The sequence below is a fragment of the Methanococcoides sp. genome (assembly GCF_030594565.1).
In the GTDB taxonomy this organism is placed as follows: Archaea; Halobacteriota; Methanosarcinia; order Methanosarcinales; family Methanosarcinaceae; genus Methanococcoides; species Methanococcoides seepicolus.
Window position 1 is genome coordinate 1 of sequence record NZ_JAUVEY010000003.1, and the last position, 44,809, is coordinate 44,809.

55 protein-coding genes, 2 tRNA genes and 2 rRNA genes are annotated in these 44,809 nt (G+C 43.7%); 14 read left to right on the plus strand and 45 right to left on the minus strand.

Going from position 1 to position 44,809, the window contains the following annotated elements; translation table 11 throughout:
• A partial coding sequence (locus QAS77_RS00520; protein ID WP_305063765.1) for a type I restriction-modification system subunit M N-terminal domain-containing protein occupies window positions 1-281 on the minus strand: 281 nt, incomplete at its 3' end.
• 645 nt (window positions 282-926) lie between these two features.
• On the opposite strand from QAS77_RS00520, the gene QAS77_RS00525 reads away from it, so the two are divergent.
• From QAS77_RS00525 to QAS77_RS11585, 3 genes are all read left to right on the plus strand, one after another.
• Window positions 927-1,130: a hypothetical protein gene (locus QAS77_RS00525; protein WP_305063766.1), complete on the plus strand. Its 204-nt coding sequence runs from the start codon at window positions 927-929 to the stop codon at window positions 1,128-1,130.
• A 243-nt stretch (window positions 1,131-1,373) separates the two neighbouring features.
• Complete coding sequence (locus tag QAS77_RS00530) at window positions 1,374-1,697, plus strand: hypothetical protein (protein WP_305063767.1); 324 nt, start codon at window positions 1,374-1,376, stop codon at window positions 1,695-1,697.
• Window positions 1,698-2,133: 436 nt separating this feature from the next.
• A complete protein-coding gene (locus tag QAS77_RS11585) occupies window positions 2,134-2,232 on the plus strand; it encodes a hypothetical protein (protein WP_442920350.1) in 99 nt (32 codons plus the stop codon).
• A gap of 1,042 nt (window positions 2,233-3,274) precedes the next feature.
• Here the strand turns inward: QAS77_RS11585 and QAS77_RS00535 are convergent.
• From QAS77_RS00535 to QAS77_RS00635, 21 genes are all read right to left on the minus strand, one after another.
• A tRNA-Ile gene (locus QAS77_RS00535) sits at window positions 3,275-3,349 on the minus strand.
• A gap of 22 nt (window positions 3,350-3,371) precedes the next feature.
• Window positions 3,372-3,444 (minus strand) — tRNA-Asn (locus tag QAS77_RS00540).
• A gap of 135 nt (window positions 3,445-3,579) precedes the next feature.
• Window positions 3,580-4,605: an AmmeMemoRadiSam system radical SAM enzyme gene (gene amrS, locus QAS77_RS00545; protein ID WP_250868428.1), complete on the minus strand. Its 1,026-nt coding sequence runs from the start codon at window positions 4,603-4,605 to the stop codon at window positions 3,580-3,582.
• Window positions 4,606-4,825: 220 nt separating this feature from the next.
• Complete coding sequence (locus QAS77_RS00550) at window positions 4,826-5,794, minus strand: polyprenyl synthetase family protein (protein WP_250868688.1); 969 nt, start codon at window positions 5,792-5,794, stop codon at window positions 4,826-4,828.
• Between the two features lie 28 nt (window positions 5,795-5,822).
• The gene (locus tag QAS77_RS00555; protein ID WP_250868687.1) at window positions 5,823-7,166 is read right to left on the minus strand and encodes an RNase J family beta-CASP ribonuclease; all 1,344 of its coding nucleotides are present in this window, start codon (window positions 7,164-7,166) and stop codon (window positions 5,823-5,825) included.
• A gap of 95 nt (window positions 7,167-7,261) precedes the next feature.
• Window positions 7,262-8,350, minus strand: coding sequence for a type 2 isopentenyl-diphosphate Delta-isomerase (gene fni / locus QAS77_RS00560; protein WP_420846943.1), 1,089 nt, complete (start codon window positions 8,348-8,350; stop codon window positions 7,262-7,264).
• Between the two features lie 25 nt (window positions 8,351-8,375).
• Entirely contained in the window at window positions 8,376-9,149 is a 774-nt protein-coding gene (locus QAS77_RS00565) for an isopentenyl phosphate kinase (protein ID WP_250868685.1), read from the minus strand.
• Window positions 9,146-10,057 carry a mevalonate kinase gene (locus QAS77_RS00570; RefSeq protein ID WP_250868684.1) on the minus strand — a complete coding sequence of 304 codons (912 nt, stop codon included), beginning with the start codon at window positions 10,055-10,057 and terminating at the stop codon, window positions 9,146-9,148. Before QAS77_RS00570 ends, QAS77_RS00565 begins: the two co-directional genes overlap by 4 nt.
• A gap of 21 nt (window positions 10,058-10,078) precedes the next feature.
• Window positions 10,079-10,873 carry an MEMO1 family protein gene (locus QAS77_RS00575; protein WP_305063768.1) on the minus strand — a complete coding sequence of 265 codons (795 nt, stop codon included), beginning with the start codon at window positions 10,871-10,873 and terminating at the stop codon, window positions 10,079-10,081.
• Window positions 10,874-10,945: 72 nt separating this feature from the next.
• Window positions 10,946-11,590, minus strand: coding sequence for a 30S ribosomal protein S2 (gene rpsB, locus QAS77_RS00580; protein WP_305063769.1), 645 nt, complete (start codon window positions 11,588-11,590; stop codon window positions 10,946-10,948).
• 13 nt (window positions 11,591-11,603) lie between these two features.
• Window positions 11,604-11,783: a DNA-directed RNA polymerase subunit K gene (locus QAS77_RS00585; RefSeq protein ID WP_250868681.1), complete on the minus strand. Its 180-nt coding sequence runs from the start codon at window positions 11,781-11,783 to the stop codon at window positions 11,604-11,606.
• A 320-nt stretch (window positions 11,784-12,103) separates the two neighbouring features.
• On the minus strand, window positions 12,104-12,292 hold the full coding sequence (locus QAS77_RS00590; protein WP_172368685.1) for a DNA-directed RNA polymerase subunit N: 189 nt from the start codon (window positions 12,290-12,292) through the stop codon (window positions 12,104-12,106).
• Between the two features lie 14 nt (window positions 12,293-12,306).
• A complete protein-coding gene (locus QAS77_RS00595; RefSeq protein ID WP_250868680.1) occupies window positions 12,307-12,711 on the minus strand; it encodes a 30S ribosomal protein S9 in 405 nt (134 codons plus the stop codon).
• A gap of 13 nt (window positions 12,712-12,724) precedes the next feature.
• Window positions 12,725-13,144, minus strand: coding sequence for a 50S ribosomal protein L13 (locus QAS77_RS00600; RefSeq protein ID WP_250868679.1), 420 nt, complete (start codon window positions 13,142-13,144; stop codon window positions 12,725-12,727).
• A 10-nt stretch (window positions 13,145-13,154) separates the two neighbouring features.
• The gene (locus QAS77_RS00605; protein WP_250868678.1) at window positions 13,155-13,535 is read right to left on the minus strand and encodes a 50S ribosomal protein L18e; all 381 of its coding nucleotides are present in this window, start codon (window positions 13,533-13,535) and stop codon (window positions 13,155-13,157) included.
• Window positions 13,536-13,665: 130 nt separating this feature from the next.
• Window positions 13,666-14,133 (minus strand): DUF2240 family protein, encoded by a 468-nt coding sequence (locus QAS77_RS00610; RefSeq protein WP_250868677.1) that lies wholly within the window; start codon window positions 14,131-14,133, stop codon window positions 13,666-13,668.
• Window positions 14,133-14,612 (minus strand): hypothetical protein, encoded by a 480-nt coding sequence (locus tag QAS77_RS00615; RefSeq protein ID WP_250868676.1) that lies wholly within the window; start codon window positions 14,610-14,612, stop codon window positions 14,133-14,135. Before QAS77_RS00615 ends, QAS77_RS00610 begins: the two co-directional genes overlap by 1 nt.
• 74 nt (window positions 14,613-14,686) lie before the next feature.
• Window positions 14,687-16,258, minus strand: coding sequence for a phosphoglycerate dehydrogenase (gene serA, locus QAS77_RS00620; RefSeq protein WP_305063770.1), 1,572 nt, complete (start codon window positions 16,256-16,258; stop codon window positions 14,687-14,689).
• Between the two features lie 271 nt (window positions 16,259-16,529).
• Entirely contained in the window at window positions 16,530-16,805 is a 276-nt protein-coding gene (locus QAS77_RS00625) for a ferredoxin-thioredoxin reductase catalytic domain-containing protein (protein WP_250868674.1), read from the minus strand.
• Window positions 16,806-16,841: 36 nt separating this feature from the next.
• The gene (locus QAS77_RS00630; protein ID WP_305063771.1) at window positions 16,842-18,056 is read right to left on the minus strand and encodes an FprA family A-type flavoprotein; all 1,215 of its coding nucleotides are present in this window, start codon (window positions 18,054-18,056) and stop codon (window positions 16,842-16,844) included.
• An 18-nt stretch (window positions 18,057-18,074) separates the two neighbouring features.
• Window positions 18,075-18,551, minus strand: a complete 477-nt coding sequence (locus tag QAS77_RS00635) for a ferritin family protein (RefSeq protein WP_305063772.1) — start codon at window positions 18,549-18,551, stop codon at window positions 18,075-18,077.
• Window positions 18,552-18,837: 286 nt separating this feature from the next.
• On the opposite strand from QAS77_RS00635, the gene QAS77_RS00640 reads away from it, so the two are divergent.
• A complete protein-coding gene (locus QAS77_RS00640; RefSeq protein ID WP_305063773.1) occupies window positions 18,838-19,941 on the plus strand; it encodes an inositol-3-phosphate synthase in 1,104 nt (367 codons plus the stop codon).
• Window positions 19,942-20,032: 91 nt separating this feature from the next.
• Here the strand turns inward: QAS77_RS00640 and afpA are convergent, their stop codons facing one another.
• The 8 genes from afpA to QAS77_RS00680 form a co-directional block, all read right to left on the minus strand.
• Complete coding sequence (afpA, locus tag QAS77_RS00645; RefSeq protein WP_305063774.1) at window positions 20,033-20,578, minus strand: archaeoflavoprotein AfpA; 546 nt, start codon at window positions 20,576-20,578, stop codon at window positions 20,033-20,035.
• A 14-nt stretch (window positions 20,579-20,592) separates the two neighbouring features.
• On the minus strand, window positions 20,593-21,168 hold the full coding sequence (gene rbr, locus QAS77_RS00650) for a rubrerythrin (RefSeq protein ID WP_305063775.1): 576 nt from the start codon (window positions 21,166-21,168) through the stop codon (window positions 20,593-20,595).
• Window positions 21,169-21,219: 51 nt separating this feature from the next.
• Window positions 21,220-21,918 (minus strand): FAD-binding oxidoreductase, encoded by a 699-nt coding sequence (locus QAS77_RS00655; RefSeq protein ID WP_305063776.1) that lies wholly within the window; start codon window positions 21,916-21,918, stop codon window positions 21,220-21,222.
• A complete protein-coding gene (locus QAS77_RS00660; protein ID WP_305063777.1) occupies window positions 21,919-22,548 on the minus strand; it encodes a flavodoxin family protein in 630 nt (209 codons plus the stop codon). It abuts the gene before it with no gap.
• Window positions 22,549-22,563: 15 nt separating this feature from the next.
• Window positions 22,564-23,919 carry a multiheme c-type cytochrome gene (locus QAS77_RS00665; RefSeq protein WP_305063778.1) on the minus strand — a complete coding sequence of 452 codons (1,356 nt, stop codon included), beginning with the start codon at window positions 23,917-23,919 and terminating at the stop codon, window positions 22,564-22,566.
• A gap of 162 nt (window positions 23,920-24,081) precedes the next feature.
• Window positions 24,082-24,432 (minus strand): carboxymuconolactone decarboxylase family protein, encoded by a 351-nt coding sequence (locus QAS77_RS00670; protein ID WP_250868664.1) that lies wholly within the window; start codon window positions 24,430-24,432, stop codon window positions 24,082-24,084.
• A gap of 52 nt (window positions 24,433-24,484) precedes the next feature.
• Complete coding sequence (locus QAS77_RS00675; RefSeq protein ID WP_442920351.1) at window positions 24,485-24,700, minus strand: DUF2180 family protein; 216 nt, start codon at window positions 24,698-24,700, stop codon at window positions 24,485-24,487.
• Between the two features lie 13 nt (window positions 24,701-24,713).
• A complete protein-coding gene (locus QAS77_RS00680) occupies window positions 24,714-24,950 on the minus strand; it encodes a DUF2180 family protein (protein WP_250868662.1) in 237 nt (78 codons plus the stop codon).
• Window positions 24,951-25,445: 495 nt separating this feature from the next.
• Here QAS77_RS00680 and mer point away from each other — a divergent pair, with 495 nt between their 5' ends.
• From mer to QAS77_RS00695, 3 genes are read left to right on the plus strand one after another with little or no spacing between them, the layout of a single operon-like run.
• Entirely contained in the window at window positions 25,446-26,432 is a 987-nt protein-coding gene (mer, locus tag QAS77_RS00685) for a 5,10-methylenetetrahydromethanopterin reductase (protein WP_250868661.1), read from the plus strand.
• A complete protein-coding gene (gene fpoF / locus QAS77_RS00690; RefSeq protein ID WP_305063780.1) occupies window positions 26,432-27,463 on the plus strand; it encodes a F420H2 dehydrogenase subunit FpoF in 1,032 nt (343 codons plus the stop codon). Before mer ends, fpoF begins: the two co-directional genes overlap by 1 nt.
• A gap of 11 nt (window positions 27,464-27,474) precedes the next feature.
• Window positions 27,475-27,987 (plus strand): nicotinamide-nucleotide adenylyltransferase, encoded by a 513-nt coding sequence (locus QAS77_RS00695; RefSeq protein ID WP_305063781.1) that lies wholly within the window; start codon window positions 27,475-27,477, stop codon window positions 27,985-27,987.
• 90 nt (window positions 27,988-28,077) lie between these two features.
• Here the strand turns inward: QAS77_RS00695 and QAS77_RS00700 are convergent, their stop codons facing one another.
• From QAS77_RS00700 to QAS77_RS00730, 7 genes are all read right to left on the minus strand, one after another.
• On the minus strand, window positions 28,078-28,533 hold the full coding sequence (locus QAS77_RS00700) for an OB-fold protein (RefSeq protein WP_250868975.1): 456 nt from the start codon (window positions 28,531-28,533) through the stop codon (window positions 28,078-28,080).
• Between the two features lie 210 nt (window positions 28,534-28,743).
• Window positions 28,744-29,289: an adenylate kinase family protein gene (locus tag QAS77_RS00705; protein WP_250868976.1), complete on the minus strand. Its 546-nt coding sequence runs from the start codon at window positions 29,287-29,289 to the stop codon at window positions 28,744-28,746.
• A 26-nt stretch (window positions 29,290-29,315) separates the two neighbouring features.
• Window positions 29,316-29,906: an aminodeoxychorismate/anthranilate synthase component II gene (locus QAS77_RS00710; protein WP_250868974.1), complete on the minus strand. Its 591-nt coding sequence runs from the start codon at window positions 29,904-29,906 to the stop codon at window positions 29,316-29,318.
• Window positions 29,903-31,474: an anthranilate synthase component I gene (trpE, locus tag QAS77_RS00715; protein ID WP_305063782.1), complete on the minus strand. Its 1,572-nt coding sequence runs from the start codon at window positions 31,472-31,474 to the stop codon at window positions 29,903-29,905. The genes QAS77_RS00710 and trpE overlap by 4 nt, the downstream gene beginning before the upstream one ends.
• Window positions 31,471-32,139 carry a phosphoribosylanthranilate isomerase gene (locus QAS77_RS00720; protein WP_305063783.1) on the minus strand — a complete coding sequence of 223 codons (669 nt, stop codon included), beginning with the start codon at window positions 32,137-32,139 and terminating at the stop codon, window positions 31,471-31,473. Before QAS77_RS00720 ends, trpE begins: the two co-directional genes overlap by 4 nt.
• Window positions 32,102-33,154 carry an anthranilate phosphoribosyltransferase gene (gene trpD / locus QAS77_RS00725; protein WP_305063784.1) on the minus strand — a complete coding sequence of 351 codons (1,053 nt, stop codon included), beginning with the start codon at window positions 33,152-33,154 and terminating at the stop codon, window positions 32,102-32,104. Before trpD ends, QAS77_RS00720 begins: the two co-directional genes overlap by 38 nt.
• 314 nt (window positions 33,155-33,468) lie before the next feature.
• Window positions 33,469-34,956, minus strand: coding sequence for a cobyric acid synthase (locus QAS77_RS00730; RefSeq protein ID WP_305063785.1), 1,488 nt, complete (start codon window positions 34,954-34,956; stop codon window positions 33,469-33,471).
• Window positions 34,957-35,032: 76 nt separating this feature from the next.
• On the opposite strand from QAS77_RS00730, the gene cbiT reads away from it, so the two are divergent.
• From cbiT to QAS77_RS00765, 7 genes are read left to right on the plus strand one after another with little or no spacing between them, the layout of a single operon-like run.
• The gene (gene cbiT / locus QAS77_RS00735; RefSeq protein WP_305063786.1) at window positions 35,033-35,590 is read left to right on the plus strand and encodes a precorrin-6Y C5,15-methyltransferase (decarboxylating) subunit CbiT; all 558 of its coding nucleotides are present in this window, start codon (window positions 35,033-35,035) and stop codon (window positions 35,588-35,590) included.
• Between the two features lie 47 nt (window positions 35,591-35,637).
• A complete protein-coding gene (locus QAS77_RS00740; RefSeq protein WP_305063787.1) occupies window positions 35,638-36,249 on the plus strand; it encodes a cobalt-factor II C(20)-methyltransferase in 612 nt (203 codons plus the stop codon).
• Between the two features lie 12 nt (window positions 36,250-36,261).
• On the plus strand, window positions 36,262-36,993 hold the full coding sequence (gene cobM, locus QAS77_RS00745) for a precorrin-4 C(11)-methyltransferase (protein WP_305063788.1): 732 nt from the start codon (window positions 36,262-36,264) through the stop codon (window positions 36,991-36,993).
• 23 nt (window positions 36,994-37,016) lie between these two features.
• Complete coding sequence (locus QAS77_RS00750; protein WP_305063789.1) at window positions 37,017-37,502, plus strand: cobalamin biosynthesis protein CbiG; 486 nt, start codon at window positions 37,017-37,019, stop codon at window positions 37,500-37,502.
• Window positions 37,502-37,855 (plus strand): cobalamin biosynthesis protein, encoded by a 354-nt coding sequence (locus QAS77_RS00755; protein WP_250868965.1) that lies wholly within the window; start codon window positions 37,502-37,504, stop codon window positions 37,853-37,855. Before QAS77_RS00750 ends, QAS77_RS00755 begins: the two co-directional genes overlap by 1 nt.
• Entirely contained in the window at window positions 37,824-38,627 is an 804-nt protein-coding gene (gene cobJ, locus QAS77_RS00760; RefSeq protein ID WP_305063790.1) for a precorrin-3B C(17)-methyltransferase, read from the plus strand. The genes QAS77_RS00755 and cobJ overlap by 32 nt, the downstream gene beginning before the upstream one ends.
• Window positions 38,617-39,366, plus strand: a complete 750-nt coding sequence (locus tag QAS77_RS00765) for a precorrin-8X methylmutase (RefSeq protein ID WP_250868963.1) — start codon at window positions 38,617-38,619, stop codon at window positions 39,364-39,366. The genes cobJ and QAS77_RS00765 overlap by 11 nt, the downstream gene beginning before the upstream one ends.
• A gap of 110 nt (window positions 39,367-39,476) precedes the next feature.
• Here the strand turns inward: QAS77_RS00765 and QAS77_RS00770 are convergent, their stop codons facing one another.
• The 8 genes from QAS77_RS00770 to QAS77_RS00805 form a co-directional block, all read right to left on the minus strand.
• Window positions 39,477-40,121 carry a cytochrome c biogenesis CcdA family protein gene (locus tag QAS77_RS00770; protein ID WP_305063791.1) on the minus strand — a complete coding sequence of 215 codons (645 nt, stop codon included), beginning with the start codon at window positions 40,119-40,121 and terminating at the stop codon, window positions 39,477-39,479.
• Window positions 40,122-40,167: 46 nt separating this feature from the next.
• Entirely contained in the window at window positions 40,168-40,665 is a 498-nt protein-coding gene (locus QAS77_RS00775; protein WP_305063792.1) for a thioredoxin family protein, read from the minus strand.
• A gap of 150 nt (window positions 40,666-40,815) precedes the next feature.
• Window positions 40,816-41,496: a 2,5-diamino-6-(ribosylamino)-4(3H)-pyrimidinone 5'-phosphate reductase gene (locus QAS77_RS00780; RefSeq protein WP_250868960.1), complete on the minus strand. Its 681-nt coding sequence runs from the start codon at window positions 41,494-41,496 to the stop codon at window positions 40,816-40,818.
• 70 nt (window positions 41,497-41,566) lie between these two features.
• Window positions 41,567-42,418 (minus strand): CBS domain-containing protein, encoded by an 852-nt coding sequence (locus tag QAS77_RS00785; protein ID WP_305063794.1) that lies wholly within the window; start codon window positions 42,416-42,418, stop codon window positions 41,567-41,569.
• Window positions 42,419-42,439: 21 nt separating this feature from the next.
• A complete protein-coding gene (locus QAS77_RS00790) occupies window positions 42,440-42,892 on the minus strand; it encodes a universal stress protein (RefSeq protein WP_250868958.1) in 453 nt (150 codons plus the stop codon).
• Between the two features lie 16 nt (window positions 42,893-42,908).
• The gene (locus QAS77_RS00795) at window positions 42,909-44,018 is read right to left on the minus strand and encodes an amidohydrolase family protein (RefSeq protein WP_250868957.1); all 1,110 of its coding nucleotides are present in this window, start codon (window positions 44,016-44,018) and stop codon (window positions 42,909-42,911) included.
• A 203-nt stretch (window positions 44,019-44,221) separates the two neighbouring features.
• Window positions 44,222-44,342 (minus strand): 5S ribosomal RNA (rrf, locus tag QAS77_RS00800).
• Window positions 44,343-44,411: 69 nt separating this feature from the next.
• Window positions 44,412-44,809, minus strand: a 23S ribosomal RNA gene (locus QAS77_RS00805); the annotation flags it as partial.

Here is a 44,809-nt window from a genome sequence, read left to right on the forward strand (position 1 = left end):
TTCAGATGCTTGAGATTGTCCCATCTGGCTTCTTCAGGGACATAGTATAGGTATTCAGTAGGAGAATCAGCCATTGACTCTGCATCATCATTTGTAAGCCCCTCAGCAATCCATTTTTGGATGATCTTTTCACGCTTTTCATCGAACTGATCTGACATCCTTTTCAGGAAGAGCATTCCAAAAATGTATTCTTTGTATTCGGATGCATCCATCGAGCCACGCAGGATGTCAGCAGCCTTGAATAGATGGGACTCAAGTTGTTGAAGGGTCAGTTTCGCCATGTCCCTCTAATAAATTGCCAAGGGTTATAAATTTGCTTATTTGGTGTTGGTTGTGGGGATTTACTATAAGATAAGTTCGATTTCAAAAAAGTAAATAACAGCCCTCAAAAAGGGCTATTAAAGACATCTAACGGACCCGGTGGGTGTGTAAGCCTGGGTATTGTGTACAGGAATATAGTGTGTAGATCTGTTGACCCTACCAAGATGCTGACAAATCCGGCAATTAGCACTGCTCAAAGATCGTCAACACGTTTGCTTTCATTGTCGGTGTTTTCCGTTTAAACCCTCTTGGTCTCCAACAGATAGATTATCCCGAATGTTGCAAATCCAGCTGTGCTTAAAAGCAACAGACTGGTCACCGTTGAGTTTATATTCTCTCTTATAAAATAAATCGAATAGTATATTATTAAAAAAGAAATTACCCCTAATGAAATGATAATTGTTTTCACTATTTTTTCATTTTTCATTTACTCCCCCTCTCCCACATTCATGACAGTGTTCACATTTATAATAAATTTCCATAGTTTCTTTGTATACAATTAATTATGTGTTATTTATAATTTCTCCTACTCTTTTGTGCATAATGGTCGTTTGCGGCAATGTTATATATTAGAATTCAAATTAAGGAGTGAGGGGTTCAAAAACATGGGTTTTATTCTTAAATTTAAATCAAGAGTTGTCGAGCTATTGAGTAAGAATCAAAAAAATATTCGTATATTAGCTATTCTTTTGTTGATAATGACGGCAGGAACAAAAATAGCATTAAATATTGATCCAGTATATGCACCCATGGGGACGGTGGGTGGCCTTATTTTTGGTATGAATCTAACATACTATATTTTCCAATGATAAAGCAAGGCACAAAGCAGGTCATAAACGGTATAATGGCATGCTTAGCCATTCTTTTTTTTATTTTGAAATTCAACCTTCCACGAAGTACAAATGCTGTCTATCTGGACAATACATCTCGAGTTCGATCTTCATTCTCTGAATCAAATCGCAACAGTATCGTGAAGCTACACCGAAGTACTTCTTCAGGAGCTTGCAGAATTCGTCGTTAGTCATGCCATCGTACATGAAGTCGCGGAGTTCGTGAACGACGCTTATAGCAAGTTCTTCTTCGGAGACGGTATCGGTGACTTCTGCACCGACTACTACCGATGGAAAAAAATCCCCGAATTCCTGGCTAAAGTCGATGAGCTTACCCTCGATCATGAAAATGCTACTCGTGCTGGATTGTTAAGAGAATGTTACAAAGGCCTTGATCTCAAGCGTGGTAAGATCGAGCAGGACAAGAATACCCATCTACACTATGTCCAGGAGATTGCTGATCTCAAAGGCCTAAAGAAGCAGAAGGTCGAGCATTCTGGAAGTGTTGAACATTACTGGAAGTGTAGTCGTCTATCTGCCGGATAATGGGCGTGAAAAAACAGGAAACGATGATTGAAAGTTGAGTTCTAAAAGGACAAGAATTCGAAAGTGGGAGACGAATTGGCAAATGTCCTTCAGAACTCATTAGATATAATATATATTTTTTATATATATATAAATATATCTGCGTGTGCTGAACAACTGTAGAGGAATGCGACAATGATTGGAATAAGGGCACAATGTTATGAAGAAACAGAAATTTGAAATGAGTTCTAAAGGGCAAAAAATAAGTTTTGGGGAGTGGGGGGTACTGCCCTTAAAGAACTCGCTAAATCCACATACATTATGCGTCTATAAATAGATTTCCACATAGAGCAATCGAAGAGGAACATATCAATGATTGAAATCAGACCACAACATCAATTATTAGAATCGACTGCAGATATCGTATTCTATGGTAGGCAACTGGCAGCTCCGCTTAATGCACGAGATTGGTCATGAAATTGGAATGACACATACTATGCAGGAAGGATTTGTCATGCATCCTTGGGGGATGAAAAGAGATAAAAGATTACTTTAATCACGGGCATAGGAGTCATTGATAAGAGAATATCACCTTTCAGTGAACTGACGCCCCCACAAGTTCCCCAACTCGCTTCATACCGTACGGCTCCCATACCCATGCAATATATGGATTTGTAGATTTAAATACATTACTATAGGGGAAAGATGTTTTAATGTTTTAAGAGAGATTTATTTCCTTGTAACTATTATTCGAACAAAAAGAGAAATCTATTATCCGGATGGAATGAATGAGATAGGGGGGTAAGAAAGGGTGTTTAGTGGTACTTTGTCAACAAAGTGCAATTGTTTGACAGAAAATATGTCCTCTCTCCCCTCTCCCACACTGTGAATTCGTTTATAGGTTAAAACGCATTGCGGTAGTACATTTAAATATTTTTATTGTAGATACATTTAATAGAACTGTCATTTGAACAAAAAGAGAAATCTATTATTCAGATGTGGAAGTCGGAAGCTAGATGGAGTGAACATATGGATTGAAGTGTATTTGTCAACCCTGGGGAACAATCGATTGACAAAAAATCCTTTCGCTCCCGCTCCCATATAGAATATTGGTTTTTGAGTTAAAACGCATTGTGGTTCAAGAGTTATTCGTTTTGGGGTTGTGATGCATCCTTGGAGGATGAAGGGGAGAATGTATTATTTTGTCCCCATCTTTTCTACCTCTTCAAACACTTCTGGATACTGAGATCTCAACGCAGCGTCTTTCGAATAACTGAAAAAACACAGGTGTGGGGGATATGTCTACTCCCATAAGCCCATAGAGAGAGTTATGAGTGTATGCATATGTTTTTCCTTTTCTTATGTGAGATGTCTGGGTACTGGTGGGCTCTGGGCTTCCAGCCGGTGTAGATCTGCTTAATTTATGTACACTTGCACAGAAACCAACGAGTGGTATAACTTTGCTTAATTTGTGTGCTTCTGGACAGAATTTAACGGCTGGTATAGTCTAGATTAATTTCTAACAGATATCACACAATTACCATTGAAGCTAAGTACAAAATATAGACATCTGAATAGGACTATCTAAAGAATTTAGATGGGCCTAACCGGATTTGAACCGGTGATCGCTCGGTTATGAGCCGAGCGCTCTAACCTGACTAAGCTATAGGCCCTCGAAAAAAAGAAACTAAAGAGCGCCGCCAACAGGGCTCGAACCTGTGACATTCTGGTTAACAGCCAGACACTCTACCAACTGAGTTATGGCGGCACTTGATGGCGCTTCAACGCACGATTCCTCATAATGCAACTATCGGATTTAAACCTTTTGTTCGGAAGCGTTAAATGGACTGCAACAGACTTGAATTTTGCCCAATTCCGCGACAAATAAATGGAAAATGTAGATTCAAGCTCCACAATATTCGCCATAGATGATAATAGGTGCCCCACAATTGCCGCACTTGTGATCCGGAGTGAGATTGTGATCCTTCACATCGAAGACACCCCGCACAATAACGGGCTCACCACAGGACGGACAGAAAGTGTTCTCATATTTATGTCCGAACACATTACCGATATATACATACTTCAATCCCGCCTCCAATGCGATTCGGTGTGCCGTCTCGAGGGTCTCAACGGGAGTAGGAGGAAGATGTTTCATTTTATAATATGGCTGGAACCTTGTGAAATGAACGGGCGTATCCTCACCCAAGTTCTCAAACACCCATTCGGAAAGCTCACGCAACTCATCCTCAGAATCATTTAGCGTGGGAATGACAAGGTTTACTACCTCAACGTGCATCCCAAGTTCCCTCGCAAGCTTTGCAGACTCCAGAACAGGTGCGAGCCGGGCACCCACGACTTCCTTATAGAATTTTTCTGAAAAGGCCTTGATATCCACCCTGAAAGCATCAAGATAAGGCGATATGTGTTCCAGTGCTTCAGGTGTGATGTAACCGTTGGTCACATAGACCGTATCCAGCCCAGCCTCTTTTGCAAGCTTTGCAGAATCATAGGTATATTCATACCATATAGTAGGCTCATTATAAGTCCATGCTATCGACCTACATCCCGTAGCAAGAGCCCGATCTATGGCCTGTTCGGGAGTTATTTCAATTGAATTAGCCTCATCAAGGCCTACCTGTGAAATTGTCCAGTTCTGACAGTGTTTGCACCTGAAATTGCATCCGATGGTCCCCAAAGAATAAACGGATGAACCTGGATTAAAATGGAACAGTGGTTTTTTCTCGATCGGATCGACCGCTTCACTGGAAACCGTAGCATAGATCAAAGAATAAAGAGTACCCTCACGATTCTCACGCACCCCACAAATACCGGTCTTGCCCTTAGAGATCCTGCAACGATGATTGCACAGGCTACACCGTACTTTCCCGTCTTCCAGCTTTTCATAGAACATTGCTTCTTTTATCATCTCATTCCCCAAGACTACATTAGAGTTGATGGTTGAAAAGGATTATTGAAGAGTTGGACCTCATGCTCAACGGCATCCATACTGAATAAAGTGGAACTAATGAAACAATAGCTTAGAGATTTGAAGAACCTAACCAATAAAATGAATCTGATCAAATAAAAAAGATCATAAAAATAAGATGCTCCCCTTTTAAATAAGGGGATACTAACCGTCGATCAGATCAATAATTTCGGGTTACCATATAATCTGCAACAGCGAGAAGAATGTTCTTTGCTTCGGAATCACCAAGGACATCGAGCATTTTCTTACCCCTCTCAAGTGTTTCTGTGGAAAGGTCCTGTGCATATTTAATTGAACCCGAGCCTTCGAGGATAGAAACCGCTTCATCTATCTGTTCTGGAGAAACTGAACCGCCCTTGCCGAATATTTCCAGTTCGACACCATGGTTGAGTGCATGGATAGCTATCAGAGTCCTCTTTCCTTCAATGAGATCACTACCTCTGACCTTGCCAAGGATATCTTCAGGAGTTACCATATCGATGACATCATCCTGTATCTGGAAACTGATCCCAACAAGACGACCGAACTCATACATAGCATCAGCAACCTCATCGGAAGCTCCTCCCAGAAGTGCACCTACTTTAGCTGCTGCACCGTAAAGCACCGAGGTCTTCTTTTCGACCATTTCAAGATACTCTTCTTCTGAAACTGCATCGCGTTTCTCAAAATCGATATCCATCCACTGACCTTCACATATCTCAGTACAGGTCTTAGAAAGGAGTGCAACACATTTCAGAATGCTTCCAGGATCTTTTTCCATTACGGAGAGGATCTCAAAAGCTTTTGAATAAAGAGTATCTCCCGCAAGGATCGCGCCTTCGCTGCCCCACTTTACATGGACAGCAGGCATTCCGCGTCTTACATCGTCATTGTCCATGATATCATCATGAACAAGGGTGAAATTGTGGACCAGTTCCAGTGCAACGGCTGCCGGAATAACTGACATAGGGTCACCGCCGACAGCTTCCGTGGAAAGCATAAGAACCGCTGGGCGAAGACGCTTTCCACCTGCGTCCGGCAGATATCTCGAAGCTTTATAGAGCTCTTCCGGATGTGAGATCGGAAGCAATTCTTCTATACCTTTATCAACATATACACTTCGTTTTTTTAGCTCATCCATAAGATCCATATGATCACACCCGATTTAATTTAAATAATCATTCTTCAATATACAGTTCTTCACCATTTCTAAGCATGTGGACCGTATCACCAAGGATATAGCCTGCATCTTCCGCCATTTCAATATAAGCGCTGTGCATACCGATGTTTCCGTGCGCAGGGATCACATGTTCAGGATTGATCATCCTCAGAAGTTCCCAGTGGTCTTCACGGTAAGCGTGACCTGAAACGTGCACATCATCATAGATACGGGCACCCTTCATCTTAAGTTTGGTCTCGAGTGCATAGCGGTTTGCTTGCGTCATAGGGCTTGGTATGATATTTGCAGAGAATATTATACGGTCACCGGATTCAACTTCAAATGGTGTGTCACCACTTGCAACACGTGAAAGGATAGCACCTGGTTCTCCCTGATGGCCTGTAACGATAGGCAAGTATTTTTCTTTGCCTTCTGACATGATCTTCTTGAAAGCCCGGTCGATGTCCTTACGTTTACCATATATCTCAACATTCTTCGGGAAATCGATATATCCCATGTTCTTTGCAGTTACCACATATTTGTCCATGGAACGTCCCATGAGTACAGGGATACGGCCCATCTCTCCTGCAACCTGAATGATAGAGTTGATACGTGCAATGTGAGATGCAAATGTAGTGACGACCATACCGACATCGGATTCCTCGGTACCCAGGAGTACATCGCGCACCATATCATGAGCGATCTTTTCTGATGGGGTCTTACCTTTGCGGTTTGCATTGGTACTCTCCACGATCATGCATATGACACCTTCCTTTCCAAGCTCCCTGAGCCTTTCAAAGTCAGGTGCCTCACCAAGTGTTGGTGTGCGGTCAAGCTTGAAATCGCATGCGTAAAGAACAGCACCTACAGGTGTATGTACTGCAACGAACACCGCATCGATGATACTGTGCTGTACACGGATAAGTTCAATGGAAACATCATCATTTATCTGATAGGTGCCACCAGCCTCTATCGGAATTATCTTGTTCTTGACACCGAACTTACGTTCGGATTCGATCTGCTGTTTTATAAGGGCTGCCGTATAAGGCGTACCGATGATAGGAGCAGTGTACCTGTGAGCAAGTTTTGGTATTGCACCGATGTGATCAAGGTGACCATGTGTACAAACAATAGCAGCAACGTTGCCGTTGACCTGCTTCATGATCGTGTCGTCAGGTATTGCACCCATTTCTATAAGCTCAAGGGAATGCATCTTATCAATTTCCACATCCTCATGGATCTGGACCCTATCTAATCTCAGGCCCATATCAACGATAATGATGTCTTCGTCAACTCTTATAGCAGTCATATTACGACCCATTTCGTTATAGCCGCCTACTGCTATGATTCCAATATCTGTCATATAATTCCTCCAATTTATCTGTATTTTCTAATTCAATGATAACTTTTGGTCATCTTGACCAAAAAATGACTGTGAATTTCGACTTAGTAAACCTATCAAAGGTCAGACCTTATGTCAAGGTCCTTTGGATCAAAACCACGCTGTGTGATGTATTCTTTTGTCCATCCGGTTACAGTGACCTTTGAACTAGTACGAAGCTCATTGATATTACCACACCCGCAAAGGAACATTGCGACCCTCAGTTCATTGAGCATCTTTGACAGGCTTGAGACAACCTCATCCGCTCCAATGAGCGCTGGCCCCACAAAAGGAAGGGCTGCACTTGCAGCATACGCACCAAGAGAAAGGGATTTTGCAATATCGAGACCTGTTCGCACACCACCCGTTGCCACCACGGGAACAAAGCTTCGGCATTCGAGAACACTGGAAACAGTAGGTATACCGAAGTCCCAGTAGAGATTGCCCAGATCCTCTGAGATGACATCTCCGCTATCATGTGCCCTATATACTTCCACACCTGACCAGCTTGTACCTCCGACACCACCCACATCAATTGCACTTACACCTGCTTCTTTCAACAATGCAGCATCTTCTTTAGAGATACCAGCACCGGTCTCCTTCGCGATAATCGGGACATTGAGAGAACAAACCTCTTCGATCATTTCGAGTACACCTGTAGCGTCTCGATCACCTTCAGGCTGTATCGCCTCCTGAAGGAAATTCAAATGTACTGCCAGAGCATCCGCATCCAGCATATCAACGAGCTTCTCTATTGCTTCGATACCATATTCCTTAATCTGGGCTGCACCTACATTTCCATAAACGAATGCATTTGGTGCTTTATCACGGACCACACTGAAAGAACTTTCCTGCCCAGGGTCCTCGATCGCAGCCCTTTGACTTCCCACACCGATCCCTACACCCAATTCCTCAGCAGCTTCCGCAAGAGCGGCATTTACCGGAGTTGTGTCTGGATGCCCACCTGTAATAGATGCTATAAGGAATGGAGCCTTCAATGATTTGCCTAAAAATTCTGTGGACAGATCGATCTCGTCCATATGTATCTGTGGCAATGCCTTGTGAATAAGCATAACATCATCGAATCCGGATGTTACGTTCCTGGCTTCCACTGGACGTTTTGCACAATGTTCAAGGTGCTCGATCTTTCTCTTGGATGTACTCAAATCTATCAAACCTGTTAATGTATTATTATGAATCTTTTATTGCGGTACCGATGTTCTCACCATTTAGAAAACTCGACACGCTTCCCACTACGGTTGCATTGAATATATAGGAGGTTATACTTGATGTTTTGCCAAGTTCCAGCATTTCAAGCACTTTTCCGAGCATTCCACCGGTCACATCAGTTCCAGCCGAACCGCCGATATACGCCTTTACCTCATCGAAATTCTCTGCAGTGATCACAGGGATAGTCTCACCTTTATCATCGAACACACCATCTGCTGCACTCCCAACTCCAATTCTGGAAGCCTGTAACTGGGTTGCAAGATAGGGTATCACCTGATCACCGGAGATGATGGATACGCCTTTTACCTCATCCATTACAACATCACCGTGCAATACCGGAACAAGCCCTTTCTCAAGCATCAACCTGATACTTCCGAGATACATGTCCGAGATGCGACCGTTCTTTGCGACCGTACAACACATTGGATGTACTGATATCGCATTCACACCTTCATCATTGAGAATTCCAACTACGATACGGTTCAATGCCTTTACTGCATTGTGAGTGACAACAGCCCCTTCCGCATGGAAACCTTCCGTAAGGGCATATCGTTTTGCCTGGGGGTGACCGTACGACCCTGCACCATGCACAATGATAAGTTTACCTTCAAAACCGGATATTTCACGTGCTATCCGGATTATCTCTTCTTCCCAGGCAAGCCCGTCTTCCGATCTCTTATCGGTAATGACGCTACCACCGATCTTCAATATAGTTATCCCGTTATTTGAGTTCACTGGCATTCCACCTTGACACCTACATCTGTCGCATTGGTCACAACAACTTCCCCGCCAGCCATACTGATCGCCTCTGCCACCGAATCCACATTCTCACGCGGAGAGATAGCGACCATACAACCACCGCCACCTGCACCGGTTATCTTTGAACCATACGCACCATTTTCACGTGCAGCGTATATAAGGGAACCCAGCTCAGCACAACTTACACCAATAGCATCAAGCAGACCCTGATCGATATTCATAAGTTCGCCAACAGAAACATAGTCCCCATTGTTCACAAGATCTTCACCAATAACAGACAGCTTTCCAATGGATAATAATACAGGTCCCACAACATCAGGGAACCTTTTATTAAGATCAGCCACATTACCCACGAGCTCTTTTGTGGATGAGAACATATTCGTATTGCCTATAATTATCCCGCAATCAATTAGTTCAAGTTTTTTACGCTGTGGTATCAGAACCACGCCACCCATGGTACATACATACGTATCTGTGGGACTTGCTGCACCCTGTATCTTCTGCTCGACCTCATGCCCCATCTTTGCGATATCATCCAGTTCAAGTCCGAGGTCCAGCAAAGTATCCATTGCCTTGATCGTAGCCACAGTAACTGCTGCAGAAGAACCTAGCCCGGAACCTACCGGAATATCAGAACTTATGCGCAGGTCCACCCCATCAAAGGAGGAGATCTCCCGAAAGCGTTCGAGGACCGCTGAAACATAAGGATGAACTTCAAAATCGATGCCCGTAGTTCCAAGAGATGAACTTATGGTGATCGTGTCCGCAGGAGATACGGTAACCCTGGTACGAATATCCACTGCACAACAAATGGCAGGCTCTCCATAGACCACTGCGTGTTCACCGAACAGATATACTTTACCAGGTGCAGAACAGGTGATCATAATAATGTCTCCTTTAGATGATCATTTTACAATGATGGCAGCATACCCTACAACCATCGGATCCCCAGTAACATCCCCACTGGTACCATATTTGACCAGCTCGGTGTTCTTAGCACCACATTCCTTTGCAGCTGTCAACATTGCTGTTATTGGACCGTATCCGCAAGCTGTGATGTCTTTCTCGTACTTTCTCCGATAAATTTCAGGTACGTCCATATCAAGAATGGCATCAATAAGATAATTGTCAGACTTTTCAGCTTTTTCCTGAAGCACATAATGTGAAAGATCACTTGATGCAATGAATACGACCTTTTTACCCGATTCCTTTACAGCACGAGCTACTTCCAGACCTACCTCGACAGCAGTATCTTCATCCTGCATCCCCATGCAAATTGGCAGGACCTTAAAATCGCTTCCGAATCGGAATTGTAGGAAAGGTATCTGCACTTCCACAGAATGCTCATATCGGTGGGCAACTTCATCCATATCGATAATGGTTCCTGCAAGCAGTTTGCCCAGTTCCCTATCAGTCTCGACATCTCCGAAAGGTGTATTCCAGACATCCTGGGACATTGCGATTGGAGAACCATATCCTGTATGGTTTGGTCCAAATATCACGTATGTGTCTGCTTTCGGAAGCCTTGCAAAAGCATGTGCTGCAACCGGACCGGAATAGACATAACCTGCATGTGGAACCACTGCACCTATCACGTCTTCAGACTTTATCTCAAGACCATGAAAGCATTTCACGATTTCTTTACGCAGTGCCTTTGTGCTCAGCGGATAGAACTGCCCTGCAACTGTTGGTTGTCTCATACTACTGTTCCCCCTGTTACAAACGGGATATATTATGTATGAGTGAGGTTACGAAAAATGAGAACAGGTCAATTAAAGACCTGTTTCAAATTCACTTGCTTCATAGTTGAAAGGAATATCCCTTTCGTTTGCGATCTCTCTTGCCAGAAGCCAATATACGAGGGAAAGTGCTTTTCTACCCTTGTTGTTGGTTGGAATGACAAGATCTACATTGGAGGTCATGTTGTTAGTGTCACAAAGTGCAACAACAGGAATACCTACATTTACAGCTTCCCTGATAACCTGTGCATCTCCTGCAGGATCGGTCACAATTACTACATCTGGCTCAAAGAAACCTTCCTGGACAGGGTTTGTAAGACTGCCTGGAATGAACCTACCGACCTTTGAAACTGCTCCAACTGACTTTGAGAACATAGTTGCTGGATACTGACCATACTGACGTGCGGATACGACAAGTATTCTGGATGGGTCATACTTTGAAAGGAAATGTGCAATAGATCTGATCCTGTCATCAGTTGACTGTATGTCGAGTACGTAAAGTCCATCTGTCCTTACACGGTAAACGAACTTCATCATGTTCTGTGTCTTCTGCTGGGTACCAATGTGTACACCTGCTGCCAGATACTCATCTATAGGGACAAGTGATGTGGACTCTGTGTTCTCTGCTGCTGCGCTTGTTTCAGCTGTAATCTCAATATTTTGATCCGTATTATCCATAAATTCACCTCAGTTATCGTAAATTTCTCTTGACTGAAATAGGTATAACGCCTTTCTCAAATTCAACTGTAGCTAGATATAATGCGTCAGTGCTATCGTCTTCGACCAATATGGGTGCTTCCATTGCAATCTGAAGTGATCTTGCCCCTATGATCCTTGCACGTTCATATCTAGTGTATTTCTCATTGCTCAATTAATCACCCTTATTAAAAAATCCTTAATGAAATATTTTGAACAAACATAGTCAGACGATATTATATATTAACAAATAATCAAATCCAGAAACAGTATTCATTTGGTTTCGTTCTGACTTATTAAATATATGAAAGTTTTATTCGGAATCCCTCCGAATGTGGTTATCGATCTTAGTGAAGGCTGATATTATCAGTTAGCCTAAAATGGGCCAATGGAACCGCTGAGATCGGTCCTCAGGTACCGGTTTATTTCGCACAGATTCCAATAAAGGGCTGTGGCCCGAACACCAAAAGGTGCTCGGAGTACCTTGCAACCCATTTACTGATATGGAGCCATTGTGTCCACAAGCTCGACATGAGCAAGGAACATTCTCCTGCAACAATACCTAACGAACTTAAGGTCATCGAGTACTGTAGCAGGGTCTTCTCCTTCACCTGTACGACGTTTGTACTCTTCCCAGCTTTCCGCAATAACCTTTCCACATGTGAAACAGCGAACTGGAATCATTGTAACTACCCGCCTTACCTGTAAGATTTCTGATATTTAGCACGTGCACCGGGTCCACCGAACTTCTTGGTCTCTTTCTTCCTGGCATCGTTTACCAGAAGATTCCTGTCGTATGCCATGAAAGCATCTCTGAGGTCGGTGTCGTTGGTCCACTCTACAATTCCTCTTGCGATAGCAGTCCTGATCGCATTTGCCTGGCCCATGATTCCGCCACCACTGACCTTTACATCAATGTCAAGGCCAGAAACAGCTTCGCTTGCCAGCATTAGAGGTTCGATGATCTTAAGTTTTGCGAACATAGGTTCGTAGATCTCAACAGGTTTCTTGTTGATCCTAGCTTTACCTGTTCCTGCAGAAACTGTTGCTCGTGCAATTGCAGTTTTGTTTTTACCGGACGTATTAACAACTTTAGTAGCCATGAATAAATCTCCCTTAGAATTTAGAACCTAACTTGCGGCTTACATCGCCAATGGTCACATACTTGTTAGAGCTAAGACGTGTCATTTCTGCACCATCGACACTAACAAATTCTGCATCCTGGTATTCATAAGGAATGCCTACATACACCTTCAGGCGACCCATTGCGTCTTTGCCCCTTGCTCGTTTGTAAGGAAGCATACCCCTGACGGTCCTCTTGAGGATCCTGTCTGGTCTCCTAGGGAAGTAAGGACCGAATTCACGTGTGCCCATATTTCGAATAACGTCATATTCCTCAAAGGTAGTTACCTTTGAACCGGAGATCACTGCACGCTCTGCATTCACAATGGAGACTTCTTCTCCTGAAAGCAACATCTTTGCAACGTTACTTGCGAGCCTGCCCATAATCAAACCATTTGCATCGATTACTGTCATTTGAAACACCTCATTGCATGATCCTTATGCCAGAACCTGCTGGATTCTCTTCCAGAATCTGTTCAATGGTCATGCACTTTCCACCTGCACTTGTGATCTTGTCCACAGCAGTTGTACTGAATGTTAGTGCTGCGACAGTTACAGCGTGACCGAGTGCGCCTGCACCCAATACCTTTCCAGGTACAAGTACGAGGTCATTCTCGGCTGCATGCCTGTTGATCTTGCTCAGATTTACCTCAGCATAGATCCTGCTAGGTTTCTCGAGCCTCTTTGCCATATCCTTCCAGATAGGTGCATCATTCTCACGTGCAGTATCCTTAAGCACAGAGATCAATGCAGGAATCCTTGGATTGGTTTTCCTTGTAATTTTCATTTGTGTTTTTTTACTCATAATGTCCCTCCGCAAGTTTTCTTACTCACGCAGTAATGCGTTCGAACATTGAACACTTCCCAGTCGATAATTAACTGGAGTTGTCACAATCATATTAATAGTACATAAAGATTGTGCGGACTCTAACCCCTCAGACAGACATCCCTGAAACCCTACCATAAACATCATCGAACAGCGGCCCCACATCACAACCCAGTTCATGCGCCACCAGCAAAGCTGCAACCTCTGCATCCAGAAGACCATCCAACGACTCTTGCTTCTGATTGATACGTGAAACGACCTCCCTCTTGTCAATCCCACTATTTGAAACAATAATGTCCATTATCATTTCAATGGTCCCCTTCTCACGGAAAAGATCAGGAGAAGGTTTGAAGCCCGCAGGAATGTCAAGAGAAGATGCATCCAGGTTCAAGACAAGTTCGCCTTCATCGAACTTCAAAATACCAGACATAATACCCTGGTCCCTCACCTTTGAAGCTTGGGCCGGAGACATCCATTTAAGATCGAAGGACAACGAGAACTCGAAGTCCTTTATCGAAAGAGAAGAAGTAGCATTCTTCTTAAAAGGAGATGCTACCACAAGAGAAAGTTCGTCCATTATGCACCACGTCTAAGCTCATCTATAATAGTATCTGCGACCCTGCCGCACTCAGTCCTTTCCGGACCATCTATATGATTGATCCTCAGAGTAAGTACCTCAGACTCAAGGATGGCACGCACCAAATATGCATCACCCCTGATAGGTACACGATTGTACTTCCCATCAAGATAACTATAGGAAAGATTCACCCTGAAATCGATGATTCCCTCCGGTTCAATAGTCTCAAGGACGGAATCCACATTATCATAGTTCAGTGAGGTAAACTCCATACCATTCATAGCGATCTCAACATGTATTCCCCGCTTTGCCTGAATTCGATGTCCTTTCTTAGTAGTCGATTCGGTCACGAACATGCCGAACTTACCGTCCATGCCTGCCATTACCTTCACAAAAAAGATCAGGTCTGAATAATAGCGATGCTTCTGTTCAAACTGGACTTCCCTGTGTGGGAAACGATGGTATACCCGCTTTCTCATCATATAGATACATGCCTCCGATCCAAACACGGAATGTATGCGTGGGCGATCACTGCCCACACATCAAAACAATTTTAAAGTGTAACTAATTTTGCATCAAGTATGCCATCGATGGCACGGATCTCATCAAGTATAGTCTCAGAGACCTCATTGTCAACATTAAGAGCCATGATGGTCTTACCTCCGACTTCCACACGGCCTACCTGCATACCGGAAATATTTATTTCGTTCTCGCCAAGCACTATGCAGCATGGACCAATGACGTTCGGACGATTGATGTGGTTCGAAACGATCATAAAACCATGAGGAACAAGATCCACATACTGACCATCGATCATAACGATCTTTGGCTCACGACCGACCACTGCACCGGAAACGGACTTTGTGTTCGTACCCTGGAAAAGAGTGATCCTAATGGTTGAAGCATGATCTCCGGAAGTTTCGGATTTACTCTCAACTACCTCGACGTTTCGGGACTTGGCCAACGAAGGAGCGTTCACATAGTTCACAGCAGAACCAACTGCATCCTCAAGAATGCCCTTTAAAGCTGCAACAGTTACAGCCCTTGTATCCTTATCAGCAATCTCACCATTGTAAGATATCTCGATCTTATTGTAATTAGCATCAAGAAGCTGTGATGCCACACTACCCAACGTCTCAGCAAGTCCGATATAAGGAGCAAGTGTCGCCATTACTTCTGGCTTCACAGCAGGAATATTGATGGTATTACGTGCAGAGCCACCATTCAGAACAGAAATTACCTCTTCAGCAACAGATACTGCAACATTGACCTGTGCCTCTTCTGTTGATGCACCCAAATGAGGCGTTACGATCACATTATCAAGACCAAGGAAAGGACAGTCAAATGGAGGTTCACTGGTGAATACATCGATAGCAGCACCGGCGATCTTCCCATCCCTTGCAGCATCGGCAAGAGCTTCCTCATTGATAATTCCCCCACGTGCACAATTGATGACCCTTGCGGAGCTCTTCATCATATCGAACTGTGCTTTATCGAGGATATTACGAGTCTCTTTTATAAGCGGAGTATGAACTGTAATGAAATCTGCCCTCTGAGCAATATCGTCAACGGTAGTAAGTTCAACACCCATATCCTTGGCACGGTCTTCAGTAACGAAAGGATCATAGGCCAGAATAGACATTTCAAGACCCTGTGCACGTTTCGCAACTTCAGCACCAATACGCCCCAGACCGATGACACCAAGTGTCTTGCCATTGACCTCGACACCCATGAAGTTCTTACGTTCCCATTTCTTAGCCTTTAAAGAAGCATTCGCCTGAGGGATGTTCCTTGCCATCGACATCATCATAGCGATAGTGTGTTCTGCTGCGGAGAGCATGTTACCCTCAGGAGCATTAACAACAATAATACCTTTCTCGGTAGCTGCATCCACATCGATATTATCGACACCTACACCAGCCCTGCCTACGATCTTAAGATTGTCAGCAGCATCGATGACCCTTTTTGTGACCTGTGTACCACTGCGAATAACAAGAGCATCGAAACTACCGATCTTCTCTACAAGCTCGTCCTCAGAAAGACCCGTTGAAACATCAACGTCAAAATGCTCACTTAACTTTGAAACTCCTTCCTCTGATAATGAATCGCTTACCAATACTTTCATATTTAGAATCTCCGGATGTGATAATAAAATGTGATCTTATGAATAGGACACAAAACACTGTTTAAATGAGTCCATTAATGACATTTTTTGTCATTTATCTATCATAAAACACATCCTTCTAAATATAGCTAACTATACTTACAGAAAATCAGAACCGACACATCACAAACCGATCAGGACAGCATCACGTACAAGTGACGTAAAAAGAAAAATGAAAGGACATATGCCCTTCAGACATTATAATTAAGATATTTCACAAGATATGCAGCCTTTACTTAATGTAAAGTCCACACTTACAGGAACCACGCATCTCCACATCACGAGTTCGAGCAGGACATGGACAGATGACCTTCTTATCCTTTTCCACATCTCCGGTCCTCTTCTGGCAGAAACAATACCATTCCCCATATTCACGTTTATTATTGCAGATACCCTTGACTGCGGTCGTTATGACATCATAATCAGGGTTCAGCCTGTAACCAGTAGCCTCTGCATTCTTCTTTGATTTATTATAGAATTCTTCTTCAAGTTCGCCTTCGAATTTCATTTATCATCACATCCTTGTTTTCAATTAAAGTCAATATCATTCAGACCGCTCCAATGCAAGCTCTGCAAGCCTGACACCGAGTTCTCGACACTCCTTAAGATCAGCCTCATATGGCCTATACTTTACTTGAAGACCCGGCTCAATTATCTCAAGCCCCGCAGATACCATCATTTCCTCAACATGCTTAACCGCACCGCCGCCCCATCCAAATGAACCGAAAGCAACAGCGCCCTTACCTTTAGGACGAAGCCCTTTAAGGTATGTAAGGAAACCGGATATTGTAAAGAACATGGTATTATGCATGGTCGGAGAACCAACAGCAATGACAGGAGATGACATGAGCTCACGTAACAGCATACTCCAGTCATTTTTTCGAAGGTGGAACAACTTGGCTTCAGCACCGCCTTCGGATATTCCCTCAACGATCTCCTTTGCCATTATCTCAGTACTGTTCCACATAGTATCATATATAACCAATACCTTTGGAACAGTTTCCCCTTTAGCCCATTTAACATAAGCGTCCACCACCCTCATAGGGTCCTTTCGCCATATGACCCCATGGGAAGGCGCTATCATATCAAATTCAAGCCCAAGTTCCGCGATCTTATCAGCATACTTGAGCACCTTGGAACCAAAAGGAAGGAGGATGTTCGCATAATATATCGCAGCATCCTCGATAGCCCCGCATTCCACCTCATCCTCGAACCTCACCGAAGTGGCGAGATGTTGCCCAAAAGCATCATTGGAGAACAGAATATGATCATCTTTCAAATACGTATGCATACTATCCGGCCAATGCAACATCGGGGTCTCGATGAACATAAGCGTGCGTGAACCAATATCAAGTTCATAACCAGTATCCACCATCTCGAAATCCCAGTTGCCACACCCACCGGATTCATAATGCTCATCAAGACCAGCCTTACCACGCTTAGTACAGAATAACTTCGCACCCTTTGCCAACTCCATGATAGCAGGCAGACCACTTGAATGGTCCATCTCCACATGATTACAGATGACATGATCGATCTTTGAAGGATTAACTATCCTGCGGATCTTCTCGATCATCTCCGGTGCAAACTCAGCCTTCACAGTATCTATAAGAGTTATCTTCTCATCGATTATCAGATAAGCATTGTAAGTACCACCTTTCGGAGTTGCATAACCATGGAAATCACGCAGGTTCCAGTCAATAACACCTACCCAGTAGATACCTTTTGCAACTTCGAAAGTATCATTCATAATTCCCATACCATTGACCCCGTCAATTCAGGTCTGCATCCTGAACTGTGTAGACGATTCGAGAAATCCATCTATAAGGTCATAATGACCTCTTTCGACCGAAGCAAGCTCCTTGAAAAACTTCTTCTGCTCAGCATCATCGGCCCTCTTAGAAAGCATTTTGTAAAGATCTTCGGTCTTTCTTTCAAGCCTCATAGCTGCAAGCAGGATACCGACCTCACCAAGATCATCAGTCATGAACTCTGAAGAGAAAGCACTCTTGAAATCAGGAGCATCAGAAGCAGTCTCGAGCAGAAGGACCTCACCTTCAAGATAATCGACCAGATATTGAGCATGCTTCTTTTCCTCTTCAGCAAGATAAAGGAACATATCCTTTGCAGCCGGATCAGAGGTATTCCATGCAAACTCAAGGTAAAAATCCCTACCCTGATCCTCAAAAGAGATGCCAAGTCTTACCGCATCTTCAATAGAATCTATACTCCCCAGATTATAGGATTCATTCAATGTGTCTGAAATAATATCATCTCCATGTATTTTTTCTTAAGCCAAACAAACGTAATAGCTACGCTTTAATTGATTTCGCCATCAATATAGAAACAAGATACCCTAAAAAATAAACAGTTGTCACAACTTAAAAACCTTTCTAAAACAAGCAACGACCTAAGAGCATACCCTATCCTAATAATTATTATATTAGAAACCTTTTTATTTACTGGTAAACATTAAGACATTGCATAACGATTATAGAATATACAGAGTCAATCGTTCACTTTAGTTAAGAGGAAGTGTTATGGACAAGATAAAAATCGCAATCGCAGGACTTGGCAACTGTGCCAGTTCACTGATCCAGGGCCTTGAGTACTATAAAGACAAAGAGGAAAAAGATGCGATAGGACTTATGCATTGGGAGATAGGTGGGTACAGACCTTTTGATATTGAAGTAGTCGCAGCATTTGACATTGATGAGAGGAAGGTAGGAAAGGACGTATCAGAAGCCATTTTTGCACATCCAAACTGTACGACCGTATTCTGTCCAGATATACCAGAGACCGGAGTAAAGGTCACAATGGGAAACATCAAGGACGGTGTGTCCGAACACATGATGAACTACGAGGACCAGTACAGGTTCATTCCAGCAACAGAACCTGAATCTACAGAAGAAGATGTCGTATCCATTCTAAAGGACTCCGGTGCTGAGATACTTTTGAACTTCCTCCCAGTAGGATCTGAAGAAGGAACAAAGTTCTACGCACAATGCGCACTCGATGCAAATGTCGGATTCGTCAACAACATGCCAGTATTCATTGCGAGCAACCCGGAATGGGCACAGAAGTTCGCAGACAAGGGAATTCCAATAATCGGCGATGATGTCAAAGCACAGCTTGGTGCAACCATAACACACCGCACACTTGCAGACCTTTTCAATAAAAGGGGAGTTAAACTGGAGAGGACATACCAGCTCAACACCGGCGGCAACACCGATTTCCTCAACATGCTCAACCGCGACAGGCTCTCTTCAAAGAAGACCTCAAAGACAGAAGCGGTCCAGTCAGTCCTTTCAGAAAGGCTCGAAGATCACAACATCCATATCGGACCAAGCGATTACGTCCCATGGCAGCAGGACAACAAGCTATGTTTCCTGAGAATGGAAGGAAAGCTCTTCGGAGATGTACCAATGAACATCGAACTTCGCCTTTCGGTCGAAGATTCACCCAACTCCGCAGGAGTTGTCATTGATGCCATACGCTGCTGTAAACTTGCACTGATCAGAGGAGTAGGTGGAATTCTATATTCACCATCCTCATACTTCATGAAACATCCACCTCAGCAGTTCACTGACGATGTGGCACACCTCATGACAAATGAGTTCATAGAAGGCAAAAGAGAGAACTAAGCTGTTTTAAAATCGATTCTACAATATATACAGAATATTGTCAGAAATAAAATAATAAAATGATGGAACTTCCGGAACTAACCGGAAACCATCACTTGTTTTCCACGCCGAGTATCTTGTAAATATCTTCCGGCTTTTCGACGAGCGTTATATTTTCCATCTGTGCAAGTTTCTCAGAATTGGAAACATCTACTTCACGCATCTTCAACGTCATCTTCTTTCCACTGGGTGCATACGTATCCACAGTCCCGCGCTTCTGGTCAACTGCAAGAATATAGATAGGCGTATCTCCTTTTGCGGTCTGTGCAACGACATTCGTAACAAGCGTATCAGCGATGCCGTGAACGATCTTGGCCACACTGTTAGCCGTTGCAGGTGAAATGATCAAAGCATCATAGTGCCCTACCTGAAGTGGACCTGCAATGAAAGGAGAGTTCGGACCCACACCAGTCTTGATATTCGGAAAATCCCTCTGAATATCATCCCAAATACGATACCATTTCATAACGGTCTCACCCTCTTTTGAAAGGAAGACCATGAACTCAAGATCAGTATGTTCCTTAATGTCCTTCATAACCTGATAAGTTTCAACTATCTGGTCACCTGAACCTGTAATACCCCATGCAATACGTTTCATATCATAACCCCACATCAGTAGTTCTCTGCCTTGACCTCGAAATAACCTCTCGGATGATCACATGCAGGACATTTTTCAGGAGCTGCAGGACCTTCATGAATATAACCACAGTTGCGACATCCCCATGCAACAGTACCATCCTTTCTGAATACCATTTCGTGATCCAGATTGGCAGCAAGTTTTAGATAACGCTCTTCATGTCCTTTTTCTGCAACAGCGATATGCCTGAACACAGAAGCGATCTCAAGAAAACCTTCAGTTTCAGCGATCTCGGCAAATTCCGGATACATAGTAGTATATTCGTAATTCTCACCAGCAGCCGCAGCTTCAAGATTATCCCTTGTACTTGATATCACGCCTGCAGGAAAAGAAGCTGTGATCTCAACATTTCCGCCCTCAAGGAACTTGAAAAGCCTCTTTGCATGTTCCTTCTCATTATCTGCGGTCTCAGCGAAAATAGCAGATATCTGATTATAACCTGCTTTTCTGGCAACTGAAGCAAAGTACGTATACCGGTCCCTTGCCTGTGATTCGCCTGCAAAGGCTTTCAATAGATTCTTTTCAGTTTCAGTTCCTTTGATACAACTCATTAGTATACCTCGTTTTGTTAAATTTCGAACAACATCATCAATAAATACTACTTAGAATCCCACAAGTGCTTCTTTCTTGATCTGTTCTTTAGGAATCCCCATATTAAGAAGTAGTTCTTCAACGGACTTCATCATTGGAGGAGGTCCACAGACATAGACCGTACGTTCCATGATATCAGAAATATAGTCCAATACCATTGGTTCACATATACGCCCCGTACAACCCAGCCAATCAGTACCGGCACGTGTCAGCGTATGTACGACCTTCAGATTAGGATGTTTACTAGCCATTTCATCCAGCTCATCCCTGAACGCAATATCATCCTCCACCTTATTGCTATCAAGGAACACAATGTCCGTACCAGTCTTACTATCGCTGCAATACCTGCATATACTGATCATAGGAGTAATGCCGATACCACCGCTTATAAGGGCGATCTTATTATACTCCCCTTCAAAAGTGAACCTGCCATTAGGACCGTTGATAATAAGAACATCACCCGGAACCATTGCATCGAGTACATCAGAGTATTCATGCCCGGTAAGTTTTTTAGTGAACTCCAGATAATCATTCTCAGTAGGACTACTGGATATTGTGAAGGGCTTACGCTGCATTTCGCCATTTACGGGAATACTAACAAATAAATACTGTCCGGCCTTGTACTCAAACCCTTCGGGCCTTTTGAAACGGAAACTTTTCACATCGTGTGTCTGTTCTATAATTTCAGTGATAGGGGCTTCGAATTCCACTTAAATATCCTCCGAGGGTACTTTTTTTAACATTTGAGCTGTCTGAATAAGTCTGCGAACGGTCTTTCGCATACTTCTTAATCCTTCATCATCCACCTCAATACCTTCTGCACCTTTATCCTGTGACCAGAACGTGCCTCCGAGATTGGAACCGAAAGACCCACCGGAAACGGGGATCATTTCGCTGATGATATAGAAATTATGTATAACCTGTAAAGCCGGTTCCTGCCCGCCCACACGGTCACCGCCATCGGCCATTCCAGCACCCACTTTGTTCATAAAGACCTTAGGGTCGCGGGCAACAACTGCACGACACCTATCCATTATAGTCTTGGTCTGTCCACTGACCGTACCCTGATATACCGGACTGCCTATGATCCAGGCATCCGCCCACACCATTTTATCATAAAGTTCCACAATATCATCTTTGTGGATACATCCCTGTTTTGTCCTTACACAATAGTCACAGTGGATACAGAATTTCAGATCCTTACCTTTAGCGGAGAAATATTCGACCTCCACATTATACTTCTCCTCAGCATATTCCAAGGCAGCCCTGACCATTCGATCAGTGGCTTTTTTTCGAGGACTGCCCGATATCCCAAGCAGCTTTATCGCATTATCAGACATATTAATTCTCCAATATCATTTGAGGATCCTGCCAACACAACCCGCTGCGATCAGTGAAAATATAAGCAATATTGCACCAAATCCCGGTGTTGACCCTGAAGGCACTTCAGCATCCCCATTGATAGAACCATAGGCTTTTACCATATCGATCACAGGAACTTCATAAGTACCCTTGCCGAACAGTTCATCAACAATACTCTGAGGTGCGGAGCGGTATAATAGTTTTGCTTCAACGAGAATAGGATCCACAGCATCCTCCGGCATAACGAACGAATGGGATTCGACCGCCGTATCCCCCGGAAGTATTCGATTATCGGAAACGATAGCCTCAGCTTCCCATAGTTTAGTTGTCACACCCCCATCAACATCGGAAAGGACCGTGTGATAGATAATGCCATCTTCGATATCCCCCTCACCATCAAGCGTTCCAGAACTGTATAATAGTAGTCCATCTGCATCCGTTACTGTGACAGATACCCACATCTGCCTTATTTCAGAGATCCCGGTCGGCAGTTTATGACCGGCACCGGAATTGGTAACAGAGACTTTGATCGAAACATCTTCACCGGAAATTGCATATTCTGGTACGTCCACTTCAAGGGTTGCAGCCTTTTGAAGCCTTTCCACAGCAGCATCACCGGCTTTGCCATCACTTAGGAGATTAAGCATGAAGTAGTTCCCCCCGACGATCTCATGTACAGGAATATGGCTCCTCTTAGGAGAACTGGAAGCGGATCTACCCGGAGCTGCTTCGAAATGGGTTATACCCGGACTCATGTGGCAATCCTGACATACCACACCTTCTTCTGCATAAGAGCTCTCAGACCAGGAAGTGTAAGTATCATCGAGAGGCAGATCATTGAAAGGACTGTTCACATTATGGCACATACCGCAGTATTCAGCTTCCATATACAGACCATTGAACTCGGACCCATGGAAAGCCGAAGGCGCATCATCAAGCGAGCCCCATTTTACATCGCCAGGACTTGAAACGAATCCACCGTCACCAATACCTGCACTTTCGGATACGGTGTGACAGAAATCACATTGAACACCTTCCGAGGCCACATCACTTATCATGGAGCCATCGATGGGAGGAACTTCACCACTGACAACACCGATAGGGGTGTGGCAGCGGGAACAGAATTCATCGGTCTGACCATTGGTATCTTCACTTGCAAGCAGAACCTCTTTTTGGTACAGAGGGTCAGAATAAGCATACGCATGCATACTGCTATCCAGCTGACTACGCAATATAGCATGGCAATTCGCACACTTTGAATTGCTCACGAAATCTTCAGAGCTCAACTCACCAAATCCTGTCGGCTCAACGGCTGAGGCAGTACATGTGATAAACAGGATCGTAGCCACAAATAATAGAAAGGTCAAACATAAATGAATGGACTTTATATGAGAAACCCCCGTGAGATCATTTAAAATGAATGAACAAGGGAACAAGCTAAAAAAGGGGGTCGTGAGAACACATACGACCCATATGGCATTGTGCCCTTATTCTTCAACCGAACGGCTGAGTTATTTCAACAGCTTTAACGCATCACGGCATGCTGCCACAGCGGGTGCACCGGATGTTACGGAGATAACTTCCATAGTTTCCATGATCTCCTCTTTTGTCGCACCGTTCTTCAATGCACTTTTCATCTGTGCCACCGTACAGGCTTCACACTGCTTGGAAGCCACAACGGCAAGTGCCATCAATATTTTCACTTTTGCTGGAAGGGCACCATCTGTCAGGATCTTATGATCGCAGCGGGTGTACTTCATTACGAAATGAGGATCCAGTTCATGTAATGTCTCAAGTATCTGAGGTGTGAACCCCATCTTCTCACCAATATCGTCTATTACTTTTCTGCTTTCTTCGCCCATATTATACCACTCCCTAAGTAATTAATCTATAAATTTATCAGCATCAATGCGATCAGTCAAAGGCATCAACGATCGTGTTGCTCAGGCAGTAGTTGCACAGGATCTTTGAAAGGCCGTTGTGCATACGTTTGGTATGTGGTGGTTTCCCTGCTGAGACCGAAAGAATAAGCTCTTTTGAGTGGTCCACACAAAGTCCTTTTCCACATAATATACAGACAGCCGCAGATTCAGTGTCTTTGCCTTCTTCCATACAATCATAACATTTCATCATGGTATCCACCTCACTGGTTCCCTATTAGAGCATCATGGCATGGTGTGCACACTATCTTGAGCATTGGCTGCATGTCCTTCAGCTTACAGGAATCGCCCATACAGCTTAGCTTGATATCATATTCCCCATCCCATTTAGGGATCTTTTCACGCATTAGATGGTCTTTACAAACCCCTCTGCCACATACGATGCAGATGCCTAAAACATCCGAGTCTTTTCCGTTCTTTGCACATTCATAACATTTCATTCGATCACCCAACGTATTCTTTCGAAAAGGTGTTTGTCTGTAAATCGTTTCAACGGACATATAGGACAAAATCCCGAAATCATCAATTTGTACATATTCCCAGCAAATATTCGATTATTATTGCTATTGGAAATGTGCAGTGAGGAATATTTAAAGAGTTGCCTGAAAAATGCATCAGATAACCCTGAATTCCCACTTTATTGAATGATAGCCCCCGGCAGTCCCCTTGAATTCCATAGATGGATCCATTACTACTCTTAAAAATAGGTTAGATGAATATTTATGCATATCGGTATTTCAAAAGTGACAGAAGAGCATTGGTATGAGAGAGCGGTGAAACATATAGGAATAAAGAGAAAATCCCACATATCTTAAAGGAACATCAGAAACAGAATATAAGAATAGCAGGGGTAATGTTGCCCATTCGGGATAAACCAATAAGGTTTTAATATATGCACGTAATCCTGAATAACATTATTAAATTGGAGGATTTAAATGACATTCGGAATAGAATTCGTGCCAAATGATCCAGTGCTTAAGATCGCACATTACGCAAAGCTCGCAGAACAGCAAGGATTTGACAATGTGTGGATCACTGACCACTACAACAATCGTGACGTTTACTCAACACTGGCAGTTCTTGCCATGAACACAAACAGCATCAAGATCGGTACCGGCGTTACAAACCCCTACACAAGGAACGCAGCTATCACAGCTTCAAGCATTGGTGCAATTAACGAGATATCCGGCGGACGTGCTATCTTAGGTCTTGGCCCTGGCGACAAGGCAACCTTCGATGCAATGGGAATTGAATGGGAAAAACCACTTACCACCACAAAGGAAAATATCTCTGCGCTTCGCTCATTCTTCGCAGGTGAGAAAGTAACAATGGACGGAGATATGGTCCAGTTCGGCGGTGCAAAGTTAGCATTCAAGACCGGTGACGTACCTATATACATGGGTGCACAGGGTCCAAAGATGCTCGAGCTCGCAGGAGAGGTCGCAGACGGTGTACTTATCAATGCATCACACCCAAAGGACTTTGAAGTAGCAGTAAAACAGATCACATCCGGTGCAAAGAAAGCAGGCAGAGATCCAAAGGACGTTGATGTTGCAGCATACGCATGCTTCTCAATTGACAAGGATGCTGCAAAAGCAAGAAGCGCAGCAAAGGTCGTTGTTGCATTCATTGTTGCAGGTTCACCTGACATGGTCCTTGAGCGCCACGGCATTGATGTCGCTGCAAAGACAGACATCGGCGGAGCTATCGCAAAGGGCGACTTCGGAGCACTCATGGGTGACATGGTCACAAACAACATGATGGAATCATTCTCCATATCCGGCACACCGGACGACTGTAAAGCAAGGATCAATGAATTGCTTGACATCGGTGTTACTCAGATCGTTGCAGGTTCACCTATCGGACCTAACAAAGAAAAAGCGATCAAACTCATCGGTAAGGAGATCATCGGTGGGAACTGATGGTTTATCCTAAAATTATGGACGTCATTAAATATGACGTCTGTACCGCTTGTGGGGCATGCGTTTCAGCATGTCCTGCCGGTGCAATAACAATGGGTGACAAGGCAGCGGAGATCCGCGACCCCGACAGCCTCGAACTGTACACACATGGTGCTGCCCCTAATGTATGTGAGGGATGTCTTACATGCAGCAGGATCTGCCCGGTCGTTGACGGTTACTTCGAGGACGAGTTCGCTAACGTCAGAAGCTTCCTTGCCGCAAAGAGCAACATTGCCGGTCAGGACGGCGGTGTTACTTCCGCTATTGCACGATCACTCCTTAGACAGGGTGAGATCGACTGTGTTGTCGGTATCACCAGAAATGAAAAATGGGAAACCGAGCTTGAACTCTTCACAAGTGCAGAAGATGTCGAAAAAGCAAAGGGTACCAAATACACATACGATTCAGTCCTTTCAATACTAAGAGATCCATTCAACAAGTATGAGAAGATTGCTGTGATCGGAGTACCATGCCAGGCACACGGTGCAAGACTCATTTCAGAGAACGTAAACGACAAGATAGTCCTTATCGTAGGTCTGCTCTGCATGGAAAGCTTCTACCAGGAAGTCATGACAGATAAGATCATACCTGAGATAATGGGCGTCAAAGCCGAGGATGTTGTCAAGATGGACTTTGGCAAAGGTAAGTTCTGGGCATACACCAAAGATGGTGAAGAGCACAGCGTGCCTATCGCAAAGGTTGCCCCTCATGCAAGGAACCCATGCCACCACTGTAATGACTACACATCAGTCTTTGCAGACATAGCAGTAGGTTCAGTAGGCACACCAGATGGCTGGAACTCTGTACTTATACGCACCGATGCGGGTGAAAAGTACTTTAAAATGGTCGAAAGTGAACTTGAGTTCATGGAAGATCCAAAGCCGGGAATGTTCCTTATTGAGAAACTGACGAAAATGAAACATGACAACAACTCTGCACACTACCTAGAAGTGTGTGAGAAATTCTCATTCGATGATGGCGGTTTCCGTTAACGTTGTTGAGCATGAATATGAAAAGGGCATTTTACATTGGGCGCTTCCAGCCATTCCACCTGGGCCATCACTCCGTGATAACCAGCATCGCCGAAGAGGTCGATGAACTTATAATAGGAATAGGAAGTGCCCAAACAAGCCATGAACTGAATAACCCATTCACTGCTGGTGAGCGAGTTCTGATGATAAGGCATGCTCTTGAAGACATTGACGTTCATTTTTATGCATTGCCCATAGACGACACACTACAAAATCCAATATGGGTCTCTTATGTGACGTCCAGAACGCCACCCTTTGATACGGTCTATACCAATAACCCTCTCGTCATAGAACTTTTTGAAGAGACAGGAGTTAAAGTAAAGCAGCCACCTATGTACCACAGGAACGAGTATTCAGGTACAGAGATACGCAGACGTATGCTTGAAGGGGAAGAATGGAAACATCTTGTACCGGATGCAGTTGCTGATGTTATCGAAGAGATCAACGGTGTAAGACGCTTAAGACGCGTTGCAGGCACGGACTGAGCCTTAATATTTAAAATGAAAAACGATGGTGAAAACACCATCAAATAATTGTATTCCTGAATCTGTTTTGAAAGAATTTATCCTACACCCTTAAACAACAAGGGAAGCTTCTTCTATCCAAAGACCAACATTATCCTGGTAGCGTGTTATCCTTCCAACATAAGTGATCTCCTGACCTTTTATGACCTGTGAAACAGCATCATTCTGATCCTGACTGAAAGTTACACCTGCGTCAGAAAGAGAATCCGGACAGTGCTGAACCTGAACTGTATATGAGTTACCATTATTAGTAATAGCAAATACGGTCCCCGTCCACTGAACGAAATTACCTTTGTATTCTTCATCGATCAGAGTTGCGATCTCATCCTGAGTAACTTCAGGATTGCAATAAATAATACCAAGATCATCAAATGATGTACTCACCACATCTACACCAAGATCTTCTGCGACCTCTGATACCTCTTCAGTATCACCTGAATCAGAACATCCGGATACCACCAACACTGCCATCAACAACAGAACAATTCCTATTTTTATGAATCTCATACTATACTCCTTTATGAAAATATAATTAAAATATGTAGTAAGCATATTTACATTTAACCAAAGAGCAGCTATAAAATTTATAGAGATCGTATGTAAATGAAATATGGTGCCAACTAACAATTTCTGATGTGTCTAGAACGAGAAAAAGATGAAGAGTTGACAGAACAGAATATTACGGCTTCACACCCGACAAAAAAATAAGATGAGGTATCAGAATATCTCCCCACTCCAGTCAAAGGAACCGGGCATATACTTTTGGTAAACCTCGGAATCGTCACCTGACAGAATACCCGATATAATTTCCTCCACATCAGTCACCACATCTTCTGCCATTCTTCCGGTAGTATCAAGCTCATATACTTTCTGACACCATTCCACAGACTCAACCAATATAACGTCCAGACATTCAGCCTCCACATTCTCTTCTATCTTGGCATAGGAATAATTGCGCAGCCTGAGACGTTCCCTAAGATCTGAGGGAGCAGTACGCAGAACTATGACCACATCAGCAATGTGATGGGCCATATGACTATCGATAATGTTCACCCCTTCATCATCACCGGCCAGCTCACAGACACGGGAGAACACGCGGTCCATATCCGCAACCAGTGTATCCCTATCCTCATCCACCTCAGAATAGAGGCATTCATCTTTGATCAGGTCGGTCAGGTAAAGCACATTATAGCCATGCTCCTGAAGAAGCCTGCTAACAGACGTTTTGCCAGTACCCGGAGTTCCGGTCAGTCCAATTATCATATTCAAAAAGATAACACCAATGGACATTAACCCTTCGTTCGCATACCTGCCAGCTTCAGGAAATTGCCGACCAATTTCAACCCTTCCGGAGTTAATATCGATTCCGGATGGAACTGCACCCCATAAACAGGATAAGAACTGTGTTTGATGCCCATTATGACACCATTATCATTCTCTGCTATCACTTTGACATCCTTAGCTAGCTCATGGATAGAAAGGGAATGATATCTCCCTGCAGCAAATGTTCCAGGAATACCTTCGAAAAGCTCAGATCCATCATGCGAGATCATTGAGGCCTTACCATGAACCGGTCCATCAGGAGAATGACCGATGGTACCTCCATAAACAGTATTAATCGACTGGTGGCCAAGACATACACCAAGTATAGGCACTTTAACACCAAACTCACGGATGATATCAAGACAACTTCCAATATCACGTGCATTGCCAGGATTTCCCGGACCCGGTGAGATCACTATTGCATCAGGTTTGATGTCCCGGACCTCCTCCACAGAAATAGTGTTGGGCACTACAACTGTATCGGATTCATACATGGACACATAATCCACAAGATTCCATACGAAAGAATCCCTATTGTTAATGAAAAGCACTTTCATCTTTTGACCCCCATAGCAGTCAGCATAGCAGCCATCTTACGCTCGGTTTCCTCATACTCATATGTCGGATCGGAATCCGCCACAATTCCCGCACCCGCCTGAATATAAGCAGTATTACCATTAATAACAACTGTCCTGATCACGATAGCGGTATCTACATCGCCATTCCACGAATAATAGCCGACTCCACCACCATAGACACCGCGTGCAGATGTTTCGAACTCATCGATGATTTCCATTGCCCTTATCTTAGGTGCACCTGAAAGCGTACCTGCCGGAAAGATAGCACGTGTCGCATCGAACTGATCACACTCTGGCCTTAACACACCGCAAACAGTACTTTCGATATGCTGCACATGAGAATATTTCACGACACTCATCAGGTCCTTTACTTTTACCGACCCGGACTGAGAGACCATACGGACATCGTTCCTCCCAAGGTCCACAAGCATAACATGTTCTGCACGCTCTTTCTCATCCGCCATCATATGAGCAGCATATTTTGCATCCTCAGCCTCATCATTCCCGCGAGGACATGTCCCTGCAATAGGATTCGTAATAACATTCCTCTTATGTACAGTCATAAGTGTCTCAGGACTTGCACCCACGATACTAAGATCATCGAAACTGAAAAGGTACATATACGGACTTGGATTGATTTCCCTCAGAGTACGATAAAGTTCAAGAGGAGACTGTTGCAGCCTGACAGAATATCTTCTGGACAAGACCACCTGGAAAATATCACCATCGATGATATGCTGCTTTGCAGTCATCACTGCTTTCTCGAACACATCCTTGCCCATATTGCAAACGGGTTCGCCTGCATCCATTACCGGTGGCAAGATGTCTTGTTCGACATCGCCTGCCAGACAAAGGCATTTATGCATTCTCTCTGCATCATGCAAAGCACCATCATATATAGCACCAGCATCGCACCCGATATCCATGAACGGAGTCAGTACAATGTACGTTTCCTCTGTGAGATGATCGAAAACGAATGTCTTCGTTGTGAGAATGAACTGCATATCAGGAATATCTGAATTATGACTTCGTTCAGTATCTAACCAGCAATCATACACAATGTCGTAACCATTGTAACCAATAGCACCACCAAGGAACGTCTGTCTGTCAAACCTTTCGCAGTTAAGCGAGACAGTCCCGTTCGCAGTAGGGAACACAGTCCTTAATGCATCAAGCACATCATGACCATCACGTATGACCGCTTTTAATACATCACCAGTATCTTCAATGATGTCACATTCAGAAGCCATATTCTGTCTTACATTACTGATCAATGGTGAATCTGCCGTGCATTCCAGTACGAGGGTGCGACCACTTATCTTCACAACACCATCAGGGTAAGCACCTACAAATGAAAAGCGAGCATGACGTTTTTCCTTTTCCACTGATTCAAGCAAGTAGGAGTATCTGTCCTTTTGTAATGTAGTGTAAAGCTGAAGTGGAGAGCAGTCTGACCTCACTTTAGCCATAAGCTGAACAATAGCAGGTTTTCCTGCAGCATATACAATATCCGTAAATTCCTCTTTTGTAAGATCGAACGATATCATCTAACACACCTCACAGCATTCACAAAAGCAGCGACCTTATCGACATCTTTGTATCTATCCGTTTCTACACCCGAAGCAGTATCCACTGCAAAAGGCATGACCTCTTCCACACAGGCTTTAACATTATCAGGATTCAGACCACCTGCCAATATGACAGGAACACCCACAAGATCAACTACACGTTTACTTACGGAAAGGTCATGCAACTGACCGGTGCCTCCCACTTTGCCTGACACATATGAATCCAGCAGAACACCATCAATAAGGTTTTCTGAAGTGAACAGATTTATATTATTGCTCAGATCGTCAGCAGACACATCCCCTTGAACATGGAAAGTGCGAATTATACTGACATCAGTATTATCCCTTAAAATTCTCATTTCCTCAATATCGAGTTGACTGTGGATCTGGACAACATCCGGTTTAGCGGCCCTGATCATATCGATAGCCTCCTGCGCTGAAGCCGGCATTATTACCAGCACCGAATCCACAAAAAAAGGTACACGAGCTATAAGCTCCTTTGCCTTTTGGAGACCTATCTTGCGAGGAGTGTCCACGGGCACATCGGTTATAAAACCAACCGCATCCACCCCGGAACGTACTGCAAGATCAACGTCTTCAACAGACTTAATTCCGCAGACTTTGACCCGTGTTAAATGCCTCATTATCCACCTTATTACCAGATGTAAATTCTACTAATTCTTTAAGCTTATTCAATGCCTTCTTGCTATCAATAGCATCTTCCGCCAAAGGAATAGCATCTTTTATCGAGTTTGCCAGTCCTGCAACATATATCGCTGCAGCGGCATTGACAACGACTATATCACGTTTTGCACCTTTTTCCCCATTGAGAATATACAGAAGGTCACGGGCATTTTCTGCAGGAGTGCCGCCCACAATATCAGTGGCCTTTGCCCTTGCGATCCCCAATTCTTCAGGAGTGAGCGTATAATTTGAGATGACACCATCTTTAAGTTCAGCAACAAATGTTTCAGAAAGTGTTGAGATCTCATCCATGCCATCCCCGTGGAAGACCAATACATGTTCCTTTCCGAGTTTATTCAGAACCTCTGCCATAAGATTGCAAAGACCTTTGTCAAAGACCCCGATAACCTGTGCCTTTGCACCGGTTGGATTTGTCAGAGGACCGAGAATATTGAACATTGTCCTTACAGCAAGCTCTTTTCTTGGACCTACCATCCTCTTCATTGCAGGATGGAATTTGGGAGCCAGCATGAACCCGATACCAATGTCCTCAATTGACCTTTTAACATTATCAGGTTCCAGATCGATCTTGACACCCAGTTCTTTGAGAACATCTGCACTACCGGAAAGTGATGTGAACGAATGGTTCCCGTGTTTTGCAACGGTCACACCTGCGGCCGCAGCAACAATTGCAGCAGCTGTTGAGATATTAATAGTATTGTGCCGATCCCCTCCCGTGCCACAGGTATCAACGAGTATACCATCAACCTTAGGGCGGATCATGTTTGCAACTTTAAGCATCCCTTTTGCAAACCCTGCCACCTCATCGGGAGTTTCACCTTTCATTTTCATACCCATCACAAATGCACCGACCTGTGCATCAGTAGCACTTTCGAGTATCTGTCCCATGGCAGCTTCAGATTCCACCATTGAAAGATCATGACCATCAATTAATTTCTGTAGATAATATTTCATGTAATCACCTTTTGCATTTGTGTACAAGTATGTACATTAATGTATAATTGTGCGACCTCTATATAAATGTTCTCCTTTTCAAAGTTTTGCACAAAAAGTCATAAAGTAGAACATAAAGTCACCATTTTTCACACCTTTATGTGCAAGGCTCCTTTTCAAGACATTAGAACAACTCGATTCTTCGAACACAAGGAAGTTTGGAGGAACAAGCATCGCCCTTCAAAGTTCACATCCACATCACCAATAAAACCTGAAAAGTAATATGAAGAATAAAAAAAGAGAATAAAGAAGTAAAAGAAAGAGAATGGAGTGGATCAGACCTTTTCAGGTTCTAATCCGAGCATTTCATATATCTTATTTATGTCAAGATTTTCACGAGCAACGTCTGCAAGTTCATCATAGGGATCCTTATCAGGAATATCCTCTTCCTTGAACTCAAGCCCTTTTCTTTCGAGAAGATAACTGATAAGAGCACGCCTTATGTTGACATTCTCAAAGAGACCATGCAGATAGGTACCGATAACAAGACCACTATCATCTGTACAACCATCATCGCCAAACACCGGCTTTTTTGATGAGGAAAGACCCATGTGTATCTCGTACCCTGTTACATCCTCACCTTTGATACTGTCAAAGATAGGACCACTTTCTTTAACGATCTTGGTTACCTGAACCGTGCGCTTTTCGTATGCATCGAAAACGGTCTCGATGTCCAAAAGTCCAAGCCCATCCAAACGAGCAGATTCGCCACCTTCGATACCAGAATCAACGATGGATTTGCCTAACATCTGGTAACCACCGCAAATACCAAGTATGGGGATCTTACCGTAAAAGGACTTTATCTTGTCAGCCATTCCACTCTCCACGAGGTCATTCAGATCGCTGGTCGTGTTCTTTGTACCCGGGATGATGATCGCATCGGGGTTTCCAAGGTCATCGGAAAGGTCGACATACCGTACCTTTGCCATGTGCTCAAGGGGTTCGAAATCCGTGAAATTCGAGATCCTTGTAAGCCTTATTACTGCAATTTCAACATCATGGTTCTCACCATCATCTGCAGATTTGTCACCTATGGATACCGAATCTTCTGAAGGGATGCGAAGTTTGAAATAAGGCATTACACCAAGTACAGGGAGACCTGTGAGCTCTTCGAGTTCAGTCAATCCGGACTCAAGTATGGCTGGATCGCCACTGAACTTGTTTATGATCAGACCACGCACGTTCTTGCGAACATCCTCTGGCAATAGCTGGATCGTTCCATAGAGACTTGCGAAGACACCACCTCGTTCAATGTCCCCCACAAGGATGATAGGAGCATCAGTTATCCTTGCGGTCCCTATATTGACGATGTCACGCTCATAAAGGTTTATCTCGGCAGCACCGCCTGCCCCCTCCATCACTATGAGATCATATTCATCCTCAAGTCTCTTAAGAGCACCCTTTAATACATCGTGGGTCTCTTCTATGGAATCATAATAAGCACCCGCACTCTTATCGGCATAGGGTTCGCCTAGAATTATAACTTGTGAGACACGATCCCCTTTCGGTTTGAGAAGAACAGGATTCATATCTGCTGTAGGTTCAATTCCCGCAGCCTTTGCCTGGATTGCCTGTGCGATACCGATCTCTTTACCATCTACCGTTATCCATGAGTTGAGGCTCATGTTCTGTGCTTTAAAGGGTGCCACCTTATGGTCAGCAGAGAATATGCGACATAGGGCTGTCACTATTGCACTTTTACCAACATGTGAGGCTGTACCCAATACTAACAGATGTTTTTTATTAACGTTATTTGCAATCATTCACAACAACCTTTTATGGGACAACGTTTATTATGCTATATCTAATTAACTCCAATTTACTTTAGTTAGGTGAAAAATGTCAGAACTATTGCACATAAGCGGGGGCCCTACAAAGCCAGAGGTCATTGCGATCTCACTATCAAAACTTGACCTGAACGATGGAATCACGTTCTATGATGTTGGTTGTGGAACAGGTGCTGTATCCATCGAAGCTTCAAAGACTGCACGCAATTTCAAAGTAGTTGCGATCGATGCAAGAGAAGAAGCTATTGAGGTTGCAAGGACGAATTTCAGGAATTTCGGCATTGAAGATGCCACATTGATACATGGTGAATCTTCTGAAGCCATAGAAAGGAACGCTGATATTGGATCTATTGACTGTGCATTTGTTGGCGGCACCAAGAACATATCCAAAGTGTTGGATGTGCTCTATGAAAAAAAGGCAAGAAATATTGTTGTCAATGCCGTAAGGATCGAAACTGTTGTCACTACAATGAACAAGATGAAAGAGCTTGGCATTTTTTCCGAAGTTGTTCATGTGACCATTACCAGAGGATATGAGCTTACTGGAGAGACCATGTTCAAGCCGGAAAATCCTGTATATATAGTAGTAGGAAAACTTTCTAACGCTTAATAAGGCTGATATTATATACGATAGATTTAATTTATGGAGATAGAAATATGTTGATAGGAGTAGGACTTGGACCAGGTGACCCGGAGCTTCTTACACTTAAAGCGGTTAATATTCTCAAGAACAGCGATAAGGTGTATGTGCCAGGGAACATGGCTGCAAAACTTGTAGAGCCATATGCGACCCCAGAGATATTGGATTTCCCAATGTTAAGGGATTATGATGTGCTGAACGAAGTGTGGAAGAAGAATGCAGACCTTATTGCAGATGAAGCAAGGAACGGTACTGTGGTGTTCGGTCTTATTGGAGACCCTAATTTCTTTTCTACGTTCACACATTTAAAGCGTGTCATGAACAAACATTATCCTGACGTAGAGACCTCTACAATTCCAGGGATCAGCTCGATCACATCTTTTGCCGCAAGGGCTGATGCTGAAGTTGACACTTCGTTCGAGGTCAGCGATGGTTCTGAAACAAAGCACAAGATCAGGCTTAAAGCAAACCGTCCAAGGCAATTGATCGAGGAGTTCAGCAAGGAAGGATACACAGATTTCATCTTTGCAGAGAGGCTATTCTCCGACAAAGAGGTCATCATCAAGAACCGCGAAGACATCCCCGAAAAAGGAAACTATTTCAGCATTGTTTATGCTAAGAAGGATTAAAAGGTGTATTCAATGACAGATAAAGTTGTTACTTTTGTGGGTGCCGGACCGGGTAACCCAAAACTTATCACATTACTCGGCAAGGAAAAGCTGGAAGAGGCAGACCTTGTGGTATATGCAGGTTCACTTGTGAACCCTGTTGTCGTGGACTACTGCAAGGGAGAAAGGGTTGACAGCTATGGCCTTACCCTTGAAGACATATCCAAGAGGATAGCAGATGCCCTGGAGGAAGGAAAGAAAGTAGTTCGTCTTCACAGTGGAGATCCATCCCTTTATGGTAACGTCGTTGAACAGATGGAAGAGCTGAAGAAGTACGGTGTTACAGTTGAGCGTGTTCCGGGAGTTTCTTCCGTGTTCGCAACTGCTGCAGCACTTAATACACAGCTTACCCTCAATGGTGTTTCCGACACACTTATTATTACACGCCCTGCAGGAAAGACCCTTGAAGAGGATCAACTCAAGGAACTTTCAAGGCACAACGCAACAATGGCGGTCTTCCTTGGCACCCAGAAGATAGAGGAGATCATGGAAAAGGTAGAGTATTCAGATGATACTCCAGTGGCTGTTGTTTTCCACGCATCATGGCCTGACCAGAAGATCATTTACGGAACTGTTGCCGATATCGCACAGAAGGTCAAGGACGAAGGCATCATACGCTCTGCTATGATCCTTATTGGCGGTGTGGTAGACCCTATCGATTACAGGAGGTCACACCTATACGGAGTGGCACAAGAACCGCTGTAATCACATTTGAACGTAACCTCGATGTGGCAAACAAACTTGCAGACCACATCGAGGCAGATGTGATAATTTACAAGAAGGATATCTTCAAAGACATATTTGAAGAATATCAGGCAATAGTAGCTGTGTTCGCAACAGGTATCGTTGTGCGGGAGATAGCACCACTTATAGTAGATAAGTGGGAAGATCCTGCCATAGTGGTAGTCGATTCTAACCTGAACTTTGCCATTCCACTGCTTGGAGGACACCACGGTGCCAATGAGCTTGTGAGAAAGATATCCGAGATAGGAGTGATACCTGTTATCACGACAGCTACTGAAGTACACAACCGCAATTCGGTCGAAGGTATTGCGGCAAAGCTCGGATATGACATAGTCAACAAGGAATCTACAAGGGATGTGAATTGTGCCCTGCTCGATCAGGATGTGGAAGTCCTGGAGATAAAGGGACCAAAGATCGTTATTGTAGATAGTGATGTATCTGTCCTGAAAAAAGAAAAGGCGGAGCACTAATGTACTTAGGCATAGGTGCCCGCAGAGGCGTGTCGTCCGAGGAGGTCATCAATGCAGTGAATTGTGCATTGAAAGAAGTGGAAAGGGACGTGAGTGACATAAAGATGTTCGCTTCATCCACACTTAAGGAAAACGAGACCGGACTGATAGAAGCCATCAAAGAAATGGGATTTGAGATCAAGTTCCTGCCTGATGATGTTCTGAACGGTTTTGATGTGCCGTCTGATTCACAGGCGAGCCGCTTTGGGCTCAAAGGTGTTGCCGAGCCGGCAGCGTTAGCATTATCTGATAATAAGAAATTGATATTGGAAAAGAAAGTATATGGAAGGATTACAATTGCAATCGCAGAATGAAAATGAAAACGGGAAATTATTCATCATCGGTATCGGACCAGGCTCTGTAGAACAACTTACTGTCCGTGCCAGAGATGTCATACTTAATTCTGATTATATTGTCGGTAACGGCACTTATCTTGACCAGATGGCAGACCTTCTGGATAACCAGGAGATAATCCGCAGTGCAATGGGAAAGGAAGTAGACCGTGCTAAGAAAGCAGTACAGCTTGCAAAAGAAAACAAGGTAGTTTCCATGATAAGCGGCGGCGATGCTAATGTTTACGGCATGGCAGGTCTCGTAATGGAAGTTGCTGAGCATGCTGATCTGGAAGTTGATGTGGAGGTTCTTCCGGGAGTCACTGCGATCACAGCTGGAGCAAGTGTTCTTGGTGCACCTATTGTAAATGACTTTGCTGTTATCAGTCTTAGTGATCTGCTGACACCTTGGGAAGTTATTGAGAAACGTCTGAATGCAGCAGCAGCAGCAGATTTCGTGATCTCACTATACAACCCAAAGAGCAGGCAACGACACTCCAATTTCTCAAGGGCTATTGATATCATCAAGAAGCATAAGGATGGAACCGTACCTGTAGGACTTGTCAAGAACGCACTTCGCGGAGAAAGTCAGGACTATATCGTTACAACTCTTGAAGAAGTGCTTGATCACAACGACTGGGTCGATATGAGCACAATGATAATTGTCTGTAATGCTGATTCACGCATCTGGAAGAGCAAGAACGGCGAAAAGATAATCACACCCAGGGGGTATCAGAGGAAATATGACTACTGAAGATAGCAATAAAAGGGACATGCCAGAACTTGAAGATCTGGTAGAGATGACGGTTAAGATCGACCCAGAGCTCATAGAAGGATGTTCTGATTCAGGTGCTCGCACCGATGAAGCAAAGACCATCTACATGACCAGTCGCCGCATTGCACATGATCTGGTTGTAAAAGGTGAGAAAGAGACTCCTGAAGAACGTGTCACTCAGCGTTGTGTGATCTCCACAGGCGACCCTGCCATTGCTGATATCATGCGCTATACAGACGATGCCATCGATGCTGGTGTAAAAGCCATCAAGAACGGTGCACCGATCTTTGTAGATATCAATATGGTCAAAGCCGGAGTTACAAAGAAAGGGCATGATTGCGAAGTGATCTGCGTCCTTGATGAGGACCAGAACGCAGAAGTTGCTAAAAAGTATGGCATTACAAGAACTGCTGCTGGATTCCTTATGGCAAGGGACAGGATCGAAGGTTCCATAGTAGCAATTGGAAATGCACCTTCTGCAGCGCTTGCAGTGTGCAGAATGATCGAGCATGGCATCAAGCCGGCACTGATCATTGGAACACCTGTTGGCTTTGTCAATTCCGCAGAATCAAAGGAAGAGGTCCGTAAAATGGACGTTCCATCCATCACATGTGTTGGTACACGCGGCGGAACACCTATGGCCGTAGCTTGTGTCAATGAACTTGTGGCTCTTGCAAAGGAAAAGGATGAGTGCAAGTGCTGTTGTGAGTGTGAGTAAACCTACTCACACCACTTATTAATTTTAAAATTTATTATTGGTCAATTAACACATTGACCCTTCTACGTTCAATTTTTGGTAGTGACTAAACGGATCAGATCCATTCAGATTCATAGCCTGATGAGCACATTATTGTAAAGCATCCACATCCCGACTATTACCAGGATGAATCCAACTACTTTTTTAAGATACATATCATACTTTGCAATCATACTGAGCTTTGATGAGGAAATGTTCACAGAGTAAGCAATTACAAGCATGGGAATGCCAAGACCCATTGAATATACGAACAACAGGAAGGCACCGTAGAGAAGGTCACCTTCGATCGCGACCAGGGATAAGATCGAAGCCAGTATAGGGCCTACACAGGGGATCCATATGATACCTAAGGAGATACCAAGGAGCAGACCACCCATTAAGCCGTTCTCTTTGAACTGTTTCCCCGAAAGGCTACCAATGAAATTGAAAGTCCCAAGATCAAAAAGCAAGGTCAAACCCATCAATATGACAATTATGCCTGCAAATGCAGTAAGGTAAATGAGATATTGCTGAAAAAGCGAACCAAAGGCAGATGTTATTATCCCCATGAACACGAATGATAAGGATAGACCGGATACTATCGCAAGAGGTCTTAGTTTACCTTTTGAAGTCGAATAAGCAAAGATAACAGGTAATAAAGGAAGAACGCAGGGAGATAATATGCTGATCACCCCTGCTATAAATGCTGCTAATGGTGTCGCCCCTCCAATATCCATAAGATCATTCCTAATAAGTAATAAAGTGTATGTGAAATACTTTCGCTTATTCAGTCATATTTGAATGATACTCGATCGCATGATCAAGTATCGGTTCAAGAACAGATTTATCGACATATCCTATGACCCTTGCTTTGTTACGTGAAGTATCGGTTACACCACCACGCCTCATGAACAGATAATTTCCATCTTCGATACCTGCTATCACAGTTGTATCAGGTATGGAATAAACACTGAACTGTCCAGCAAGACCAGGCGTGAGCTCTGAATCAATGTACATTACAGTCGCTCTGCCTTCATAGTCCCTTGCAAGCTCATCGAGAACAGGGTCAAGTTGAGTGCATGGAGGACACCATTCAGCCCCTATCTTTAAAAGCACAGGCCCGTTTACCAGTGCATCATCTATTTGTTGTCGTTCTGTTACAAGGACAGCATCGCGTTCATTTGCATCATATTCCGTATCAACAGGAGTAACATCCGAAACACATCCTGCAAGAAGAACTGACAGAGCGAATAACGTAATAACGAGAACCTCTAATTTCATAGATACCACCAACCAGGATCAATTATTTTGTAGAATATTTTTATTGAATACAATAATTATGAACATTTTTTCATTTAAAGGTTATGCATAGTTCACACACGTGCCCCCAAAACCGAGTGGATAAAAAAAGAGCATTGATGCTCCGAAGAGTCATTTATTAAGTACTTTCCATTTGAGCAATACACCTTCTTCCATGGTTTCGGAACTTATCAGTTCAAGAGGCAGGAGATCACCTTTGAGGAACCCTTCCCCATCAACAAGAGTGGGAGAGCTATTGCCACCTATGAAGATATTACCTATAAAAGAGAATACCTCATCCACAAGACCATTGGAAAGCAAACCCCAGTTGAGAGTTGCACCGCCTTCGACCATCAATCTTTGAATGCCCATTGAACTTAGCTGGCCCATGAGCAGGGCAAGATCGACCTTTTCATCACCTGCGGTGATAATTGTTGCTTTTTCTGAAAGGGCATCCACCTTTCCTTTAGGGGCAGAGCTTGAGATGGCAACAATGCGCATACCAGTTCCCTTTTTAAAAATGTCCGCATCCAGAGGCGTTCGGGCTTTACTATCCACGACTATACGTACAGGGTCTTCGTCAAATCCTGCACTCTTGCGAACATCACGACGGGACTGAGATTTTACAGTCAGGCTGGGATCGTCTGCGAGAACCGTACCTACCCCCACCATTATCGCATCTGATGATGCACGAAGCTCATCCATCCTATCAAAGTCGATATCTCCGGAGATGCGTACCTGTTTTCTCTCCCTAGTAGATATTTTACCATCAGCAGACATTGCAGAATTTATGAAGGTAAATGGTCTGTTCATGTGAATTACATCCGGTTAATAAATTAAAAAAGTATCGAAAGGAGAAAACCTCCTTTCAAAATATCTATGATCAAGCGTTAAGGATGGCTTTTAAAAGATAGCGATCCCTCAAAAGGCCTATGAATTTCTGGTTTGCATTGACCACTGGAACCTGATCGATCCTATTCCTTTTCATCTTAAGTGCACATTCGCTGACACCCATATTACTTGATGCTGAGATCAGCTCCTTGACCATGACTTCTTTAACGGGCACTGAAGGAACCTTTATCCTTGAGACACTGTAATAGATGCTCATGGTATCCCTCATACTTTCCCAGGTCCATTCATCATCATCTGCACCTGCAGACATATTGGACACTTCCACAGAGTCTTCAATGACACTTGCACTTATGATATCACGGTCAGTGATAAGACCTACGATATCGAGATTTGTGTCAATAACAGGAACTGCTTTTACATGTGCCAGCTCCATGTTCCTTGCCACAACGGGAAGTGGAGTCTCATACCAGACCGGACCTACACCGGAATTGAGATATTCAGTTATAGGAGTGGTGATATTCAAATCCACCAGACTGCCCACTACATCAGCAACAGTGATAAGCCCCACAAGCTTTTCGCCTTCTACAACAGGTAACCTTCTGATACCATGCTTCAAAAGAAGACGTGCTGCTACAGTAATATCCTCTTCAGGTCCTATTGAGACAGGATCACGTACCATTAACAGGGCTAATTGTTCCTCTGTAGGTTTCTTTAGAAGATTGGAACGACTCACAATTCCGACCAATTTGTTATCTTTGATAACTGGAAGTCCTGAGACCTTCTTGTCTTTCAGAATGGAAAGAACTTCATCTCTTGATCCGGGAAGGGAAACGCATGCAACGTCCTTCACCATAATATCTCTGACCAGTGTTTCCTTAGGCATGTTCAATTAACCTCAATAAATTCATTTGTTTACTTCACCGCGTACAACGAGTACGGGCACTTTAGAATTACGAGTGACCTTTTCAGCAACACTTCCAAGAAGGAACCTGTCAAGTCCACTTTTACCGAGTGTACCGATCACTATCATATCGATGTCATTTCCTTCTGCAAATTCGATGATCTCATTGCTTGGATGACCTTCCAGAACAGCGGACTCAATTTCCAGTCCCTGAGCTTCACCCAACTCTACAACCCGATCAGATGCATCTTTGCCTTCAGTTTCCAGAAGTTCATACATCATTTCCCATCCGGCATCCATTGGAATGGAAGCAAACGCAGCTGTATCCACAACATAGACCACATACAACTTTGCCCCACTCAATTTTGCAAATTCAATACCATAGGATATTGCTTTTTTGTTCTGTTCAGAACCATCGGTTGCTACCATTACTTTCTTATACAGTTCGCTAGTCATGTTACCCTCACCATCATTAGTTTGTATAGATTATGGATAAAATATCGTCTGGCCTACCCCTTCTGACCATTCCGCTTATTGGATCGCTTATACCAACCAGATTGTTGGAATTGCCATTCAATATCATAAGATCGGCTTTGTTACCTTTCTTGATGGAACCTGTATTCTCAAGTCCCAGAATTGATGCTCCATTTAGCGTACACATCTTAAATACTTGTCTATCATCAAGACCGAAAACCTTGGATAGGAACTCCATTTCAGAGAACATATTGACGGAATTGAGCATTACATTATCAGTTCCAACGCCTACAGTCACTCCTGCTTCAAGCATTTCACAGATCGGGGCCATACCAACATCGGTTATGAAGTTGGAACGTGGACAGACAACTACAGGAATATTTGCGTCAGATATTGTCTGCAGATCAGAACGCATTGCTTTTGTCATGTGTATCAGGAAGTCCGGATCCAGTGAAATTGCTTTGTCAATATCAGTGTTGTTCTTTTCTCCTGCATGGATCGCAAACAACTTATTACAGTCTTTTGCTTTTTGTTTGGAGCTGCGAAGAAGGTCCATATCAAGATCATTTGTACCACTCATACCAAGACCGTCAGCTTGTTGCAGCACCCTGCCGAGCTCAGAGATAATTTCTTCAAGTGGTCGGTCGGTGCATTTTGGCCTTCCAAGGATGATATGGTCTATATCCTGATCGGAAACAGCTTCTTTTAGTGCAAGGGCCCCAAGAACACCGCCTTCCCTGAAATCTGCAAATGCGGAAGTACCCGTCATTAGCATATCTTTAATGGTAGTTCTCATAGAACTGACCAGATCGGAGTAAGGAGTGTTTTCAAGTATCCTATGCTTCAGACCGTCCGGTGGTCGTACAAGAGCATCGAGGTCCTTAGATACTTTGAAGTTCTCACAGTTCCCGAGTACAGGGTCCTTGCATATGGAATCTCCGATATGCGTATGGGAATTGACAAAACATGGAGCTATTATGTTCTTGCTTTTTGTGGGTTCTTCGCCTATTTCGGTTATGATACCATCCTCTATGCAAACATACCCATCAATTGCTTCAAACTCATCCCCATATATTATGGTGCCATAAATGACCTGTTCACAAGACATTGCAAAGAGTAAATATATACATTAAAGTAGATATAAGCTACGATTGAAGTTTCATATCAGAGCTTGTTGACTGTGCGACCTTCGAGCTTTTTTCAAGACAAAAATAGATCAGTTAGACTAAATATTCTGCTTAAATATGCAAAAATAGAGCTAAAGCTATTGATCATAAATCCAGCAACAAAAAAGCAAATTAATAATAGTGAGCATAGCAGCGATGCAGATTTCCCGAAGACTCTCGTACTTCAGTACAGTAAACAACGTGGGTAGACTTATCTTCTGTGTTCGGATGGGAACAGGAGTGGCCCTACCGCTATGGCCGCCATACTCATTCAAATTAACGGATTGTGATCATGTAGATCATATTACATATCAGATATCGCCTGGACAAAGCGAGACGGATGAGGCACGGATATTAGTAAATGCGGACTGAACACCTCGTTGCCTTGGTGCTTACATCCCATTCCTATCGATCCGGTCTTTTACCGGAACCCTTAAAGTGGTCTCTTTTTAGGTTAGATTTCGAGCTTAGATGCATTCAGCTCTTATTCCTTAGCGCGTAGCTGCTCGGCAGTGCCTTGTCAGACAACCGATCGACCAGTGGCGCCGTTGCTCTGTTCCTCTCGTACTAAAAGCAACTTACCCTCAGACCACATACACCTCTAGTAGATAGTAACCGACCTGTCTCACGACGGTCTAAACCCAGCTCACGATCTCCTTTAATAGGCGAACAACCTCACCCTTGGCTGCTGCTGCACAGCCAGGATGGAAAGAACCGACATCGAGGTAGCAAG

Excerpts from the sequence above, each read along its gene's own strand:
- QAS77_RS00680 (WP_250868662.1), bottom strand. The coding sequence starts at position 24,950 with ATGAAATGTTATGAATGTGCAAAGAACGGAAAAGACTCGGATGTTTTA.
- QAS77_RS00795 (WP_250868957.1), bottom strand. The coding sequence starts at position 44,018 with ATGTCTTGTGAACAGGTCATTTATGGCACCATAATATATGGGGATGAG.
- QAS77_RS00730 (WP_305063785.1), bottom strand. The coding sequence starts at position 34,956 with ATGATTGCAAATAACGTTAATAAAAAACATCTGTTAGTATTGGGTACA.
- QAS77_RS00640 (WP_305063773.1), top strand. The coding sequence starts at position 18,838 with ATGGACAAGATAAAAATCGCAATCGCAGGACTTGGCAACTGTGCCAGT.
- QAS77_RS00670 (WP_250868664.1), bottom strand. The coding sequence starts at position 24,432 with ATGGGCGAAGAAAGCAGAAAAGTAATAGACGATATTGGTGAGAAGATG.
- QAS77_RS00525 (WP_305063766.1), top strand. The coding sequence starts at position 927 with ATGGGTTTTATTCTTAAATTTAAATCAAGAGTTGTCGAGCTATTGAGT.
- QAS77_RS00675 (WP_442920351.1), bottom strand. The coding sequence starts at position 24,700 with ATGAAATGTTATGATTGTATGGAAGAAGGCAAAGACACTGAATCTGCG.
- QAS77_RS00710 (WP_250868974.1), bottom strand. The coding sequence starts at position 29,906 with ATGAAAGTGCTTTTCATTAACAATAGGGATTCTTTCGTATGGAATCTT.
- QAS77_RS00610 (WP_250868677.1), bottom strand. The coding sequence starts at position 14,133 with ATGGACGAACTTTCTCTTGTGGTAGCATCTCCTTTTAAGAAGAATGCT.
- QAS77_RS00570 (WP_250868684.1), bottom strand. The coding sequence starts at position 10,057 with ATGATCACCTGTTCTGCACCTGGTAAAGTATATCTGTTCGGTGAACAC.
- QAS77_RS00615 (WP_250868676.1), bottom strand. The coding sequence starts at position 14,612 with ATGAGAAAGCGGGTATACCATCGTTTCCCACACAGGGAAGTCCAGTTT.
- QAS77_RS00660 (WP_305063777.1), bottom strand. The coding sequence starts at position 22,548 with ATGTCTGATAATGCGATAAAGCTGCTTGGGATATCGGGCAGTCCTCGA.
- QAS77_RS00740 (WP_305063787.1), top strand. The coding sequence starts at position 35,638 with ATGTTGATAGGAGTAGGACTTGGACCAGGTGACCCGGAGCTTCTTACA.
- rbr (WP_305063775.1), bottom strand. The coding sequence starts at position 21,168 with ATGAGTTGTATCAAAGGAACTGAAACTGAAAAGAATCTATTGAAAGCC.
- QAS77_RS00770 (WP_305063791.1), bottom strand. The coding sequence starts at position 40,121 with ATGGATATTGGAGGGGCGACACCATTAGCAGCATTTATAGCAGGGGTG.
- cbiT (WP_305063786.1), top strand. The coding sequence starts at position 35,033 with ATGTCAGAACTATTGCACATAAGCGGGGGCCCTACAAAGCCAGAGGTC.
- QAS77_RS00625 (WP_250868674.1), bottom strand. The coding sequence starts at position 16,805 with ATGAAATTCGAAGGCGAACTTGAAGAAGAATTCTATAATAAATCAAAG.
- QAS77_RS00630 (WP_305063771.1), bottom strand. The coding sequence starts at position 18,056 with ATGGGAATTATGAATGATACTTTCGAAGTTGCAAAAGGTATCTACTGG.
- QAS77_RS00595 (WP_250868680.1), bottom strand. The coding sequence starts at position 12,711 with ATGGCTACTAAAGTTGTTAATACGTCCGGTAAAAACAAAACTGCAATT.
- QAS77_RS00700 (WP_250868975.1), bottom strand. The coding sequence starts at position 28,533 with ATGAGATTCATAAAAATAGGAATTGTTCTGTTGTTGATGGCAGTGTTG.
- rpsB (WP_305063769.1), bottom strand. The coding sequence starts at position 11,590 with ATGGATAATACGGATCAAAATATTGAGATTACAGCTGAAACAAGCGCA.
- trpE (WP_305063782.1), bottom strand. The coding sequence starts at position 31,474 with ATGATATCGTTCGATCTTACAAAAGAGGAATTTACGGATATTGTATAT.
- afpA (WP_305063774.1), bottom strand. The coding sequence starts at position 20,578 with ATGAAACGTATTGCATGGGGTATTACAGGTTCAGGTGACCAGATAGTT.
- QAS77_RS00555 (WP_250868687.1), bottom strand. The coding sequence starts at position 7,166 with ATGACAGATATTGGAATCATAGCAGTAGGCGGCTATAACGAAATGGGT.
- mer (WP_250868661.1), top strand. The coding sequence starts at position 25,446 with ATGACATTCGGAATAGAATTCGTGCCAAATGATCCAGTGCTTAAGATC.
- QAS77_RS11585 (WP_442920350.1), top strand. The coding sequence starts at position 2,134 with ATGCACGAGATTGGTCATGAAATTGGAATGACACATACTATGCAGGAA.
- QAS77_RS00575 (WP_305063768.1), bottom strand. The coding sequence starts at position 10,873 with ATGAGACAACCAACAGTTGCAGGGCAGTTCTATCCGCTGAGCACAAAG.
- QAS77_RS00765 (WP_250868963.1), top strand. The coding sequence starts at position 38,617 with ATGACTACTGAAGATAGCAATAAAAGGGACATGCCAGAACTTGAAGAT.
- serA (WP_305063770.1), bottom strand. The coding sequence starts at position 16,258 with ATGAAAGTATTGGTAAGCGATTCATTATCAGAGGAAGGAGTTTCAAAG.
- QAS77_RS00775 (WP_305063792.1), bottom strand. The coding sequence starts at position 40,665 with ATGAAATTAGAGGTTCTCGTTATTACGTTATTCGCTCTGTCAGTTCTT.
- QAS77_RS00780 (WP_250868960.1), bottom strand. The coding sequence starts at position 41,496 with ATGAACAGACCATTTACCTTCATAAATTCTGCAATGTCTGCTGATGGT.
- trpD (WP_305063784.1), bottom strand. The coding sequence starts at position 33,154 with ATGAAATATTATCTACAGAAATTAATTGATGGTCATGATCTTTCAATG.
- QAS77_RS00605 (WP_250868678.1), bottom strand. The coding sequence starts at position 13,535 with ATGAGTAAAAAAACACAAATGAAAATTACAAGGAAAACCAATCCAAGG.
- amrS (WP_250868428.1), bottom strand. The coding sequence starts at position 4,605 with ATGATAAAAGAAGCAATGTTCTATGAAAAGCTGGAAGACGGGAAAGTA.
- QAS77_RS00590 (WP_172368685.1), bottom strand. The coding sequence starts at position 12,292 with ATGATTCCAGTTCGCTGTTTCACATGTGGAAAGGTTATTGCGGAAAGC.
- QAS77_RS00600 (WP_250868679.1), bottom strand. The coding sequence starts at position 13,144 with ATGACAGTAATCGATGCAAATGGTTTGATTATGGGCAGGCTCGCAAGT.
- QAS77_RS00785 (WP_305063794.1), bottom strand. The coding sequence starts at position 42,418 with ATGCCTAAGGAAACACTGGTCAGAGATATTATGGTGAAGGACGTTGCA.
- QAS77_RS00550 (WP_250868688.1), bottom strand. The coding sequence starts at position 5,794 with ATGGATCTTATGGATGAGCTAAAAAAACGAAGTGTATATGTTGATAAA.
- QAS77_RS00720 (WP_305063783.1), bottom strand. The coding sequence starts at position 32,139 with ATGAGGCATTTAACACGGGTCAAAGTCTGCGGAATTAAGTCTGTTGAA.
- fpoF (WP_305063780.1), top strand. The coding sequence starts at position 26,432 with ATGGTTTATCCTAAAATTATGGACGTCATTAAATATGACGTCTGTACC.
- QAS77_RS00705 (WP_250868976.1), bottom strand. The coding sequence starts at position 29,289 with ATGATAATTGGACTGACCGGAACTCCGGGTACTGGCAAAACGTCTGTT.
- cobM (WP_305063788.1), top strand. The coding sequence starts at position 36,262 with ATGACAGATAAAGTTGTTACTTTTGTGGGTGCCGGACCGGGTAACCCA.
- QAS77_RS00755 (WP_250868965.1), top strand. The coding sequence starts at position 37,502 with ATGTACTTAGGCATAGGTGCCCGCAGAGGCGTGTCGTCCGAGGAGGTC.
- QAS77_RS00790 (WP_250868958.1), bottom strand. The coding sequence starts at position 42,892 with ATGACTAGCGAACTGTATAAGAAAGTAATGGTAGCAACCGATGGTTCT.
- cobJ (WP_305063790.1), top strand. The coding sequence starts at position 37,824 with ATGGAAGGATTACAATTGCAATCGCAGAATGAAAATGAAAACGGGAAA.
- QAS77_RS00695 (WP_305063781.1), top strand. The coding sequence starts at position 27,475 with ATGAATATGAAAAGGGCATTTTACATTGGGCGCTTCCAGCCATTCCAC.